Here is a 57,671-nt window from a genome sequence, read left to right as displayed (position 1 = left end):
ACTACGACATGCCCGTGGCCGCCGCCTGGAACATCGCCCTGGACCGGCTTCGTGAGGAATCGCCGCTGGCGCTGCGCATCCTCCAGGTCTGCGCCCACCTGGCTTCGGCACCGCTGCCCCGAAGTCTGTTCCTGGCTGTCGGCAAGGAGCAATCGGCCCCGGACACACTCCCGGCCACCGACCCCCTCAGGCTCGCACGGGCGATCAGGTCGCTGAACCGGTACAGCCTCGCCCGGATCGACCATCGCGCCGACTCCATCCAGGTCCACCGGCTGGTGGGCATCGCGGTGACCCACCGCATGCCCCCGGCCGAACGTGACGACGTACGCCGTACCGCCTGGCGACTGCTGGCCGCCCAGCCGCCGGGGGCGCATCTGACCGACCACCTGATCGTCTCGGGAGCCGTGACGGCGACCGAGGAGTGGGTACGGTCCGCCGTACGCGCCCAGTTGGACTGGCTCGCGTCGAACGGCGCGACGGAGGACGAGCGACGGCTGTCCCACGAGGTGCACGGCACCGGTAGCCCTTAGGCGCCGTTATTTCTCAGCGACAAGTCGTGGAACACGAGATCTTGGCTCCATGACCACCGAACCGTCGAACCCGGGAAGACCACACCACATGAACGCGTCGCCGTCCTCAGCCGTCCAGATCGGTGCCCTCGTTCCGCTCACCCGCCCCGGCTGGGTCGAGGCGGGGCGGCATCTGCTCGCCGGGCTGGAGTTGGCCGTCCGTGACGTCAACGACGGCGGAGGGATCGGGGGAAGGCCGCTGGAGTTGCTGGTCCGGGACACCGCCGCCGATCCGGGCAAGGCCGCGGCAGCCGTGGCGGAGCTGGCCGGTCTGGGAGTTGTCGCGTTGGCCGGGGAGTATCACAGCGTCGTCGCTCGTGCCGCTGCCGCCGAGGCCGACGCGCTGGGGCTGCCGTTCCTCTGCTCGTCGGCGGTACTCGACGGACTCACCGAGAAGCCGACCGACTGGGTCGCGCGCCTGCCCCCGGCGCAGTCGCACGGCTGGCGGATCTACGCGGACTTCCTTCTCGGCGCGGGCCACCGCCGCATCGCGGTCGTGACCGAACCGAGCGTGTACTGGGCGTCCGGGACCGGCATCCTTCGGGACCATCTCGCTCCCCAGGGCGGCAGCGTGACCGAACTCGACGCGCGTGTGCTCGATCCCGCGGCCGTGTGCGACGCGCTCGTCGACAGCGGCGCGACCGCGCTCCTTCTGCTGGCCGGTTTTCCGGAGCCGGCCGTGTCGATCGTCAAGGCCGTCCGTGGCGACCGGCGTCTCGCGGACGTGCTGATCGGTGCTCCGGCCGGGCAGCCGGAGTTCGCCGGGTGGGCGGCGTCGCTGGGTGACGACGGTGCCGGGGTGCCGTTCCTGCGCTACCTGCCCGAACGTCTCGGTCCGCTCGGGACACGAGTCGAGGCGGCTCTGCGCGAGCGACTCGCCGCAGCGCCCTCGTTCGTGGCGTTCGAGGGGTACGACACGGTCACCGTCCTCGCCGACATCGTGCGCGCCCAAGGACCGGACCGGACGCGCATCGCCGCATCCTGGCCCCACGTCTCCGTCGAAGGCACCCGGGGGCCGATCCGGTTCTCCCGGCCGCCCGGCAGCAGCGTCTGGCAGTGGGTCTGGGCGCCGACGCAGGTCGTGGACCGCGACCCGGCCCACCCCGACCGCTTCCGCGTGCGCCACGCCACCTGAAAACGGGCTGCGACCTGGGCGGATCGCGGCGACAATCGTGCGGTGAGACTCCCTCAGCGTCGTGACCGCACCCTTGAAGAACTCGAAGGCGACCGCTGGCCGGCTCCCCCGGCCGACACCACCCGGCTCATCGCCACCGCGCACGCCCTGCGGCAGCGGCCGGTCCGCGAACTGACCGCCGAGGACCTGCGCTTGCTGATCGGGCAGGACGTGGGGCTGCCGCACCTCCTGCCCCTCGCCGTGGACGTCCTTCGGGACGATCCGCTGGCCGAGGGGGACATGTACGAGGGTGCTCTGCTGTGTGCGGTCCTCACCAGGGACCCGGCGGTCTGGGCCGATCTCCCGGAACTCCGCGCCGAGTTGCGCTCGATCGTCGCCCACCTGGGCTACCTGTCCGCCGATGTCCAACAGAAGGTGCGCGACTTTCTGGCCGCGTAGGGCAGCATCGGCGCATGCTCATCGTCTTCGGGGGACTGCCCGGTACCGGTAAGACCACGCTGGCGCGGCTTCTGGCCGCGCGCATCGGCGGTGTTCATCTGCGGATCGACACGATCGAGCAGGCGATCGTCCGTTCCGGGCTGGCGCGGCAGCCGGTCGGGCCGGTCGGATACGTGGTGGGGTATGCCCTGGCGGAGGAGCATCTCCGCCAGGGGCTCACCGTGATCGCGGAGTCCGTCAACCCGCTGGCCGTCACCCGCGATGCCTGGCGGGACGTCGGCGTTGGAGCCGGTGTCCCCGTCGTCGAGGTCGAAGTGATCTGCTCGGACCCCGCCGAGCACCGGCGGCGCGTGACCTCGCGCTCCGTCGACATCCCCGGCCTGGTGCTGCCCGACTGGCAGCAGGTGCTCAGCCGCGACTACGCGCCCTGGGATCGGGAGCACGTCGTGGTCGACACGGCGGGGCAGGAGCCGGAGGAGTCCCTCGCCTCACTGATCCGCCGTCTCGGTGCGGCAGGGGTCACCGGCCTTCCAGCCGGTTGTCTTCGGTCTCCCCGCCCCTAGGGCGTGTCTGATAATTGATCTTGTGACAGGTCGAGGCGAGCTGACGGACGCGGCGTGGGAGCGTATAGGGCCGCTGCTTCCGGGCTCGGATGGGTGCGGGCGGCCGTGGCGGGATCACCGGCAGGTGATCAACGGGGTGCTCTGGCGACTGCGGACGGGTGCTCCGTGGCGTGATCTGCCGGAACGGTATGGACCGTGGCAAACGGTCTACGAGCGATTCGCCCGCTGGGATGCGGACGGCACTTGGGCGAAGCTGCTGGAGCAGGTCCAGGTACGTGATGACGCGGTGGGCACGATGGAGTGGACGGTTTCGGTGGACTCCACGATCAACCGCGCCCATCAGCATGCGGCCGGCGCCCGCAAAGGGGAGGCCAACGGGGACAAACTGGAAAATCCGGAACGCTCGGCGGAACGGCAGGCCCTCGGCCGGTCCCGGGGTGGGCTGACTACCAAGGTTCACTTGGCGGTTGACGGCCATGGCCTGCCGCTGTCCCTTGTGCTCGCCCCCGGCAACACCAACGACTCCACCCTTTTTGAGGCGGCATTGGACGCCATCCGCGTCCCCCGATCCGGGCGGGGACGGCCGCGCACCTGCCCGGATCGGGTCCTCGGCGACAAGGCGTATTCGTCCCGGGCAATCCGCGCCTGGTGCAGGCGTCGTGGCATCGCCGTTACGATCCCTGAACGCGGTGACCAGGTAGCCAACCGGCTCCGTCGGGGTTCCCAAGGCGGCCGACCACCCGCCTTCGACGCGGAAGCATACAAGCACCGCAACGTCGTCGAGAGGTGCTTCAGCCGTCTCAAACAGTTCCGCGCGGTAGCAACCCGCTTCGACAAGCTCGCGAACCGATACCAGGCCGGGCTCCGCCTCGCCTCGCTGATCCTCTGGCTCCGCGAGCCTGCATCGGCAAGCGCTCAGCGCCCGGGAGCCAGGACGGTCAGCACACCCGATGGGATTCCCAACTGACCCAATCGGGACAGAAGGGCTACTTCCTGTTCCTGGGTTACCTCAACCCACAGGGACGTTCCCGAGTCGCTGGCGCTGAAAACTTGCCGACCGTCCCGCCGGCCTTCCGCGTGGATCGTGTAGGGAGCCAAGTCCGACAGCACCTTGAAGTGCCCGTCGTCTCGGACATCAAGGTCGATCCCCATCCCGAGATCAGAGTGCCTGGAGCGGGCACCGCTCACGACCTGCTCCCGAGCCAGTGACAAGGCACGTTCATACGAGTTCAGGACTTCGGGCGGCCAGGCGTCATCACTGTGCGCATCGATGTGGGCTGCATCGATGCCAGAACGCAGCACGTGAAGAGCTTCGCGATGAACACGCACAACGTCCGTAGGGCGAACTCCGTTTGCGAGTACGAGCTCGCGGACCCGGGCACGATTCTGACTGATCACATGCAGGACCCTCCCACAGGCAGCCAGCTGACTCCACCAAGAAATGCCTCTTCGACGTGATCATTATCAGACAGGCCCTAGCCCGCAGCACCGTGTCGCCGTCCGCCACTTTGGCCCTGTTGCCGCTGATCGTGCCCCGGCGGATGGCGCGGACCGTCACCGCGACCAGGCCGCCCACCAGCACGACGAAGCCGATGCCGAGGCCCCAACTCCACTTCTCCGTGAGAAGGTTCGTCACGAAGCCCACGGCCACGCTCAGCAGAACCGTCAGCGCCGCCACCCACTTGGTACTCCATCGCTCCGCACAGGTCGATCGACGTCACGGGGCACGTCAACCCGCCGCTCCGATATCGACCTAGGGTGCCATACAGCCCGGCCCACGTGCCGCGCTCAGTCCGCGAGCAGCAGGTGGTACGTCTCCCCCGGCGCCACGCACACCACCCGGTCGGGCAGGCGGATGTCGATCGGTTCGCGGTCGGAGTGCGGCACCGTCACCTCCAGTCGGCCGCGTTCCAGGCGGAGTTGGACGCCCCAGTGGCCCTGGTAGTGGAGGGAGAAGCCGTAGGACGACAGTTCCGGCAGCGGTACCGGGTCGAGCCACAGGGCGCCTTCGCGGGTCTCCAGTCCGGGCAGGCCGCGCTGGACCAGGTCGAGGGTGCCGGCCATGGCGCCCAGGTGGATGCCCTCCCCGGTGGTGCCGCCCTGGAGGTCGGCGATGTCGCCGCGCAGGGCCTCCTGGCAGTACGTCCAGGCCGCGGCGCGGCGTGCGCGGGCCAGGACCCAGCCGTGGACCAGGCCGCTGAGCGTGGAGCCGTGGCTGGTGCGGTGCAGGTAGTGGTCGACCGTCCGGTGCCAGGTCTCGTCGTCCAGCCGGTAGCCCAACCGCTCGAAGAGGCCCCGGAGTTCACGCGGCGAGAAGAGGTAGCCGAGCATCAGCAGGTCGGCCTGTTTGGACGCCTTGTAGCGGTTGACGGTGTCGTCCTCCGCCTCCAGGATCCGGTCCAGGCGCCGGATGTCGCCGTACCGGTGCCGGTAGCCCTCCCAGTCGAGTTCGGCGAGGTCGCCGTAGCCCTCGAACTGGCTGATGACGCCTTCGTGGAAGGGGACGTGGAGGGTGCGGGAGACGTCCTCCCACTGTTCGAGTTCACCGGCGTCCAGGCCGGTGCGCTCGGCGAGTTCGCGGCGCCGGGGCTCCGGGAGGGTGCGCACCACGTCCAGGGTGCGGGAGAGCACCCAGGCGGCGGTGACGTTGGTGTAGGCGTTGTCGTCGAGGCCGGGCCGCAGCGCGTCGGGGTAGGCGTCGTGGTACTCGTCGGGGCCCATCACGCCCAGGATGCGGTGCCGGCCGAGACGCTCGTCCCAGGTGGCCGAGTCCGCCCAGAAGCGGGCGATCTGGAGCAGCATCTCCGCCCCCTTGGTGTGCAGGAACTCGGCGTCGCCGCTGGCCTCGCAGTACTGCCACACGTTGTACGCCACCGCCGAGCCGACGTGCCGCTGGAGCCGTGAGTGGTCGGGAAGCCAGCGCCCGGAGCGGGGGTTGAGATGGACCTCCTGGGTCTCCTCACGGCCGTCGCTGCCGCTCTGCCACGGGTACAGGGCGCCGCGCCGGCCGGCCGCGCGGGCGGCGGCGCAGGCCCGGTCCAGGCGGCGGTGCCGGTAGCCGAGGAGGGCGCGCGAGACCTCGGGGAAGTGCAGGTTGAGGTAGGGCAGGACGAACAGCTCGTCCCAGAAGACATGGCCGCGGTACGCCTCCCCGTGCAGCCCTCGGGCCGGTACGCCGACATCGAGTTCCGCTGTGTGCGGGGAGAGGGTCTGGAGGACGTGGAAGAGGTGCAGGCGCAGGATGTCGCCGGCCTCGCCGGGGACGTCGAGTTCGGCGCGCCGCCACAACTGGTCCCAGGCCGTCAGATGCGTTTCGAGCAGGTCGTCGAAGGCGGGGGCGGCGGCGACCCGGTCGATCGCGGCGTCGAGCGGGTCGCTGATGGCGGGGTCGCGGGAGGTGTGCAGGGCGACGGTCTTGTCGACGGTGACGGTGCGGCCGGGCAGCAGGCCGAGCCGTACGCGCTGTCCGGCCCGCGCCTCCTCGTGGCGGTCGGTGACCGGGGCGTCGGCGCGCAGCCGGGCCGCCATGCCGATGCGGATGTCGGAGGTGCGGGTGCGGCAGCGCAGCCACACCAGGTCCGGTTCGACGGAACCCGTGTCCGGCGCGGTGAGGTGACGGCCGTCCAGGTCCCGGTAGCGGGCGACGCCCGAGTTGGTGACGCCGCCGTCGAGCGCCGCCTCCACGTCGAGGTCCCCGGTGAAGCCCTCGGCCGTGAACTCGGTGCGCAGCGCGGCGAGATGGGGGTCGGCCATGTGCACGAGCCGCTGCTGCCGCACCGACAGGACCCGGCCCTCGCCGAGCGCGTACCGGGTGCGGCGTTCCAGGAGGCCGGAGGCCAGGTGCACCATCTGCCGGTGGTCGAGCACCTCGGCCGTCTCGGGGGTGAGCCAGTCTCCGTCCACGAGCCGGAAGCGCAGCGGCAGCCAGTTCGGGACGTTGACGAGGTCCTCGTTCTCCACCCGGCGGCCCGCGATCTCCGAGGTGAGCCGGTTGTAGCAGCCGGCCACATAGGTGCCGGGGTGGTGGATGTCGTCGGCGGCGCATTCGGGCAGGGCGCCCCGGGTGGCGAAGTAGCCGTTGCCGAGGGTGCACAGCGACTCGCGCAGGCGCTCGTCGGCGGGGTCGTAGCCCTCGTACTCCCAGGTCCAGCCGGTCACCGGGGCGTCCCTCCGCCGTCCGCACCTTGTTGGTCGAGCAGCTCTCCGAGGTCGTCGACGACGAGGTCGGCGCCGTGCCGCAGCAGTCTGGCGCGGGTGTCCGGGCGGGCGGCGCGGTCCACGCCGACGACGAGGGCGAAGCCGCCGTTCCGGCCCGCCTCGACGCCGGCCAGGGCGTCCTCCACGACGGCGGCGCGGTCCGGCGGGACGCCGAGCCGGCGTGCCGCCTCCAGGAACAGGTCGGGCCGCGGTTTCCCGGCGAGGCCGAGGCGGGCCGCCTCGCCGCCGTCGACCAGGGCGGTGAACAGGTCGAGGGCGCCCGCCCGGGTGAGCAGCTCGCGCGCGTGCCGGGACGCGGAGGCCGCGGCGACGGGTACGCCCGCCGCGCGCAGGGCGCGGACCAGCCGCAGGGTGCCCTCGAACGCGTCGACGCCCCGCTCCCGGAGCCGCTCGGTGAAGAGCCGTTCCTTGTCGGCCGCCACGGCGCGCACGGTCTCCGCCGTGGGGTCGAGGCCGCGGGAGGCGAGGAAGGCGGCGGCGCCGTCGAGCCGTGACCTGCCGTCCACGTACCGCAGGTAGTCGTCGTGGGAGTCGAAGGGGCGGCGCTGTGCGGGGTCCGTGGGCGGGTGTCCGGCGAGGAAGGTGTCGAAGGCGGTCTTCCAGGCGGCCGCGTGCACCTTGGCGGAGTCGGTGATCACTCCGTCCGTGTCGCACACGACCGCGTCGATGTCACGCAGCACGGGCGCGAGCGCGGCACGGGACCTGGCGGCCATCTTCACTCCCCCTCCGACCCGGCGGCCATCGTCGCCGCCCCTGCGGGCGGGCACCTTCCACGGTCACACCGTCTGCGGTACCACCGCCACCGGGCAGGCCGCGTGGTGGAGCAGGGTGTGGCTGACCCGGCCGAGCTGAAGGCCGAGGTGTCCGTGTCTGCGCCGGGCTCCGACGATCACCAGGTCGGCGGCGGCCGAGCGGTGGACGAGGACGCCGTGGGCCGCTCCCTCGACCGTCACGCGCCGCAGCCGGACGTCCGGATGCTCGGCCACGGCGTCCCGCACGAGGGCGTCGAGCAGCGCCGACGCCCGTTCCTCGTGCCGGTGCGCCGGTTCCGCGGCGAGCGCGGGATCGTCGGCGCTCTCGTGGGCGGGGCAGCGCCAGGCGCGTACGACGTCCAGGGTGCAGCCGCGGGCCCGTGCCTCGCGGAAGGCGAAGCGCGCGGCCTCGGCGCCGGTGACGGGATCGCCGGCGCCCAGCAGGATCCGTTCGTGGGTACCGGCCAGGCCCGCCGTGTCACCGCGGACCACGATCACCGGGCAGTGCGCGCGGGCCGCGACGGCAAGGCCGACCGAGCCGAGGAGCAGTCCCTCCAGCCGGCCACGGCCGCGCGCCCCGGTGACCAGGGCGAACGCGTTGTTGCCCTCGCGCAGGAGGGCGGCGGCCGCGTCGTCGGGGACGATGTCGGTGGTGACCTTCACCTCGGGGTGGCGCCGTACGGCGCGTTCGGCGGCGGTGGCGACGAGGTTCTCGGCGTACACGCGCTCGGAGGGGCGGTCGAGGCCGGTGGAGGGTGCGGGGCGCTCGTAGCGCTCCCAGCGCGAGGCGTGGACCAGGCGCAGCGGGAGGCCGAGCCGGGCGGCCTCGTCGACCGCCCAGTCGACCGCCGTCAGACTCGCGTCGGATCCGTCGACACCCAGGACCAGGGGAAGCGTCAGCGTCATCGTCCCCACCGCCTTCCGTACCGCACGGGGTCATGCCTTCACGGTGTCACCGGCGGGCCCGCCGCACGAGAGGCGAACGGGCCGTCGCCGGGGACCTTCGGCCCATGCGTACCTCAGTCGTGCGGCACCACGGCCACCGGTGCGGACGCGTGCTGAAGCACGCCGTGCGTCACCGGGCCGATGCGGCCGCCCACGCGCGCGTGCTGGCGCTTGCGGCCGACGACGACCAGGGAGGCGTCCCGCGAGGCGTGCACGAGGTGCCGGCCCGGGCTGCCGACGACGGCCTGCGCGCGCACCTCCACGCCGGGGAACTTGTCCTTCCAGGGGAGCAGGACGTCGTCCAGTCCGCGCCGGGTCTCCTCGGCGAGTTCGGCGTCGAGGCCGCCCTCCAGGGCCGCCGCGTGGCCGTAGACGGCCGCCGGGTCCCAGCCGTGGACGACGCGCAGGACGGCGGCGCGGCGCCGGGCCGTCTCGAAGGCGAACCGGATGACGGAGTCGTCCGGCTCCCGCAGGTCGAGCCCCAGCACGACGTCCCGGTAGGCGGTGGTGGCCGACGCGCCGCCCGTGGCGTCCGGGAGGTGCTCGTCCTCGGCCCGCTCGCCGGCCCGCACGAGGACGACGGGCCGCTCCGCCCGCGCCACCACGGCGAAGGCGACGGAGCCGACGAGGAACCCGGTCACCGTGCCGAGGCCCCGGGACCCCAGGACGAGCAGTTCGGTGTCGGCGGCGGCGGCCGCCAGCAGGGCCGGGACCGCCTGTTCCGCGGTCTGCCGGGTCATGATCCGCAGGCCGGGGTGGCGTTCCGTCAGCCCGGTCTCGGTCTCGCGCAGCATCTGCGCGGCCCAGGCGCGCTGCGCCTCGATCACGCCCGGCGCCGGTACGCCCATGAAGGGGGTGTACGGCGGTCCCGGCAGGTCTCCTTCGGCGTGCAGGAGACGCAGGTCGGCGTCTCGTTGCGCCGCTTCGCGGGCGGCCCAGTCGGCGGCGGCGAGGCTTTCGGGTGAGCCGTCGAGACCGACGGTGATGGCGGGCATGCGGACCTCCTTGGGGGATGCGCCGTCAGTCTCACCGCCGCGCGGGGGCCTCAGGAAGGGCCGGAGGTCCCTGCGGGGCGCCGACCGGCCCTCGGGGCCGGGGAGCCGACGTCGTGGCCCGGGGTGGGGCCGGTCGTCAGGCGGCGGCGCCGGGGTCGCCGGTCCGCGCGGCCCGGGTGGTGTCGTCCGGCGGTGCCCGGTGCGGGCCGGTTTCGGCGGGGCGGGCCGGCCCGGACAGGGCGCAGTCCACGTCCACCACGCCCTCCACCGTCCGCACCAGCCGTGTCACCAGGGCGACGAGCGAGGCGTCCCACACGTGGCCGGTGAGCGTCACGACGCCGTCGTGGACCTCCACCCGGACCGGTCCGGTGGGCGCGGCCGGGAAGCGGGCGACGACCTCGCGGCGTATCTCGTCGGCGATCTCCGTGTCGTCCCGCAGGAACACCTTGATCAGGTCGGAGCGGCTGACGACGCCCAGCAGCACGCCGTCGTCGTCGACGACCGGGAGCCGCTTGAGGTGGCGGTGCGCCATGAGGCGTGCGGCCCGGGCCACGGTGTCGTCGGCGCGCACGGTGACGGCGGGGGCGGTCATCAGGTCGCGGGCGAGCACCGCGTCGGCCTTGGTGGCCGGGTCGGGGTGGACCGGGGACCGTCCGAACCGGTCCGGGTCGCCGTCGCGCAGCATCTCCTTGGGCAGGAGGTCGGCTTCGGACACGACACCGACGACGCGGCCGTCCTCGTCCAGCACGGGCAGGGCGCTGACCCTCCAGCGCCGCATGGTGCGCGCGATGTCCTTGAAGGCGACTTCGTCGCGCAGGGCGACCACGGTGTGTGTCATCACGTCGCTCACGAGGGAGAGCATGGCGTCCTCCAGGTGCTCCGGATGCCGTCCCCCGCCACCTTCCAGCCTCCGCCGCGCGGGCCCGCGCGGGCAGGGGCCGGACGGCCCTGCCGTGGGGCCGAAGGCCACCGAAGGCGATGGCTCGCGCGCCTGTCACCGCCTTCCGCAGGGCGCCGGACGTGCGGCGGTGCGGTGATGTGTCACGGTAGTGGTCTGGGGCAGGACGCGGCGGCGACCGGGCCCGACCGGCCCTGTGGACAGGGACCGGCGGCACCTGCCCTCTCGGTCCCGGCGGCCGGACGCTGGAGAGGTATCCGGCCCGCAGCCCATCGGAGGAGACCGCGTCATGGTCCGTTATGTGTACGACTTCGCGTCCGGCGGCCGTGACATGGCCGACCTGCTCGGCGGCAAGGGCGCCAACCTGGCCGAGATGGCCCGGCTGGGGCTGCCGGTGCCGCCCGGTTTCACCGTGACCACCGAGGCGTGCCGGGTCTTCCTCGCCACCGGCAGCGAGCCGGACACCCTGGCCGGCGAGATCGCGGAACACCTCGCCGCGCTGGAGCGGGCCGCGGGACGGCGCCTCGGGCAGCCCGACGATCCGCTGCTGCTGTCCGTGCGCTCCGGGGCGCGGTTCTCCATGCCCGGCATGATGGAGACGATCCTCGACGTCGGTCTCGACGACGACTCCGTGCTCGGCCTGGCGAAGACCTCCGGGAGCGAGCGGTTCGCCTGGGACTCCTACCGTCGCCTCGTGCAGATGTTCGGCAGCACGGTGATGGGTGTCGACAGCGCCCTGTTCGAGGACGCCATCGCCGGGCTGAAGCGCGCTCGCGGTGCGAAGGACGACCTGGCGCTGACCGCGGCGGACCTCGCCGAACTCGTCCGGATCTACAAGGACCTCATCCGCCGGGAGACCGGCGAGGACTTCCCGCAGTCCCCGGCCGAGCAGCTCGGCCGGGCGGTGCGCGCCGTCTTCACGTCCTGGACGGGCGAGCGCGCCCGGCTGTACCGCCGCCGCGAGCACATCCCGGACGACCTGGGCACCGCCGTGACCGTCCAGACCATGGTCTTCGGCAATCTCGGCGCCGACTCCGGCAGCGGCGTCGCCTTCACCCGCGACCCGGCCACCGGCAGGACCGGCCTGTACGGCGACTACCTGGCGAACGCGCAGGGCGAGGACGTCGTCGCCGGCATCCGCAACACCGTTCCGCTGACCGCGCTGGAGGAGCTGGACCCCGTCTCGTACGGCCGGCTGCGGGACCACATGGGCACGTTGGAGGCGCACTACCGGGATCTGTGCGACATCGAGTTCACCATCGAGCGCGGCCGGCTGTGGATGCTCCAGACCCGGGTGGGCAAGCGCACCGCCGGGGCCGCGTTCGCGCTCGCGGCCGAACTGGCCGACGAGGGACTGATCACCCCCGACGAGGGGCTGTCCCGCGTCGACGGGGACGGCCTCGCGCGGCTGATGTTCCCCCGCTTCGACACCTCGGCGGTCGGCACGGCGCTCGCGCACGGACTGCCCGCCTCCCCCGGCGCGGCCGTGGGCGCGGCGGTGTTCGACTCGGCGGAGGCGGTGCGCCGGGCCGCGGCGGGCGAGGACGTCGTCCTGGTGCGCCAGGAGACCACCCCCGACGATCTGCCCGGCATGATCGCCGCGCAGGCGGTGCTGACCAGCCGCGGCGGCAAGACGAGCCACGCGGCCGTGGTCGCCCGCGGCATGGGCACGGTGTGCGTGTGCGGGGCCGAGGAGCTGGACGTCGATCTCGCGGCCCGCCGGTTCACGGTGGGCGACACCGTCGTGGAGGAGGGCACCGTCATCTCCGTCGACGGCTCCGAGGGCGCCGTCTATCCGGGTGCCGCGCCGCTCGTCGCCTCCGAGGTGATGCGCTACTTCGAGACCGGCGAACGGTCCCCCGGACTGGTCGAGTCCGTCGCCCGCGCCATGGAACGGGCCGACGGCGTCCGCACGTTGGAGGTGCGGGCGAACGCCGACACACCCGAAGACGCCGCCCGGGCCCGGCGGTTCGGCGCCCAGGGCGTCGGGCTGTGCCGGACCGAGCACATGTTCCTCGGCGAGCGCCGCAAGCTCGTGGAGGCGATGATCCTCGCCCGCGACGACAGCGAGCGCGAGAAGGCACTGAGCGCGCTTCTGCCGCTCCAGCGGCGGGACTTCATCGGCATCCTGGAGGCGATGGACGGTCTGCCGGTCACCGTCCGGCTCATCGACCCGCCGCTGCACGAGTTCCTGCCCGACCGCACCGACCTCGCCGTACGGCTCGCCACCACCGAGGCCCAGGGCGATGTGCCGGCCGCGCACGACACCGAACTCCTCGACGCCGTCAACCGGATGCACGAGGAGAACCCGATGCTCGGCCTGCGCGGGGTGCGTCTGGGCCTGGTCGTGCCGGGGCTGGTCGCGATGCAGGTGCGGGCGATCGCGGAGGCGGTCGTGGAGCGCACCCGGGCCGGGGGCAGCCCGCGGGCGGAGATCATGGTGCCGCTGGTCGGCGCCGTGGAGGAACTGCGCATCGAACGGGCCGAGGTGGAACGCGTCCTGGCCGAGGTCTCCGAGGAGTCCGGCGTGCCCGTGCGCTGCCCGGTCGGCACGATGATCGAGCTGCCCCGGGCCGCGCTCACGGCCGGACGGATCGCCGAGGAGGCGGAGTTCTTCTCCTTCGGCACCAACGACCTCACCCAGACCACCTGGGGCTTCTCCCGCGACGACGTCGAGGCGGCGTTCTTCTCCGCCTACCTCGACAAGGGCATCTTCGCCACCTCCCCCTTCGAGACCCTCGACCGGGACGGAGTGGGCCGGCTGGTGCGGATCGCGGTCGACGAAGGCCGCGCCGCGCGGCCCGAGTTGAAGATCGGCGTCTGCGGCGAGCACGGCGGGGACCCGGCCTCCGTCCACTTCTTCCACGCCGCCGGCCTCGACTACGTCTCCTGCTCGCCGTTCCGGGTGCCGGTCGCGCGGCTGGAGGCCGGACGGGCCGCGCTGCCCGAGCCGGGGACGGGCAGCGACAGCAGGTGACGGGCGAGAGACGCAGGAGGTGGTCGGCATGGCCCGCATCGTCGGCGAGGTGATGACCCGCGACGTCGTGGAGGCGCACCGCGACACGTCGTTCAAGGACGTCGTACGGCTGCTGGACCGGCACCGGGTCAGCGGGCTGCCCGTCGTGGACGAGGACGACAAGGTGATCGGGGTGATCTCCCAGACCGACCTGCTCCGCCGCCGGGCGGGCCGGACGGGGACGACCGCTCCGTCCCCGGCACGGCGGCTGCGGATGCTTCCGTCGGGGCGGTCGGCGCGGTGGGCGGGGTCGGTCCGGGCCGCCTGGACCGCCCGGTCGGCGCGGGCCCTGCGGTCGTCGGCCCGGGCCGCCGGGCGTCCCGCCACGGGGGCGTACCCCGCCACGGCCGGGGAGCTGATGTCGACCCCCGCCGTCACCGTCCACCCCGAGCAGCGGATCGCCGACGCCGCGCGCGTGATGGAACGTCACGGGGTGGACCGGCTCCCGGTGGTGGACGAGGAGGACCGGCTGATCGGCATCGCCACGCGCAGCGATCTGCTGCGGGTCTTCCTGCGCACGGACGACGCGATCCGCCGCGAGGTCCGGGGCGAGGTGCTGCCCCGCACCCTGGGCCCGTCGGCGGCCGGCGTGAGCGTGTCGGTCGCGGACGGCATGGTCACGCTGCGGGGCTCCCTGGAGCACGGGCACGGCGGGGACCTGGCGCTCGCGATCCGGCTGACGTACCGGGTGGACGGAGTGATCGGCGTCGTCAACAGGCTGACGGTCCCGGCCGGTTCGGGACCCGTCCCGGGACCGTGAGGGCCTGTCGGCCCCGTGCCGGGACCTCCGGGACCTGGGGCGCGGCACCCCTGACGCGGGACGCTACGGGTGGACGAGCGGCAGGGCCCGAGTCCCGGGACCGGATCCCGGGCCGGCACCGGTGATGCCGCCGTCCCCCGCGCCGCCGACCGTGCGGCGCCGCCCCCTCGACGACGGAGGCTCGCCCCCATGACCCGCCACCACGACCACGACACGAAGAACCGTGCCGTGAAGGACCGTGACGCGAAGACCCGTCCCGCGACCGACCGTCCCGCCACCGCACCGTCAGGGAACGCGCCGTCCGAGATCGCCGTGACGGTGGACCGTCTGGTGACGAACGGGCTCAAGGCGCTCGCCGACTACGAGTCGCTCGACCAGGAGCAGGTCGACCACATCGTGAAGAAGGCGTCGGTGGCCGCGCTGGACCGGCACACGGACCTCGCGCGGCTCGCGGTGGACGAGACCGGGCGCGGTGTCTTCGAGGACAAGGCCGCCAAGAACATGTTCGCCTGCGAGTACGTCACGCACAGCATGGGCCCGATGAAGACGGTCGGTGTCATCGCCCGCGACGACCTGGACGACATGACGCAGGTGGCCGAGCCGGTCGGTGTGGTGTGCGCGGTCACCCCGGTCACCAACCCGACCTCCACCACGATCTTCAAGGCGCTGATGGCGCTGAAGACCCGCAACCCGGTGGTGTTCGCCTTCCACCCCAACGCGCAGCGGTGCAGCGAGGAGGCGGCCCGGATCGTGCGGGACGCGGCGGTCGCCGCGGGGGCGCCTGAGCACTGTGTGCAGTGGATCGAGACGCCGTCGGTGGCGGCGACCGGTGCCCTGATGCGGCACCCCGGGGTCTCCCTGATCCTCGCCACGGGCGGCAACGCCATGGTGAAGGCCGCCTATTCGGCCGGCAAGCCCGCCCTGGGCGTCGGCGCGGGCAACGTCCCCGCGTACATCCACCGCAGCGCCGACGTGCGGCGGGCGGTCAACGACCTGGTGCTGTCCAAGTCGTTCGACAACGGCATGATCTGCGCCTCCGAACAGGCCGTCATCCTGGACGAGGAGATCCACGACGAGGTCCTCGCCGAGTTCCGCACCCTGCACGCGCATGTGGCGACCGCCGAGGAGAAGGCGAAGCTGGAGGCGTTCCTGTTCCCCGCCAGCCGGGCGGACGCCACCGGCGTGGGCTGCGAGCCCAAGGTCAACTCCGCTGCCGTCGGGCGGAGTCCGGCGTGGATCGCGGAGCAGGCCGGGTTCTCCGTGCCCCGGGACACCTCGCTGATCCTGGTCGAGGCGGACCGGGTCGGCCCGGACGAGCCCCTCACCCGCGAGAAGCTCTGCCCGGTCCTCGCGGTGCTGCGCGCCGGCACCTGGCAGCGGGGCTTCGACCTGGCCGCCGACATGGTGGCCTTCCACGGACAGGGCCACAGCGCCGTCATCCACACCGGGGATCCGGAGCTGGCGGAGGCGTACGGCCGGCGCATGAAGACGGTGCGGATCATCGTCAACGCCCCGTCCTCGCAGGGCGCGATCGGAGGCATCTACAACAGCCTGCTGCCGTCGCTGACCCTCGGCTGCGGCTCCTGGGGCAGTACGTCGGTGTCCGACAACGTCTCCGCCGCCCAACTCCTCAACGTCAAGCGGGTGTCGACGCGGCGCAACAACCTCCAGTGGTTCAAGGTGCCGCCGAAGGTCTACTTCGAGCCGCAGTCGCTGCGCTACCTCACCTCGATGCCGGACGTGCACCGGGTCACCGTCGTCACCGACGCGACCATGACCCGTCTCGGTCTGGTCGGCCGGGTGGAACGCGTCCTGCGGCGGCGCCGCGAGCCGGTCACCATCCAGGTCATCGACAACGTCGAGCCGGAACCGAGCATCGACTCGGTGCGGCGCGGCGCCCGCCTCATGGGCGACTTCCGCCCGGACACGATCATCGCGCTCGGCGGCGGCTCCCCGATGGACGCCGCGAAGGTGATGTGGCTGCTGTACGAGCAGCAGGCCGAGGGCAGGGACGTCGACTTCGCCGACATGCGGCACAAGTTCTCCGACATCCGCAAGCGGGCCTTCCGTTTCCCGGTGCTGGGGAAGCTCGCCCGGCTGGTGTGCGTGCCGACCACGTCCGGCACCGGCGCCGAGGTGACCCCGTTCGCCGTCATCTCCGACCCGGCCACCGGCAAGAAGTACCCGCTGGCCGACTACGCGCTCACCCCCAGCGTGGCCATCGTCGACCCGCTCCTGACCTCCGCGCTGCCCCGCGCGCTGGCCGCCGACAGCGGCTTCGACGCCCTCACCCACTCCATCGAGGCGTATGTGTCCGTCTACGCCAGCGACTTCACCGACGGGCTCGCCCTGCACGCGATCCGGCTGATCTTCGACAACATCGAGGCGGCCGTCCATGAGGGCGCGGCCCGGCCGCGGGCCCAGGAGAAGATGCACAACGCGGGCACGCTGGCGGGCATGGCCTTCGGCAACGCCTTCCTCGGCATCGTCCACGCCATGTCCCACACGCTCGGCGCGACCTTCCACATCGCGCACGGCCGGACCAACGCGGTCCTGCTGCCGCACGTCATCCGCTACAACGGCACCGTGCCCACGAAGCTCACCGGCTGGCCCAAGTACGAGAGTTACCGGGCTCCCGAGCGCTTCCAGGACATCGCGCGCACGCTCGGTCTGCCCGCCGCGACCCCGGCCGAGGGCGTCGAGTCCCTCGCCTCGGCGGTGGAGCGGCTGCGGGACGCCGTCGGCATCGAACCGTCCTTCCAGGCGCTCGGCGTCGACGAGCCGGCCTTCCTCGACGCCCTGCCCCGCCAGGCCCTCAACGCCTACGAGGACCAGTGCGCGCCGGCCAACCCCCGGATGCCGATGCTCGACGACATGCAGGAGCTGATGCGCGCGGCGTACTACGGCGGCCGTACCGCGGACCGCGAGGAGTAGGGCAACGGCACGCGCACGGTGGCGCGCCCCCACGGCGGGAGACTGTGGGGGCGCGCGGTTCCGATCGACCTAAGAACACGAGGAGTTGTGGGATGGCGAAGGCCTATCTGGTGGGCGGCGGGATCGCGGCCCTGGCCGCGGCGACGTATCTGATCCGCGACGGCGGCTTCGAGGGGAGCGACATCCATCTCTTCGAGGGCCACCGGGCGCTGGGCGGCAGCCTGGACGCGAGCGGCGGTCCGGACGTGGGCTACAGCATGCGCGGCGGGCGGATGTTCGACGGCGAGTCCCGCTGCACCTACGACCTGCTGTCGGGCATCCCCTCGCTCGACGACCCGGCCGTCTCGGTGACCGACGAGATCCTCGCCGGACACGCGGAGTCCCCCTGGGACGACGCGGCCCGGCTGGTCGACGCGGACGGCAAGATCGTCGACACGACGTCGATGGGCTTCTCGGAGCGCGACCGGCTGGAGCTGGTGCGCTGTCTGGCCGTGTCCGAGGGCCACTTGGACGGCAAGCGGATCAGCGACTGCTTCGGCGAGCACTTCTTCACGACCGCGTTCTGGTTCATGTGGTGCACCACGTTCGCGTTCCAGCCCTGGCACAGCGCCGTCGAGTTCCACCGCCATCTGCGGCGGTTCGTGCACCTGTTCCCGGAGTTCTCGTCCCTGTCGGCCATGCGCCGGACCCGTCACAACCAGTACGACTCGATCGTGCGGCCGCTGACGGCCTGGCTGCTCGCCCGCGGCGTCACCGTCCACCCCCGCTGCCAGGTCACGGACCTCGGCTTCACGCCGGGCATCCACAGCGGCACGGTCGACGCCCTCCACCTCAGCCGGCGCGGCCGCGACGAGAAGATCGCCGTCGCGCCCGAGGATCTGGTCCTGGTCACCAACGGCTCGATGACCGACGCCTCCAGCCGCGGTTCGCACACCGCCGCGCCGCCGCCGGCCCCGCCGCGCTCGGACGCCTGGCTGCTGTGGCACCGACTGGCCCGCGGGCGCGCCGACTTCGGCGATCCGGGCGTCTTCGACAAGCGGGTGAAGGAGTCGCGCGGGGAGTCCTTCACGGTCACCACCCGCGACCCCGAATTCCTGCGGGCGCTCGAGGAGTTCAGCGGCCGGCCCGCGGGCCGGGGCGGTCCGGTCACCTTCACCGGGTCCAACTGGCTGCTGACCGTGCTGGTGGACCGTCAGCCCGTCTACCGGGACCAGCCCGAGGACGTCACCGTCTGGTGGGGGTACGGCCTCTTCCCCGGGCGGGCCGGCAACGGCACGCCCAAGCCGATGACGATGTGCACGGGCCGCGAGATCCTCGAAGAGGTCCTGCACCACCTGCCGTTCGACGCGGCGACGGAGGCGCGGATCCTGGAGACGTCGACGGTCGTGCCCTGTGTGATGCCCTACCTCACCAGCCAGTTCCTGGCCCGCCGCCACGGCGACCGGCCGCGGGTGATCCCGGAGGGGTCGGTCAACCTCGCCTTCATCGGCCAGTTCGCCGAGGTGCCCGACGACGTCGTCCGCACCGTCGAGTACTCGGTGCGGACCGCCTGGACGGCGGTGGCGGGGCTGCTGAAGCTGGACCGGCGGCCGCCGGAGGTCTACAAGGGCCACCACGACCCGCACGTCCTGGCCGCCGCCCTGGAGCGCATGCACCGCCGCTGAGCGGCCCCGAGCCGCCCTGGTCCGTTCAGACCGCGATACGGCGTCCCGTGACGGCGTACGGCTCGATCCGCACCCACAGATCGCGCCGGCCGCCGGCCCACGGCTTGCTGCGGGCGCGTTCCGCGAGCCGCCGCTTCTCGCCGAGGTCCGTCACGGTGCGCGCGTATCCGCGGGCGAGGACGCTCCAGCCCTGGCTGAACACGTCGTCGATGCGGTCGACCTCGAAGGCGACCGGGCAGCCGTCCGCGAGCGAGGGGGTCGCGCCGCGGGCGGTGCGGAAGACGATCGCGTCGTCGACCACGCTGTAGTTGACGGGCACGATCGTCGGCCCGAGTTCGGTCGCGACCGCGAGCCGTCCGACCCCGTGCGAGGACAGCAGCTCGGCGCACTCGGCCCGGCTCAGTTCGGTGAACTCCGGTGCGCGGCCCGCCTGTTCACGGCCGGGCGGTACTTCGGCGTCGCCGCCGGTGAGCGCCGAGACCGTGGTCTCCAGCGCGGCGGCGAGGGTGAGCAGCGCGCCTCGGCCGGGCACGGCGTCGGCGTGCTGTTCCAGGTGTGCCACATAGCTGGGGGCCATGCCGGCCCGGTCGGCGGTCTCCTCGCGCGACAGCCCGAGGGCGAGCCGTCGCGCGACGAGCCGCCTGCCCAGGTCGCCCTTGGGCGTCAGGGCGTCCGTTGGCGTCTGGTCGTCCTCGGACGCGCCGTCGGTGCGTCGGGCGTCCGCAGCCGGTTCGGTCATGGCCCCTCACTTCCTCGCGTCAGGCCGCCGGGACGGCGATCTCGTCGTGCGACGGCTCGCCGAGCACCACCTTGAGCGCGCCGGTGTCGGCGGCGCGGGCGAAGACGTCGTACGCCTCCTCCATCCGGTCCAGCGGGAAGGTGTGGGTGACGAGCTGGGTGGTGGGCAGACGGCCCGCGGCCGTCATGCGCAGCAGGGTGGGGGTGGAGTAGGTGTCCACGAGACCGGTGGTGATGGTGATGTTCTTGATCCACAGGTCTTCGAGGTGCAGCGTGGCGGGCTTGCCGTGCACGCCGATGTTGGCGACATGACCGCCGGGGCGCACCATGCGCGTGCACAGCTCGAAGCTCTCGGGCACCCCGACCGCCTCCACGACGACGTCCGCACCGAGGCCGTCGGTGAGGTCGGCGATGAGCTGCGCGGGGTCCTCGGCGGCGTCGGCCACGGCGTCCGCGCCGAGCCGTTTGGCGGCCTCCAGACGGGACGCGGCGAGGTCGACGGCGACGATCCGTTCCGGCGAGAACAGGCGCGCCGTGGCGATCGCCGCGAGGCCGATGGGGCCGGCGCCGACGACGGCGACGGTGTCGCCGGGGCGGACCCGGCCGTTGAGGACGCCCACCTCGTACGAGGTGGGGAAGATGTCGGCCAGCAGGACGGCGTCCTTGCTGTCGACCGCGCCGGGCAGGGCGTGAACGGACAGGTCGGCGAAGGGGACGCGCACGTACTCGGCCTGGGTGCCGTCGATCAGATGGCCGAGGATCCAGCCCCCGCCGCCCAGGCACTGGCCGTAGGCGCTGTCGCGGCAGTAGCGGCAGCGTCCGCAGGCGCTGATGCAGGAGACCAGCACACGGTCGCCCGGACGGACGGTCCGGACGTCGCTGCCGACCTCCACGATCTCGCCGACCGCCTCGTGCCCCAGCACGGTGCCGGGGCGCACCTCGGGGACGTCGCCCTTGAGGATGTGCAGGTCGGTGCCGCAGATGGTGACGGCGTCGACGCGTACGACGGCGTCGGTGGGCTCCTTGACGGCAGGGTCGGGGACCTCTTCCCAGGCGGACTGCCCGGGGCCGTGGAAGACGTAGCCTTTCATGGTGCTCCTCCCGATCCTTTCCGGTGGCGGTAGTGGCCCGCATATCCAGCTTGTCCGGTAATCGCCGGATCCGCTTGGGCCGACCGGCCCCCAGTCCTCACTTCAGCGCGTCGGCGACGCCCTGCGCCCATTTCTCGACCGCGCCGAAGTCCCGGAAGTCGCCGCCCTTGCCGGAGCGGAGGATCATCCCGGCCACCCACCCCTTGGCGCCGTCCTCCAGCCGCCCGCCGAACGTGATGTGCTCCTCCACGCCCAGCCGGTCCATGGCCCGCCGTACGCCGCGCACGGGCGGGATGTCCCGCTCGGAGGCCGAGGCGTCCAGCGGTCCGCTGTCGAAGAACCACACGGGCCGCTCCTTGAGCAGGGCGCGGTGGCGGCGGACGAAGCGCCGCGCGTCCTTGTGCCAGCGCCCCGCGTAGAGCCCGCCGCCGACGACGACGGCGTCGTAGCGCGCCACGTCGGTGACGGAGCGGGCGGGGAGCACCTCGGCGGTCAGGCCGCGGGTGCGCAGGACGTCGGCGACGGCCGTGGCGATCTCCGCCGTCGATCCGTTCGTCGTTCCGTAGGCGACCAATACGGTGCCAGTGCCAGTGCCGGTGTTGTCGGTGCCGGTCATGGCGGTCCGCCTCCTCTCGCGGTCCGCGCGGCCGCGCTCAGCGCAGCCGGCGCAGGTAGGGGTCCTGGGGGCGGCGCGGCAGCAGGCGTATCCGGGTGTCGAGCGCGGTGACGCCGTCCGGCCTGGCCAGGACGGGGTTGAGGTCGGCCTCGGCGAGCTGCGGCAGATCCGCCGCCATCCGGGACAGCCGCAGGAGCAGCCGTTCCAGCCCTTCGAGGTCGACGGGGGCCTGTCCGTTCGCGCCCAGCAGCAGCGGGGCGCAGCGCGGCGAGGTGATGAGGTCGTGCACGTCACGGTCGGTGAGCGGGGCGAGCCGGGCGGCGTGGTCGGCGAGCACCTCGGTGGCGGTGCCGCCGAGCCCGAACAGCACGAGCGGGCCGAAGACCTCGTCCTGGGCGACGCCCGCGAAGAGTTCGATGCCGCGGGCGGCCAGCGGCTGCACGACCACGCCGGTCATGAGTCCGGCGAAGCGCCTCTCCAGGTCGCGGAACGCGGCCCGAACCTGGGCGTCCCCGCGCAGGTCCAGATGGACGGCGTGCTGCTGCGCCTTGTGCAGCAGTCCCGGCCAGTGGGCCTTCATGACCACCCGGCCGTCGGCGCCGCGCAGCCGGTCGGCGGCCAGCACGGCCTCGTCCTCGGTCTCGGCCCAGGCCCAGGGGATCTGCGGGATGCCGTAGCAGTCCAGCAGGTCGGCGCAGAGCATCGGGTCGAGCCAGCCCCCATCGGGGTGGTCCGACAGGTAGCGGGCCACGACCGTGCGGGCGCGGTCGGTCTGGACGTCGGCGAGTGCGGGAACGGCGCCGGAGGGCCGGGCGAGCCAGGCGGCGCGATCGGCGGCATGGGCGAGCGCGCGGGCGGCCGCCTGCGGTTCGGCGTAGGAGGGGATCGTGCCGCCGTCCGCGGCGGGCAGCAGCGTGACGGACCGGTCCTGTTCCAGGCGTACGGCGAGGACGGGGCGGGCCCGCCGGCCGGGGGCGGCGGTGAGGGCGCGCACCAGGTCGTCGCCGGTGGCCGCGGCGACCGCCGTGGGCACGAGCGCCACCACGACGGCGTCGACGCCGGGGCAGCGGGTGAGACGGTCGACGCACTCGGTGAGCTGTTCCTCCGACACGGCGGCGGTGGCGTCGACCGGGTTGCCGACGGCGGCGCCCTCCGGCAGGACCGCGAGCAGGTCGTCGATCACGGTGGGGGTGAACGGGGGAAGGGCGAGGCCCGCCTCCGCGCAGGCGTCGGCGGTGAGCACTCCGGCGCCGCCGGCGTTGGTGACGATCGCGACGCGGGCGCCCGCGGGCAGCGGCTGGGAGTGCAGCAGGGCCGCGGTCTCGAGCAGCTCGCCGACCGAGCGGGTCGCGGTGATGCCGGCCTGGGTGAAGAGGGCGCCGCGGGTCATGGTGCGGGTGGCGGCGGCCGCGGTGTGGGAGGCGGCGGCCTTGCGGCCCGCCTCGGTGCGGCCGGCGTCGACGGTGAGCACCGGGATGCGGCGCGTGACACGGCGGGCGGTGCGGGAGAAGGCGCGCGGGTTGCCGAACGACTCCAGGTGCAGCAGGGCGAGGTCGGTGCGGCCGTCGCTCTCCCACCACTGGAGCAGGTCGTTGCCGCTGACGTCGTACTTGTCACCGAGCGAGACGAACGACGAAACCCCGATGCCGAGGCGGGACAGTCCGTCGAGGAGGGCGATGCCCACGCCGCCGGACTGTACGGCGATCCCGGCGGTGCCGGGGCGGGGGTGCTCGGCGGCGAAGGTGGCGTCGAGGCTCAGTTCCGGGTCGGTGTTCGACACGCCGAGGCAGTTGGGGCCGACCAGCCGCATGCCGTGGGTGCGGCAGGCGGCCAGCAGCGCCCGCGCCTGGAGATGGTCGAGCCCCGCGGTGAGCACGACGAGCGCGCGTACCCCGGCTATGCCGCACTCCTCGGCGAGAGCCGGGACGGCGGCGGCGGGTACGGCCACGATCACCAGGTCGGGCACCGTGGGCAGGGCGGCGACCGACGGGTAGGAGGGCACGCCGAGCACGGTGGCGACGTGGGGGTTCACGGCGAACAGGCGTCGGGGGAAGCCGCCCGAGCGCAGATGGTGCAGGACGGCCCGGCCCACCGAACCGGGGGTGCGTCCGGCGCCGGCCACGGCGACCGCGGACGGCCGCAGCAGCGGGACGAGGCTGGCCACGTCTGCGGCGCGGCCGCGCGCCTCGACGGCCGACAGGTAGGTGTCGTCCTGGCCGAGCCGGACGGTGCAGCGCACCTCGGGCCCCTCGAAGCGGCGCGCGGTGTGCAGGCCGAGGTCGGCGAAGAGGCGGAGCACCTCGTGGTTCTCGCTGAGCGCGTCGGCGGTGAAGGCCGTGACGCCCTCCGCGCGCGCCGCCGAGACGAGGTGCTCGACGAGGAGGGTGCCGACGCCCCGGTGGTGCAGGCCGTCGGCGACGGCGATGGAGACCTCGGCGGTGCCCTTGTCCTCGGCGGTGCCCTTCTGCTCGGCGCGGGCGTCGTCGCCGGTGCCGGTGTCGTACTCCGCGATGCCGATGATCCGGTCGTCCGCCTCGGCCAGCAGGGCCCGGTATCCCGGCCGGGCCGGGCCGCAGGCGCGGTCGGCGGCCTGGGCGGCCGAGCGCGGGCTGGCGGAGAAGAAGCGCAGCCGCAGGTTCTCCGGCGACATCTCCTCGTAGAAGCCGCGCACCTGCCGGTGGTCGCCGGGCCGCGCCGGGCGGATGCGGACGGTGGTGCCGTCCGCGAGCAGCGCGTGGACCGTGGGCCGGTCGAGCAGGTCGTCCGTCATCGCGGGTCGCCTCCATGGCTTCGGTACTTCGATCGTCCGGCGGAGCGGCGCCGGGGCCCAAGGGCCGGACGGCCCCGGTGCCGCCGCCGACCGGCCCCGGGACGGGTCAGTCGTCCGCGACCAGGGCCGTCAGGTCCAGGAGACGGTTGGTGTAGCCCCACTCGTTGTCGTACCAGCCGAAGACCTTGGCGAGGGTGCCGTTGGCCTGGGTCAGGGCGGGGTCGAAGACGCAGGACGAGGGGTCGCCGATGACGTCGCGGGAGACGATCGGCGCCTCGGACACCCGCAGGACGCCGTGGAGCGGGCCATCGGCGGCGGCCCGGAACGCGGCGTTGATCTCCTCCGCGGTCGCCTCCCGGGCGAGGACCACGGCGAGGTCGGTGAGCGAGCCGTCCTCCACGGGCACCCGGACGGCGATCCCGTCCAGCGCGCCGGCCAGCTCCGGGACCACCAGGCCGACGGCGCGGGCGGCGCCGGTGCTGGTGGGGATGATGCTGAGGGCGGCCGAGCGGGCTCGCCGCAGGTCCTTGTGCGGTCCGTCCAGCAGCGACTGGTCGTTGGTGTAGCCGTGGATGGTGGTCATCACGCCGCGTTCGATGCCGAAGGCGTCGTCGAGGACCTTCACCATCGGGGCGACGCAGTTGGTGGTGCAGGAGGCGGCGGAGACGATCCGGTGCCGGTCGCGGTCGTAGGCACGGTCGTTGACGCCCATCACGATCGTGGCGTCCACGTCCTTGCCGGGCGCCGACAGCAGCACGGTGCGGGCGCCGCCCTTCAGATGCAGCGCCGCGGAGTCGCGGTCGCGGAAGCGGCCGGTGGACTCGACGACGACGTCGACGCCGTGGTCGGACCAGCGCAGGGCGGCCGGGTCGCGTTCGGCGGTGACGGCGATCCGCCGTCCGTCGACGGTGATCGAGTGGTCGTCGTGCTCCACGTCCCGTCCGATACGGCCGAACGTCGAGTCGTACTCCAGGAGATGGGCCAGGGTGGCCGGTGAGGTGATGTCGTTGACGGCGACCACCTCGACGTCCTGGGCGCCCTGTTCGGCGCGGTCGAGGGCGGCGCGCAGATAGGTGCGGCCGATCCGTCCGAAGCCGTTGATGCCGACGCGCGTGGTCATGGCGTGGGGTCCTTCCTCAGGAGGTGGAGTGATCGGTCGGATGCCGGGTCCCGGCATGGCTCGGCGCGGTGGGCCGGGGCGGGCCCACCGCGTCGTGGCCGCTCAGCGCAGCCAGCCGTGGTCGCGGACGATCGGGAGTCGGGCCCAGAGGCGGCCGATGCCGAGGGTGTTGCCCGCGGCGGTGGCGGCCAGGACGATCAGGGCGACGGCGTAGATCACGTGGTAGTCGACGAAGGGATTCGTCGACATGGTCGGTGATCCGTCCGCGAGGTGCTGGGCGGGTGGCCATTCGGCGACCCACATCAGCGCCATCATCAAGGTGCCGGCGACGGCGGAGATACGGAGCGCGACCCCCGCGATGAGGGCGACGCCGATGCCGAGCAGGCCCAGCATGAACAGCCAGTTGGCCCACGGGTCGCCGGCCCAGGAGTGGAAGGTGGACTCCATCGGCCCGACCGCGACCGAGCCGAGGAAACCCTTGGTCGGCGAGCCGCCGTCGATCCAGCCCTTGCCGGATCCGGTGGCGTAGCCGAGGCCGAAGGTCTTGTCGAGGAAGGCCCACAGGAAGACGAAGCCGGTGAGCAGTCGCAGGGAGGCGAGGGCGTAGGCCCGCGCGGTGTGGGTGCCGGTGCCCGCCGACTCGGCCGGCTCGGTTGCGGAGGTGGTCCGGTTCCTGCGGAACGACGGCAGGTGGAGTCCGGAGCTCCGGTGCGGGGTCTCGTGCACGGCCATGGTCATGGTCCCTTCGGGGGCGTTCGGGGCGGTGCCTGACACCACATACTCTGGCCGTGCGCGGGGCCGGGCGGCGGATGCCGAAGGTCCGCGGCCGCAGGGCCGAACGTCCCTGTTCTCAGGGGACGTTGGGGGCGCCGGGTCCCTACGCGCAGACACGCCCGTCAGTACGCGGGCACGCCCCGCTTCCGGAAGCGCTCACGGACGCTCTCGGTGAGGGCGGGGTCGGGTACCGGGGTGTCGCGCAGCGGGAAGGGGATGCCGAGGGCCTCGTACTTGGGGGCGCCGAGCTTGTGGAAGGGCAGCACCTCGACCCTGCGCACGGTACCGAGCCCGGCGACGAACTCGGCCAGTCCGTCGACGGCTTGGGGATCGTCGGTCCAGCCGGGGACCAGGACGTAGCGGACCCACACGGGGACGCCGAGCCGGTCGAGGCGGGTGGCGAACCCGAGCGTGGGGGCGAGCCGGCCGCCGGTGAGCTTCCGGTAGGTGCCGATGTCGAAGGACTTGATGTCCAGCAGCACCAGGTCCGTGTGGGCGAGCAACTCGTCGGTGGCGCGGGCGCCGAGGAAGCCGGAGGTGTCCAACGCCGTGTGCAGACCGGCCTCTTGGCAGCGGCGCAGTATCTCGCCGGTGAACACGGGCTGGAGGAGCGGCTCCCCGCCGGTGATCGTCACGCCGCCGCCTGCGGTGGTGAGGAAGGGCCGGTACTTCTCGATCTCGGCCATCACCTCGTCGACGGTCGTCTCCCGGCCGTCGCGCATGTGCCAGGTGTCGGGGTTGGCGCAGTACAGACAGCGCAGCGGGCAGCCGCTGACGAAGAGGACGAACCGGGTCCCGGGCCCGTCCACGCCGGTGGACAGGTCCCAGGAGTGGATCCGGCCTCGCGTCATCGTGCTCACAGCGTTCCGTGGAAGGTGCGGCTGATGACGTCGAGTTGCTGTTCGCGGGTCAGGCGGACGAAGTTGACCGCGTAGCCGGAGACCCGGATCGTCAGCTCGGGGTACTTCTCCGGGTGCGCCATCGCGTCCTCCAGCACGTCCCGGTTGAGCACGTTGACGTTCATGTGGAAGCCGCCGGAGGCCATGTAGGCGTCGAGGATGCCCACCAGGTGCCCGGCGCGCTCCTGCGGGGCGTGTCCGAGCCCTTCCGGGGTGATGGTGGTGGTGAGCGAGATGCCGTCGCGGGCCTGTTCGTACGGCAGCTTGGCGACCGAGAGGGCGGAGGCGGCGACGCCGTGGCGGTCGCGGCCGTTCATCGGGTTGGCGCCGGGTGCGAAGGGCTGTCCGGCCCGGCGTCCGTCGGGGGTGTTGCCGGTGTGCTTGCCGTAGACGACGTTGGAGGTGATGGTCAGCACCGACTGGGTGTGTTCGGCGTCCCGGTAGGTGGGGTGGCGGCGGACCTTGGCCATGAAGGACTCCACGAGTCCCACGGCGATGCTGTCGGCGCGGTCGTCGTTGTTGCCGTACGCCGGGAAGTCGCCCTCGGTCCGGAAGTCGACGGCGAGGCCGGTGGCGTCCCGGAAGACCTTCACCCGGGCGTACTTGACGGCGGAGAGGCTGTCGGCGGCGACCGAGAGGCCGGCGATGCCGCAGGCCATGTAGCGGTGCACGGGGTGGTCGTGGAGGGCCATCTCCAGCCGCTCGTAGGCGTACTTGTCGTGCATGAAGTGGATGACGTTGAGGGTGTCGACGTAGGTCTCGGCCAGCCAGTCCAGGACCCGGTCGTACGCCGCCGCCAGCTCGTCGTGGTCCAGGTAGTCGCCGGTCAGCGGGGGCATCGCCGGGGTGACCTGGTCGCCGGTCATCTCGTCCCGGCCGCCGTTGACGGCGTACAGCAGCGCCTTGGCCAGGTTGACCCGGGCCCCGAAGAACTGCATCTCCTTGCCGACGGCCATGGCGGAGACACAGCAGGCGATCGCGGTGTCGTCGCCGTTGCGGGGGCGGATCAGCTCGTCGGACTCGTACTGCACGGCGCTGGTGTCGATGGACACCTGGGCGCAGAACTCCTTGAAACCGGCGGGCAGTCGGGGCGACCAGAGCACGGTGAGGTTGGGTTCCGGGGCGGGCCCGAGGTTGTAGAGGGTCTGGAGGAAGCGGAAGGAGGTGCGGGTGACCAGCGGGCGGCCGTCGGTGCCGATGCCGCCGATGGACTCGGTGACCCAGGTCGGGTCGCCGGAGAACAGGGCGTCGTACTCGGGGGTGCGCAGGAACCGTACGATCCGCAGCTTGATCACGAAGTCGTCGATCAGTTCCTGGGCGCGGGACTCGTCGATGAGGCCCTCGTCCAGATCGCGCTGGAGGTAGACGTCGAGGAAGGTCGAGGTGCGGCCCAGCGACATCGCGGCGCCGTTCTGCTCCTTCACCGCGGCGAGATAGCCGAGGTAGAGCCACTGCACGGCCTCGTGCGCGGTGACCGCGGGGCGTGAGACGTCACAGCCGTAGGTCGCCGCCATCCGGGTCAGCTCGCCCAACGCCCTTATCTGCTCGGCGAGTTCCTCGCGGTCGCGGATGACGTGCTCGGAGGACGGCACGGCGTCGAGCAGGGCCCGTTCGGCCCGCTTGGCCTCGATCAGCCGGTCGGTGCCGTACAGCGCGACGCGCCGGTAGTCGCCGATGATCCGGCCGCGCCCGTAGGCGTCGGGCAGGCCCGTGATGATGCCGACCTTGCGCGCGGTGCGCATGGCCGGCGTGTAGGCGTCGAAGACCCCGTCGTTGTGGGTCTTGCGATAGGTCCCGAAGACCTTCGTCACGAACGGGTCGGCCTCGTAGCCGTACGCCCTCAGCCCGCTCTCCACCATGCGCAGACCGCCGTTCGGCATGATCGCGCGCTTCAGCGGGGCGTCCGTCTGGAGGCCGACGATCAGTTCACGGTCGCGGTCGATCCAGCCGGGGGCGTGCGAGGTGATCGTGGACGGTGTCGCCGGGTCCACGTCGAGGATGCCGCGGGCGCGTTCCTCGGGGAACAGCGAGCTGACCTTCTCCCACACGATTCGGGTGCGGTCCGAGGCGCCGGCCAGGAAGGAGGCGTCGCCCTCGTAGGGGGTGTAGGTGGCCTGGATGAAGTCGCGTACGTCGATCAGCTCGCGCCAGCGGGTCCCGGCGAAGCCCCGCCAGGCCGCGGTGACACGGTCGCCGGCGGTCACGGTGGGCACGGTCGTGGTCATCGCCGTTCCTCTCTTCTCTGTGTCGTGGTGCGTCTCCTTCGATGCTCGTCGTTCCCGGCCGGCGCCGGGAGTGCCGGTCAGCGCCCTCGCGCGGGCCGTACGGCCCGGGTCACCGGGCTGGGTGGCCCTGGCCCGGGCGGGGGCCCGCGCACACACTGGAGGCGGAAGTCCGTCCACGCCGTCACGGAGGGCTGTCATGGACACCGCCCACACACCTCTGTTGCGCTCACTGACCGAGGAGCACCGTGAACGGCTGCTCCGCATCGCCCGCGAGGTGTCGTTCCCGCAGGGTGCCCGCCTGTTCGAGGAGGGTGAGCGCGCCGACCGCTTCTGGATCATCCGCACCGGCCGGATCGAACTCGACATGCGCGTGCCGGGCCGGCGGGCCGCCGTCATCGAGAGCCTCGGGCACAACGAGCTGATCGGCTGGTCCTGGTTCTTCACCCCGCACGTCTGGCATCTGGGCGCCGAGGCGACCACACCGGTGCGGGCCTACGAGTTCGACGCGGTCGCCGTCCGCTCGATGTGCGACGACGACCCCGCGCTGGGCGACGACGTCGCCCGGTGGGTCGGCGACGTCGTCGCCCACCGGCTGCGCTCCGCCCGGACGCGTCTGCTCGACCTGTACGCCCCGTACGGGTCCGGCAGCGCGGTCTGACTCCGTCGGCCCGGCCCCGTACCTGTCCGCCCTACCTGAGGAGTGGCCATGCACGGCACCCCGCACATCGTCAGCGACGTCATGACGCACACGGTCGCCGCCGTCGGCCGTGGGGCGACGTTCAAGGAGATCGTCAAGCTGATGCAGGACTGGAAGATCAGCGCCCTGCCCGTCCTGGAGGGCGAGGGCCGGGTCGTCGGGGTCGTCTCCGAGGCGGACCTGCTGCCGAAGGAGGAGTTCCGCGACAGCGATCCCGACCGGTCCACGCAGCTCGACCGGCTGGCCGACCTGGCGAAGGCCGGCGCGGTCACCGCGGAGGAGCTGATGACCTCGCCCGCGCTCACCGTGCGGGCCGACGCCACGCTCGCCCAGGCCGCCCGGACCATGGCCCGGGCGAAGGTCAAGCGGCTGCCCGTGGTCGACTCGGTGGGGCTGCTCGAAGGGGTCGTCAGCCGGGCCGACCTGCTCAAGGTCTTCCTGCGCACCGACGAGGACATGGCCGAGGAGGTCCGGCGCGAGGTCGTGGCCTACCTGTTCCCCGCACCGGGATCGAACGTGCGCGTCGCGGTGCGCGAGGGCGTCGTGACGCTGGCCGGGCGGGTCCGGGACACCTCGCTGGTGCCGGTGGCGGCACGGCTGGTCCGGGCGGTCGAAGGCGTCGTGGACGTCGACTTCGACCTCACCGGGCACGGGGGTCAGGCGGACGCTCCGGCGGACGCCTGACCGCGGGTCGCCGAGGGGCGGAGCCTCAGGCGTCCGCGCGGCGGAACGCGGCCGCGACGTCCAGCGCGACCCGCGCCGCCCGCCGGGCCGCATCGGTCTGCTTGGCCTTCTTGTCGACGCCCATCTCCTCGTCGCCGAGGTCGCTGACGCACTTGAGCATCGCCCCGCCCACGAAGTCCTTCGCCTTGAACGCCTCCCAGATCGCGTGCAGCACGCCGTGCGCCTCGGTCTCCACTCCCCCGATGTCCAGGGACAGGCCGAGCAGCTCGGTGCGCAGCTCGGCATCGCGCCAGGCGATGACCTTCTCGCCGCTCGCGAAGTCCTTGATCAGCAGTTCGTGGCTGTCCAGCGACGCGTCGAGCCGGCCGCGGGCGTCGAGCCTGCCGACGAGCCGCAGCACCTGCTCGTCGGCCCGGTACACCGGCGGCCGCAGACCGGCGCCCTCGGGCCGCACCCGCTCCGGGCCGTAGTCGAACACCTGGCGTGCGAAGAGCACGTCACCGAGGGACACGCCGTGTTCGGCGAAGCCGCCGCAGACCCCGATCAGGAACACCAGGTCCGGCCGGAACGCGGACAGCAGGTCGCGGGTCACCGCCGCGGCGGACTGGCCGCCCTGGTCGGTGGCCTGGGTGGTGACCACCCGGACCGGGGTGCGGCCGGCGGAGTCCAGCTCGAAGACGTCGTAGTACCGGCCGTCGCGCTGCACCTCGGTGATCTCGACGCCCCGCTCGTCGAGCGTGTGGAAGAGCGCCTTGGTCTCCACGGGCACGGCGGTGAGCAGGGCGACGTGATACTCGTCGCCGGCGTCGGGCGCGGCTGCCGCGGCACTGGTGTGGGGTGCGGTCACTTCGAACCTCGACGTGCGTTGTGCGCGGAACCCGGCGAGGACCGCCTCGGGATTGCTGGTGAACGACTCGACCTCGGCCTCCACGCGTCTGCGCTCGGCGAGGGACTCCCGTTCGGCGAGCAGGGCGGGCTCCACGAACGGGTTCTCCGGCGGGGTGGCGTCGATGAGCGCCGTGAGCCGGCGGAAGATCTGCTCCGCGACGGGCAGCGGCAGCAGTCGTAACTGGGTGAGCGGCGGGATGACCGTGGCCCGGAAGGTGTTCTTCTGCACCAGCATGTGGACGACGCTGGGCAGCAGTGCGTCGGTGTAGGCGGGATCGTCGGCCGCCGCCCGTACGACGGCGGTCGCCGCGACGCCGAGGACGCCGGCGTCGCTGTCGCGGGGCCGCTTGTCCGCCCGCGGGTGTTCGGGCGCGATGATGAACTTGATCAGGTCGGCGTCCGCCTGGCCGGCCCGTGCGAGTCCTTCGAGGGCCGTGGTGCGGTTCAGCGGGTCCGTGTCGTCGCGGATCACGCCGACCAGCCAGTCCTTGGTCGTCGGTGTGATCTCCCGGCGGCCCACGAGGTCGACGATGGCCCCGCGCAGGGCGCGTCCGTGCCGGTTGTTGCGGGCGGTGTACTTGAGGCGGTCGGCGACGACCGTGATCCACTCCTCGTCGCCGGTGTCGAGGTGGGTGAGGGAGCCCACGGCGGCGCGCCGGGTGCGGTACGTCTCCTCGGGGTCGCGGATCGTGGTGCGCAGGACGTCGGCCGCCGCGGTGTCGCCGAGGTGCCCGAGGGCGTTGGCGGCGGAGCCGCGCACCCAGTCGTCGGCGTCGCCGACGAGTGCGGCGGTGAGCGGGCCGAGGGCGCCGGGGTCGTTGATCCGGCCGAGGGCGTTGGCGGCCGAGCCCCGGACGTTGGCCTCGCCGTCACCGGCCAGGGCGGTGGTGAGGGCGGCGACGGCCTCGGGGTCGCCGATCCGGCCGAGGGCGTTGGCCGCCGCGCCGCGCACGATGGCCTCGCCGTCGTCGGCCAGGGAGATGCTGAGGGCGGGCACGGCCTGCGCGTCGCCGATCCGGCCGAGCGCGTTGGCGGCCGCCCCGCGCACGATCGCCTCGTCGTCACCGGCCAGGGTGGTGCTGAGGGCGGGCACCGCCTCCAGGTCGCCGATCCGGCCGAGGGCGTTGGCCGCGGAGCCCCGGACGCCGGAGTCGCCGTCGGCGAGGGCGGTCGTGAGCGCCGGTACGGCTCGTGGATCGCCGATGCTGCCGAAGGCGTTGGCGGCCGACCCCCGGACGATGGGCTCCCGGTCGTGGGCGAGCGTGCCGGTGAGGGCGGGGATCGCCTGCGGGTCGCCGATCCGGCCGAGCGAGTTCGCGGCCGAACCCCGCACGCTCGCGTCGGTGTCGGTGAGTGCGGCGGTGAGCGCGGCCACGGCCTGCGGATCGCCGATGCTGCCGAGGGCGTTGGCCGCCGAACCGCGGACGTTGGACTCGGTGTCCTGGGCGAGGGCGGTGGTGAGGGTGACGACGGCCTGCGGATCGCCGATGCTGCCGAGGGCGTACGCGGCCGACCCCCGCACGCTGGACTCGGCGTGGACGCCGAGGACGGCGGTGAGCGCGGGCACCGCCTCCGGATCGCCGATCCGGCCGAGCGCGTTGGCGGCCGAACCCTGGACCCCGGCGTCGGGGTCGTCGGCGAGCGCGGCCGTGAGGGCGGGCACGGCCTGTGGATCGCCGATGTGGCCCAGGGCGTTGGCGGCCGAACCCCGCACGCTGGCCTCGGAGTCGGAGCCGAGCACGGTCATGAGCCTGGGCACCGCCTGCGGATCGCCGATCCGGCCGAGCGCGCTGGCGGCCGAACCGCGCACGCTGGGCTCGGCGTCGTCGGCGAGCACGACGGTGAGCGCGGGCACCACCTGGGCGCCGCCGATCCGGCCGAGGGCACTGGCGGCCGAGCCGCGCACGCTGGTCTCGTCCTCGGTCTCCAGGGTCCGCAGCAGGGCGGGGACGGCCCGGGGCGAGCCGATGCGTCCGAGGGCGGTGGCGGAGGCGCCGCGCACGGCGGTGTCGGAGTCGGCGTACATCGCCGTGAGCAGGACGTCGACGTCCTGCTCGCCGCCCTTGCTGCTCAGCCAGTTGGCGCTGCGGCGGCGGGCCGCCGGGTCCTTGGACTCCAGCAGCCATCCCCGGCGCTTCGCCGCCTCGGCCTCGTCGCGGTCGGGTCCCCGCGGTGCCGGTTCCTTCTTGTTCCGCTGGTGGGTGCGGCGCAGTCGCTGGAGCGCCTGGGCGTCCAGGGAGCCGCTCCACAGGGCGGCCAGGATGTGGTCCGCGAACTCCGGGTCCTTGGTGTTGAGCGCCCGGAGCAGTCCGCGCTGGAGGCCGTCGCGCAGCACGGTCGACGGCAGGGCGGCCAGGGCTCCGGCCAGCCGGTCGCGGGTCTGGCGGCCCTGGTTGAAGCACTGGCCGAGCTGCTGCCACAGCACGCCGCGCACTTCGTCGCCGAGGACACCGCGGTTGGCGAGGAGGACGTCCACGAGGAGTTCGGGCGGCAGCGGTTTGGCGTCGGGGGCGAGGAGGCCGAGCGCGGCACTGTCGGGGTCGGACTGGAGGCCGACCCAGTCGCCGAGGCACTGGTCCAGGTAGGCGGGGTCGAGCACGACGGGCGGCGGGCTGGTGCTGCGCCAGGCGAGGGCGAGTCCGAAGTCGACGAACGCCGGGTGGATCAGGCTGTACTGGTCGTCGGCCGTGTCGCCGACCGGCTCCACCATCTGGGTGTCCAGGAACGCCTTCACGGTGTGGACGATCTCGTCCCGGTCCTCGAAGACCCGGCCGAGCAGCGCCTCGACGTCCCGGGCGAGGAAGTCGGCGTTTCCCTTGCGGGTGGTGATCGCGGCGAGCGCGGCCGCGCACAGGGCGGCCTCCATGCCGAGGCCGCGTTTCGCCGCGTCCTGCTCGGCCCTGCCGAGTCTGCCCTCGCTGTCGGGCCGGGCCACGGTCTGCCGCAGCAGGTCGGCGCGGCTGCGCGGGATCGCGCGGTCCTTGACGGAGCGGGTGCCGAGCAGCCAGTCGGTCAGCAGCGACAGCATGAAGGGGTTGGAGGCGACGCCCAGCATGTCGCCGGACCTGATCTCGGCGAGCGCGTCGGTCGCCGACTCGTCGCGCATCCCGAGGTAGGTCTCGATGTCCTGTTCGCCGAGGGGCTCGATGGACACGGTCTCGACATCGCGCAGGATGGTCCGGTCCAGGTCGTCGACCTTGCTGCGGGATGTCACCAGTACGGTGAAGTCATGGGATCCGGCGACCAGTTGCCAGATGAACCTGCCCTCGGCGGAGCCGCCGAACTCCCGCTCCAGTTCGTTCAGCGCGTCCACCAGGAAGACCACGCGGTTCTTCTTGACGTGCGCCTTCCACAGCTTCTCGTCCACGCCCGCCGGACGTAACTGGCGGGCGAGTTCCTTGACCGTCAGCCCCTGCACGTCCAACTGGCGGATGGTGCGGTTGTCGACGACGACGCAGGGTGTCTCACGGTCGAGGAGCGCGATGGCGTACTGGAGGACGGCGGTGCTCTTGCCGCTGCCCGCGCCCCCGGTCACCAGCCAGGTCTTCGGCCTGGGTGCGTACTTGGCCCGGTGGGAGGGCAGCAGGTCGAGCAGCGCGTCGAACCGGAGCCGTTCCCCGGAGTCGTCCGCGGCGGCGCGGACCCGGAAGGTGGGAGGGAGGTAGTGCGCGACGGTCCTGCTCACCAGCCGGGCGCGCAACGCACTGTACGGCGAATCGGCCATCCGTCCCCCGTGACGCTCTACGCCTCTCCATCAATGTCAACGAACGTACCACGCGCGGGGGTTCGTGATGTCTGCTTCGTCACCTCCGACGATCAAGGTCCGCCGGTCACCTGCGCCAGAAGAGATGGTGTGTGACGCCGCTCGGGCTGGGCACGGCCTCCAGGTGGTAGCGGTCCAGCAGTTCGTCGGGCGAGTCCCACAGGCGCAGCCCGGATCCGAGTTTCACCGGTGCGACGACCACGTGGAGGGTGTCGACCAGGCCGGCGTCGAGGAACTCCCGGATCGTGGTCACGCCGCCGCCGAGCCGGACGTCCTTGCCCTGCGCGGCCTCCCGCGCGCGGGCGAGAACGGCGGCGGGGTCGTCGTCCACGAAATGGAACGTGGTGTCGGAGAGCGTGAACGAGGGCCGTTCGTGGTGGGTCATGACGAACACCGGTGTGTGGAAGGGCGGTTCCTCACCCCACCAGCCGCGCCACTCGTGGTTCTCCCAGGGGCCGCGCTGGGGTCCGAACTTGTTGCGGCCCATGATCTCGGCGCCGATGCCGTGACGGAAGTCCCGGGCGAAGTAGTCGTCCAGGCCCCGGCTTCCGCCGGGCGCGGTCCGGATGGGCCAGCTCGCCGTGGCACCGGCCCACGCGAAGAGCTTTCCCGGGTCGATACCGCTCCCGAAGGGCGCCTCCAGGCTCTGGTCCTCTCCGGCGGCGATCCCGTCGCTGGAGATCGTGAAGTTCTGCACGCGCAGTAGCTGGTCCATCGGTTCGCTTCCCTCGTCAGGTCCGCCCCGCCTCGCAGGGCGCCGGGTCCTACGTCAGGATGTCGAACAGGACGTGGCCGGATCGACAGCGACGCGAGGATTCGCCGCCGCTGGGTGCAGGAGACGTGCATGAGTGACCTCAAGTTCGAGCAGAAGCGCTCGCTGTCCCGCCGTGAGGCCGCCGACCTGCTCACGGCGCTCGCCGGCGTGCTGCGCGAGGGCGGCCGGGCCGAGCTGGACCTCGGCTCCGGGGTGCTCGGGCTGCGGGTCCCCGACCGTCTGCACGGTGAGATCGAGGTCGAGGTCGAGGACGGGAAGATCGAACTGGAGATCGAGTTCACCTGGCCGATCACACCGAACGAGACAGCGGCCGGCCCGGAGCCGGCCACCGCCCCCGCGCGCAAGAGCACGCCCGCCAAGCCGGGCAGGGGCAGGAGCACCAAGCGGGCGGCGGCGAAGGCCGCCTGATCACGGCCGCGGTGCGCGGGGAGCGGACGGTTTCGCCCCGAGCGCGCCGCTCCCCGCGCACGTTCACGGCGCCGTCGGGGGCGGGATCTCCAGGAGCCCCTTGTCGGCGGAGCCGGCCGGGGTGTCCGCGCCGACCGGAGTGGCGGTCATGGGGCGGGCGGCGGCGCAGCGCTGCTTCTCGGCCTCGGACATCGGTCCGGTGCGTTGCAGGAGGCGGTCGGGGACCGCGCGGGACGGGCCGTCGACCACGGCGTGCAGCCGGTAGTCGTCCTTGGCGCTGACGAACCAGCCCTCGACGCGCTCCCTGCTGGGCTGGATCTCCACCCAGCCGACCTCACCGGGCTGGATCCGCTCCACGATCTCCCGCTGGTCGCTGCTGAACCACTGCCAGGGCCGCTGCCAGGTCCGCTCGTAGGCGGCGGCGAACTGGGCCGCCATCGGGCGTTCCTTGACGCGTTTGACGTCCTCGGCCCGGTCGCCGGAGGTGGGCAGCCGGGCGACCTCTTCGAGCGGGAGGTTCGCGGCGGCGTAGGTCTGCGCGATGCTGTCGTGGCCGCGTTCGGCGTAGCGCAGGACGCGGGTGTGCTCCAGGGGGTTGCGGGTGCAGTTGACGAACGCCTCGCCGATCACGCGCGCCCGCCCGTAGTAGCGGAAGGAGGTGCGCCGGTCGGGGCGGAAGGTGCAGGCGTTCTCGCCGTTGCAGGCGGCGGCCGCGTTGTGGAGGGTCTTCTCGCGTTCGTTGCCCTTGTACGCCTCGGCCGTGCCGAGCGCGGTCCGGTCGACGCTCTGGTTCACGGCCGGCGGCACCTCCACCGCACGGATCCGGGTGATCATCGGGGTGCAGGTGACATGGGTGCGCGCGGCGGTGACCTTCGAGGTGAAGGTGAGGAGGGGTTCGTTCTCGGCGGCGGTGAACTCGTATCCGCGACCCGTCCACCGGCCGGTGCCCGGGGTGCCCTTGACCCGGCCGGGGTCGGGGGCGGTCGTCACCGCCCGGACGGGTCCTCCGCTCGCTTCGACGGTGTACGGCTGCCCGTTCTCGACGTCGGCGGCGACGCATTCCTTGGAGACGGCGGGGCTGTCCTCGTAGGAGACGGTGACCCTGGCTCCGGCGCGCACCCCGCGCAGCCGCTGCTGGAGGGTGTTGCCGTCCTTCTGGAGGGCCACGCCGTGGGCGCCGTCGGTACGGCCCGAGGCGGCGGCGGAGTAGCGCTGGTTGGCGCCGGTCCAGTGGTCGAGGCCGACGGTGGTGGGGCCGTCGCCCCTGATCGCCGGGGAGGCGAAGTCGCCGTTGAGGACCTCCACGGGCTGTTCGCCGACGGCGGCACCGGCGGCGAGGGGCGGGAGCAGCAGGGCGGTGGCGGTGAGCGCGGTCAGGGTGGTGAGGGTGGTGGCCAGGGGTGGGCGGGGTCGGTGCCGCATGGGGGTTCTCCTCGGGAAGGGGGCTCAGGAGGCGGCCGGGCTCAGCACGACCTCGCGCTGCGGCGCCGCGTCGGGCGGTACGGCGGTGCGGGCGGGGATCTCCCGGGGAGTGCCGTTGCGCAGCCCGCCGGGGCCGCCGCCGGTGTTGTCGTCGTCGCGCGCGGTCGCGTCGGGGGGCCGCGTACCGCTGCACACCCCGGCGGGGGCGGCGTAGGTCTGGGCGACGAAGTGGCTGTCGTTGACCATGGAGGGGCTGTCCACCGCCACGTTGAGGACGCTGCCGCCGCCGTCGGTCACCAGTTGTCCGACGACCCGGCGCATGGCGACGGTCGCGCCGAACACGAGCATGTCGTGGGCCCTGACGGTGGTCTTGTAGGTCGTGCTCTCGGTGCTCTCGACGGTCCAGGTCTTGGCGTACGCGGCCTTGAAGGCGGCCTGGAAGGCGAGGCTCGCGCTGGTCTGCCCGGTCAGCCTGGCCCCGGCGCCGACGCTGGTCTTGGTGCCGGACTCGGAGGTGGGGCCCTTGCTGAGGTCGGGTGTCTTGTGGGAGCTGGTGATGTCGTTGGCGAGCGTGGTGGTGACCTCGCCCGAGGCGCCGATGGAGCCCTCGGCGGTCACGGAGCCGGAGATCTCGCCGCTGATGTTGTCGGTGGTGCCGGCGTGCAGGGTCACCGTGCGTTCGATGGTGATGGGGTCCTGGGTGCAGTTGACGACGGCGTTGCCCAACGACCGCACGGTGGTGGCGAATTCGATGCCGAGCGCGCGGTCGATCAGGAACCGGCAGCCCGACCGGTTCTTCTCGCAGTGCTCCAGGACGTCGGCGATCTTCGCGGGGCGGCCGTCGGCGGTGACGGCGCGGGGTTCGGGCAGGGGGCCGGGGCTGTTCGTGGTGGGGGCGGGGCTCGGCGCGGCGAGGGCGGGGAGGGGTGCGGCGAGGGACACGGCGAGGGCGAGGGCCGGGGCGGCGAGCAGGACGCGGCGCGCGGGCATGGGGATCCCTTCTTGCGGGGTGGACGGAAAGCGGCGAGGGAGGTGGCCGGTCAGCCGCCCAGCAGGGCGCACAGTCGGGAGACGGGGAACGGGCTCCGCCCGGGGTCCGCGGAGCCGGCCGGGAGCGAGCCGGGGAAGCCGGCGCAGGTGCCGGTGACGGCGGCGGACGCCTCGCCGGCCGGTCCGGGCTCGAAGCCCTTGACGGTGGCGGTCATGTCGGTGATGCCCTGCTTCTCGCCCATGCCAGGCCCGGCGAGCTGGTCCATGCAGGCGCTGTTGCCGGGCCGGCACTCCTCCAGTTGTCTGCCGACGTCCTTGATCGTCTGGTCGGCCTTCTTGGCGTCCTCCTCGGTCTTCTGCTGCTGTTCCTCGACCTTCTGCGCCTGCTCGGCGTTCTCCTGCTCGTCCTTGCACGCCTGGTCGTCGGGGGCGCACTCCTCGGCGGGGGCCAGGGACGAGGGGGGCCGGGCGTGCGCGGGCGGGGCGAGGAGGACCGGGGCGGCGAGGGACAGCGCGGAGGCGAGGACGGCGGTGCACAGGACGCGGCGTGCGGACGCGCGTGGGATCACGTGAACTCCCTGCGGAATCGGGCGAGTCGACGGCCGGAGCGGCTCGGAGAGGCTCGGTGGGAGGCCGTCGCCGCGAACAGCAAAGATGATCAGAAGCTAGTCCGACCCTCCCCGGTCGCCCGGAAGAACACACGTGCTCCGGGGTGACGTGAGCAGTGTTCACCGCATCGGCCCCATGCCGTTCGGACAGACCTCGGGCATATGTCGGACCCTCTTTCAGGTCATCGAAGGGGACCTCGTGCAGAGGTGCCGTCCCGCCCGTGCGGATGAACCCGATCGCCCGGCACCCCGCCCGGTACCGGCCCGCCGACCCCACCGGCCGCGTCCGACCGGCGGGCGGCGCACCGACGGGCCACCGCGCGCGGGGACACCTCCGAACGGGGGCGCCGAAGGCGTCTGGGCCCTTCGGGTGTTTCGCCCGCTCCGGGGTCGCGCCGGTGATCGTTTGCGGACACGCTGCTCAGGGGCCCGGCGACCTCCCCGGCCGTCCGGCCCCACCCCACAGCCTTTCCCCCCGCCTTTCCCGCACCGCTTTTCGCCACCGCCTCCCCCTCAGCCCGCACGCGGTCCGACGCGAAGGAGAGCACAGCCATGTCCCCACGCCCTCGTCCCCGTCCCTCCCAGGACGTGACCGGCACCCGGCGGGCGGTGACCCGGCACCGCCGCACCCTCGCCACCCTCGCCGTCGTCGCCACGGCCGCCGTGGTGCTCACCCCCGTCGCGGCCGCGTCTCCCACCGCGGCCAACGAGGGGAACCCGACCGTCCTGAGCTGGGGCGCGGGCCGCACCGGTCAGCTCGGCAACGGCACCCTCGCCGACAGCCTGTCCCCCTCCTCCGTCACCAGCCTCTTCCGCGGCGACGTCGACCAGGTCTCGGCCGGCGGCACCTCGTCGGCCGACTCCTTCGCCCTCGCCCGCACCGACAAGACCGTGAAGTCGTGGGGCCACAACTCCTCGGGCCAGCTCGGCAACGGCGGCAACGCCAACCAGACCGTGCCGACCACCGTGCCCCGGCTGACCAATATCAAGGACATCGCCGCGGGCGGCCGGCACGCCCTCGCGCTCGACACCTCGGGCCAGGTCTACTCCTGGGGCGACAACGCGTACGGCCAGCTCGGCAACAACCGCACCGGGGACAGCCGTACGGTCCCCGACCGGGTGCAGGGCATGCCCAAGGTCAAGCAGATCTCGGCGGGCTGCGACTTCAGTCTCGCGCTGCTGGAGAACGGCAGGGTCTACGCCTGGGGCCGCGGCATCCACGGCCAGCTCGGCAACGGCAGCCGCGCCACCAGCTCCGTGCCGCGCCTGGTGAGCGGCCTGGAGGACGTGGTCGAGATCGACGCCGGCTGCCATCACGCGCTCGCGCTCACCGCCGACGACACCGTCAAGTCCTGGGGCTACAACCTGTACGGCCAGCTCGGCAACTCCTCCACCAAGTCCGCCACGGTCCCCGTCGACGTCGACTGGCTGGAGGGCGTCTCCGACATCGAGGCCGGCGCCCACCACAACTACGCCATGACCAGCGACAGTCATGTGTGGGGCTGGGGCAACAACCAGTACGGCCAACTCCTGGAAGGCGACGAGGCGTTCGGCGACAACGTCTCGCGCACCAACCGCACCGCGCCCGTCGAGATTCCGCGTCTGGAGGGCGTCCAGCACCTCGCCGCCGGGGCCCGGCACGGGGTCGCGGTGACCGCCGACGACGTCTTCACCTGGGGCCACAACGGCGAGGGCCAGCTCGGCAACGGCACCACCGTCTCCCGCTACGACTCGGTGCGGATCCTGACCGAGGGCTCGGCGATCAAGGACGTGGCGGTGTCGCTCGGCGGCAACACGACGTACGCGTACTGAGCGGCCGCGTGACGCTCATGTCGCCGTACCCGTACCGACGCACCGCCCGCGCCCTCCTTCCTCCGAAAGGCACGCCGATGACTCCACCCCTGCGCCGCACTCTCCTCACCGCCGTCGCCCTGACCACCGTCCTGGCCGCCCCGTGCCTGACCGCTCCGGCCGCCGCGGGCACCGACCCGTGGGTCCGTGCCTGGGGCGAGAACGCCCAGGGCCAGCTCGGCAACGGCGGGCTGGCCGCCCAGCAGACCGCGACCGCCGTGACCGGCATCGCCCGTGACGACGTACGCGAGTTGTCCGCCGGAGGCGGCGGCGCCGGCGCGGCCGCCAACCCCTTCGCCGTCGCCCTCCTCAAGGACGGCACCGTCAAGAGCTGGGGCTCCAACGCCACCGGGCAGCTCGGCAACGGCACCCTCGTCAGCCAGCCCGTCCCGGTGACCGTCGCCGGGCTGTGGGGTGTCAGCGAGGTCTCCGCCGGCGCCAACCACGCGCTCGCCGTCAGGGCCGGGCGGGTGCTGGCCTGGGGCAGCAACGCCAGGAAGCAGCTCGGCACGGGTCTGGACACCACCAACCCGTACCGGGCGCCGGTCCCCGTGCAGAGCCTGGACGAGGTCAGGGATGTCGGCGCGGGCTGCGACTTCAGTGTGGCCCTGCGGCAGGACGGCACCGTGTGGACCTGGGGTTCGGGCGCCAACGGCCGTCTGGGCACCGGGGCCAACACCGACCGGGACACCCCGCAGAAGGTGCCCGACCTCACCGACGTCGAGTCCGTCTCGGTCGGCTGCGACCATGTCCTCGCCCTCACCGCCGACGGCACGGTCAAGGCGTGGGGCCGCAACACCGAGGGCCAGCTCGGCAACGACAGCACCGCCGACAGCAACAAGCCGGTCGACGTAGCCTACTTGGACGCGGTGGCCGAGGTGTTCGCCACCTCGGCCTCGGGCTTCGCGGTCCTCGACGACGGCAGCCTGGCCGGCTGGGGCAAGAACAGCGACGGCCAGCTCGGCGACGGCACGAAGTCCCACCGCACCACGCCGGTCGTCCTGGACCAGCTCCGTGGCGTCCAACAGGTCGCGGGCGGAGCCGACTTCACCATCGCGGCGCTGGACGACGGTTCGGTGATCGGCTGGGGCGCCAACGCGGCCGCCCAGCTCGGTGACGGCACCACCACCTCGCCCGCGTCCACGACCGTCGCCCTGCCGCCCGGCAGCGGGATCACCCATGTGACGACGACGATCACCGGCAAGTCGGGGTACGCGTACTGACCGTCCCCGGATGGCCCTCACGGTTCGGTGGCGAGCGCTCTGCGTCGGTCGGTCACGTAGCTCGCCACCGTTTTTCGGTCACGTTCCGTCAGGAGCCGTTTCTCCACGGCCTGTTGGGTGTCCTGTACGGCCTCCGCGAGTCCCGTCGACGCCTGGCAGTCGGCGTCGGCGCGTGCGGTGCGGATCTCGTCGCGGCCGAGGGCGCGCACGGCGTCCTGGTCCGGCCCGGTGCCGCCCTCCGCGACGGTCGTCCGCAGACGGGAGTCGACGGCCTGGCGCGGGGCCTGGAGGTCCTTCGCCGGATGCCCCGCCTTCGACATGCACGCCGACCAGCGCCGTACGGCGGCACGGTGGTCCGGGTCCGCCTCGACGGCGGCGATCACCCGGTTCGCGAGCCCCACGGTGACGGGCTCGACCGTGTTCCAGTCCGCCCCGTAGACCTCGGTGCGGGCGCGGGCGACACAGCCGTCGGTGGAGTACTCCAGGCTGACACCGTCGGGCAGCCGCAGGGTCACCCGGTGCGCGGGCGTGCCGGTGAGGGCCTGCTGCCAGACCGTCTCGCGGGGTTCGTCGGCTGGCGCGGGGGCGGTGAGCCGGTAGAGGTACTCGCCGACGATCCCGTACCCGTCCTGGGCCGCCCTGCGCGGGGTGAGCAGCCCGTAGGGGTTGGTCTCCTCGCTGCGCGCGGACGCGGTGCGGGGCTGGGCCGTGTACCGCTGCCCGCGGTCGCGCATACAGGCGGCGACGGCGCGTTCCTCACGGTCGTGCAGGCGTACGGCGTCGGCGTGGCTGATCGCGGTGGCCCCCTTCAGGGGACGGACGTCGGGGGCCGTGGACCCGCGGCCGGGCTGCTCACCCCCGTAGGAGCAGCCGGCCGCGGTCAACGCCACGGACACCGTGAGGAGTGTCCGCCACGCCGTCGGGGGGACGATCACACGCACCAGTCGTTCGAGGCGACGTTGTGCCAGTACACGGTGTTCGCCAGGGAGCCGTTGTAGTAGCCCCGGGAGAGCACGTAGCTGGAGCCGGTGTAGCCCGTGCCCGAGTAGATACGGACGTTGCAGCTCGTGCCGTTGTTGTAGAGCGACTCGGCGTTGTTGAACTTGTTGTACTGAAGGAGGTTGGTGTTGTCGCCGTAGACCACGCCGGGGGTGCCCGAGCCGTTGACTCCGAGGTAGGCGCACAGCCCGCCGGAGGGACAGTCGGACAGCGCCGCGTTCGCGGGGGCCGCAGTGACGACCGCGCCGGTGACGGCGAGCGCCACGGTTCCCAGGGCGATGCCGGCCTTGGCCAGGATCCGCTTCATTCTGTGTGTTCCTCCATCGCTCACGCCGCCCATGGAACGGAAGGCGTCCATCGGTGCGGCGGGGTGCCGTGAACACGATGGAGGAGGGAGGTGGCCGGGGAGCTTGCGTAAAACTTGCCTCGCAGGTGGCGCGGTGGTTGGGTGACGCCCGGCGGGGGACGGGACGGCGCGTGCGGGGCGGGGCGGGGCAGGGGGACGGTGTGACGGGATTTCGGCTGCTGGGGCCCGTGGAGTTATGGGTGGCGGGCCGCCCGGTGGATCTGGGGCCCGCGAAGCGGCGTACGGTGCTGGCGGCGCTGCTGGCCGACGCGGGCGGCTGGGTGGCGGCCGAGACGCTGATCGACCGGGTGTGGGGCGAGGACCCGCCCGCGCAGGTGCGGTCGACGCTCTACGCCCATGTCGCCCGGATCCGCCGGGTCCTCGTGGACAGCGCCCCGCATCTGCGCGGCGCCGACGACGACACGGCGGCCGCGGCCTCGTTGGTGCGCGGGCCGGGCGGCTACCGCCTCGACGTCTCGCGGGACTTGGTCGACGTCCACCGCTTCCGGGGTCTGGTGGGCCGGGCCCGCGGCGCGGGCGGCTCCGACGCGGGGCGGGTGGCGACGCTGCGGGAGGCGATGGGCCTGTGGCGGGGCGAGCCGCTGGCCGGGCTGCCCGGTGCGTGGGCGGCGCGCACCCGGGAGACCTGGCTGCACCAGCGGATCGACGCCGTTCTGGCCTGGGCGGACGCCGAACTCCGGCTCGGCGGGCAGGTGGTGGTCGTCGACACGCTGTCCGTCCTGGTGGCCGAACACCCGCTGGTCGAGCCGCTGGCCGTCGCGCTGATGCGGGCCCTGCACGCCGCGGGGCGCGCCCCGGAGGCGCTGGCCTGCTACACGGCCCTGCGCAAACGGCTGGCCGACGAACTCGGCACCACGCCGGGGGCGGAGGCGCGGCGGGAGCACCGGGCGGTCCTGAGCGGCGGTGCGGGCACGGCACCACCGCCGAGCAGGCCCAGTTCACGAGTTGGCGTGATTCCCGCTCAACTCCCCATGGAGGCGACCGGGTTCACCGGCCGTGAGGAGGAACTGACGCACCTGGACAAGGTGGTGGCCGCGGACCGGGCGACGGCCGTGGTGATCTCGGCGGTGTCGGGGACGGCGGGTGTGGGCAAGACGGCGCTGGCGGTGCGGTGGGCGCATCGGGCCCGGGACCGTTTCCCGGACGGCCAGTTGTATGTGAACCTGCGCGGATACGACCCCGACCGGCCCATGACGGCCGCCGAGGCGCTGGTGCGGTTCCTGACCGCGCTCGGGGTGGCCGGGCAGGACGTCCCGCTGGAGGAGGACGACCGTGCGGCGCGCTACCGCACCGAGGTCGCGGGCCGGCGGATGCTGATCGTCCTGGACAACGCCGCCACGGTGGAGCAGGTGCGGCCGCTGCTGCCCGGCACCGGTTCCTGTGCGGTGCTGGTGACCAGCCGGGACAGTCTGGCCGGGCTGGTCGCGCGGGAGGGCGCCCACCGTCTGGACCTCGACCTGCTGCCCGTCGACGCCGCGCGTACCCTGCTGCGGCGGCTCGTCGGCCCGCGCGCGGAGGCCGAGCCCGACGCCGTGGACGCCCTCGCCGCGCAGTGCGCGCGGCTGCCGCTCGCGCTGCGGGTGGCGGCGGAGCTGGCCGTGGCCCGCCCCGGCACTCCGCTGGCCGACCTGGTCGACGAACTCGCCGACCAACAGCGCAGGTTGGACCTGCTGGGCGCGGACGGTGACCCTCGGACGGCCGTCGCCGCGGTGTTCTCGTGGTCGCTGCGGCAGTTGCCGGCCGACGCGGCGCACGCGTTCCGGCTGCTCGGCCTGCATCCGGGCCCCGACGTCGACGCGTACGCGGCGGCCGCGCTGACGGACACCGGTCCGGCGGACGCCCGCCGTACCCTCGACGTCCTCGCCCGCGCCCATCTGATCCAGCGGACGGACACGGCCCGCTACGGCATGCACGACCTGCTGCGCGCCTACGCCACCCGGCTCGCCACCGCCGAGGAGACGCCGGGGGCCCGCGAGACGGCGCTCGACCGGCTCTTCGACCACTGTCTGGCCACCGCGGCCGCCGCCATGGACTGCCTCCACCCGGCCGAGGCCCACTTACGGCCGGCCGCCCCCGAGACCGTCACTCCGGTGCCCGACCTGTCCGATCCCGATGCCGCGCGGGCCTGGCTGGACACCGAGCGGCCGGGCCTGACGGCGATGTCGGCCCATACGGCGACCCGCGGCCGCCCCACCCACGCGATCCGTCTCTCCTCGACCCTGTACCGCCATCTCGTCAGCGGCCAGCACACCGACGGCCTCACGATCCACGGGCACGCCCGGGACGCCGCCCGCGAGATCGGCGACCCGGTGGGCGAGGCCCGGGCGCTGATCGGACTCGGCATCGCCTACTGGCAGTTGGCCCGCCACGAACCGGCGCGCCGGCATCTTCAGCAGGCGCTCACGCTGTTCCGGCAGGCCGACGACGTGACCGGCCAGGCCCGCGCGCTGGTCAACCTCGGCCTGGTCGACGAACGGCTGGGCCGGTTCCTGTCGGCCGTCGAGTACCTCGAACAGGCGCTGGTGCTGTACCGCCGTATGGACGACCGGTTGGGCGAGGCGACGGCCCTCAAGGACCTGGCCAGCGTCGAGAGCCAACTCGGCCGCTACGACCAGTCCGCCGACCACCTCCGCCAGTCGCTGTCCCTCCTCCGCAGGACGAGCAACCGCTACCTGGAGGCCCACGCACTGAGCGACCTCGGTGCGGTCGAAGTACGCCTGGATCAATTGGACTCGGCCGCGGGTCACCAGCAACAGGCCCTGACCCTCCTCCGCGAGGTCGGCGACCGCTACGGCGAGGCGGGCGCGCTGCACGGCCTCGGCCTCGTCCACACCCGGCGCGGCCGGCACCCGGACGCCACCGAATGCCACCGGCAGGCCCTCACCCTCTACCGCGAGAACGGCGACCGCGACGGCGAGGCCCGAGCCCTCAACGGCCTCGGCGAGGCCGCCCGCGCCGCCGGCCGCCCCACCGACGCCCTCACCCACCACACCGAGGCCCTCACCATCGCCGAGGACATCGGCAGCCCCGCCCAACAGGCCCGCGCCCACAGCGGCCTGGCCGCCGCCCACCACTCCCCCACCCTCACCGCCCACCACTACCACCGAGCCCTCACCCTCTACACCCAACTCGGCATGCCGGAGGCCGACACGATCAGAACGAACCTGGCGGACCTGACCGGCACGTCCTCCTTCTAGGGTCCGTCTTCAAACGGATCTTGCCCAGAGCAGGAGTGACGCGAGACTGACCGCTGCCTCGTACGAGGTGGCGGTCTTGTCGTACCTGGTGGCGATGCCGCGGAAGCCCTTGAGACGGTTGAAACAGCGCTCGACGACGTTGCGTCGGCGGTAGATCTGCCGGTCGAACGCCGGTGGCCGACCGCCGCGGCGACCGCGGTTGCGGCGGTGTCGCTGCTGATCGTTCTTCTCTGGGATGGTGCACGCGATGCCGCGATTACGCAGGTAGGAACGTAAGCCTCGGGAGCTGTAGGCCTTGTCGGCGACGACCTGGTCGGGTCTGCAGCGCGGGCGGCCGAGGCCGGTGCGCGGGACCCGGATCCGTTCCAGGAGGGGACGTGCGCAGACGCTGTCGTGGCGTTCACCTGGGGTGAGCAGGACGGCGAGGGGACGGCCGCGGCCGTCGCAGGCGAGGTGGATCTTGGTGGTCAGTCCTCCTCGGGATCGTCCGAGGGCGTGATCGTCCGGTTCGTCCTGCCGATGCCGCCCCCTTTTCGGCCGGTGGCGGCGGCGTGCTGGTGGGCGCGGACGATGGTGGAGTCGATCTGGACGAGCCAGTCGATGTCGCCGGCGGCGTCCGCGCGGGCCTGGATCTGCTGGAGAGCCCGGGTGAACACGCCGTCCAGGGCGTAGCGGCGGAAACGGGTGTAGACCGTCTTCCACGGCCCGTAGCGTTCCGGCAGGTCACGCCAGGAGACCCCGGTCCGGATCTTATAGACCATCCCGTTGATGACCTGCCGGTCCTCCACGCGGGGCCGCCCCGTCGCAGCCCGCGGTATGAGGGGAGCAAGCAACTCCCACTCCTGGTCCGTGAGTTCATGACGACGTACCACGACACCATGATCCACCACCCGGATGATCTTTGAAGACGGACCCTAGTTCCCCGGCCGACCGACAGCGAGTGTGTTGCCGTTCCCCTACAACACCTTGTAGGTCACGTGTGTGACCTGGCTCGCTCGTCGTGATGTCGTCTGTTCGAGGTTCAGGGGTGGTACGCCGTCGAAGAGGTGGGTGCCGGTGGCGAGGGTGAACGGGACGATGTGCAGGCGGAGTTCGTCGATCAGGCCGGCCGTGAGGTACTGGTTGACGGTGGTCGCGCCGCCGAGGACGGAGATCTCGCCGTCGCCCGCGGCCTCGCGTGCCTGGGCCAGTGCCGAGGTGATTCCGTCGGTGACGAAGGTGAACGTCGTGCCGCCGGCCATCGGCTGGGGCTCGCGTGCGTGGTGGGTGAGGACGAACACCGATGCGTGGAAGGGCGGTTCGTCACCCCACCAGCCGTTCCACGGCCGGTCCCACGCGCCGCGGACCGGGCCGAACATGTTGCGCCCCATGATGAACGCCGAGGCGGCGGTCATCCGTTCGATCTCGGCTCTGTTCTCCTCGGGCGTGTCGAACATCCAGGCATGGAACCTGCCGCCCGAGCCGTCACCGCCGTCGTTCCCGAACGGCCGCTCCTCCGTCTGGTCGGGCCCGGCCGAGCAGCCGTCGAGCGAGATCGTGATGTCGCAGATCACCTTGCCGGTCGGTGTCGTCACAGCACTCTCTCCTTCGCCGGCGGGCCGTGGAGTCCAGCATGACGTGCCCGGCTCTCCGACACGGGGCCACCACGCGCGCGGGCGGTCCCCGTCACCGTCCTGGCAGGATGACCTCATGGAACGTGTGCTTGGTATCGGCGGCTACTTCCTGCGGTCCACCGACCCCGTGACCCTGAGTGCGTGGTACCGCGACTGTCTGGGGCTGGACGCCGACGACAACGGGCTCTGGAACCAGCCGGCCGGGCCCACCGTGTTCGCTACGTTCGAGGCCGACACCGACTACTTCGGCACCCGTACGCAGCAGACGATGCTCAACTTCCGGGTCCGCGACCTGGACGCGATACTCGCGCAACTGCGCGCCAAGGGCGCCGACGTGGCCGAGGAGATCCAGGACATGGACGGCGTCGGCCGCTTCGGCTGGGTCACCGATCCCGAGGGCAACCGCGTCGAACTGTGGCAGCCCGCCTGATCCGTCCCCACCTCGGCAGTGATAGAAAAATCCCTGGTCACGCCTGATTGACCTGATCGAAGGGATCACCTCATGCCTGCTCGTCGCATCGTCGTCATAGGTGGCGGCGTCATGGGTTCCGCGGCGGCGTGGCGGCTGGCCGCGCGCGGGGGTGAGGTCACGCTGCTGGAGCGGTTCCGGCCCGGGCACGACCGGGGCAGCTCGTACGGCACGTCGCGGATCTTCCGGCTGGCGTACGCGGATCCGTTCTACGTCGATCTGGCCGTGCGGTCGCTGCCGTTGTGGCGGCGGCTGGAGGAGGAGACCGGGCGGCAGGTGCTGTCGCTGACCGGTGCCGTCGATCACGGCCCGGCCGCGGTCACCGACGCCCTGTTCGAGACGCTGACCGCGGCCGGGCGACCCGTCGAGCGGATGGTTCCGGACCAGGTGGCCGAGCGGTGGCCGGGGCTGCGTGCCGACACGGGCGCGGTGTTCCATCCGGAGGCGGGGCGGCTGCACGCCGATGACGCCGTCGCCGCGTTCCAGCAGGCGGCGCGGGCCCATGGCGCCGAGGTCCGGCACGGTGTCCGTGTGACCGGGGTGCGGGTGCTCGACAGCGGCGGTGTGCGCGTAGTGGCCGAGGCCGGCGAGGAGTGGACGGCGGACGCGGTCGTCGTCGCCGTCGGCGGCTGGACCCCGGCCCTGCTCGGCGACGGCGCGTCTGCTCCGGTCAGCGGGCTGCCGGCGCTGCGCGTCACGCAGGAGCAGCCCGCCCACTTCCCCGCCGCGGACCCCCTGTCCTGGCCCAGCTTCATCCATCACCCGGGCGCCGCGCTGCCCGCGACCGGCCGGTCGACGGACGGTGTCTACGGGCTCGGCAGCACCGACGGCGTGAAGGCCGGCTTCCACGGGATCGGCCCGGTCGTCGACCCCGATCACCGCGACCGCACACCGGACGCCGCGACCCTGGACGCGCTCGCCGCGTACGCCGAGCGCTGGCTGCCCGGCGTCGACCCCACCGCGCCCGACCCGCTGACCTGCCTCTACACCACCACCGTCGACCACGACTTCCTCGTCGACCGGCAGGGTCCGGTCACCGTGCTCGGCGGCTGCTCGGGCCACGCGTTCAAGTTCGCCTCCGTGCTCGGCGAACTGGCCGCCTCCCTCGTGCACGGCGAGCCCGGCCCGTCCCGCTTCGCCCTCGGTCCTCGCCCACGCCCACGCCCCGCCGTCTGACCGGACGACGGCACGACCCTCTCAGCCGCGCCGCCGCGCCCCCGGTCCCGGGCGGGCGGACACGTCCCGCGGGGAGTAGGCGACGTCACCCGGACGGGCGCACACCACTTCCGCACGCCATGTGGCCCGCACTCAGCCCTTCCCGGGTACCGGCATCGGATGTGTGGCCGGTTGCCGACCGACGGCATGCACACCGATTGCGAGAACCAGCAAGCGATCGTCACTCCCATGGGAGAGCTGACGATCGGTCACCTGCTCAACCCTCGAACACCTGGGCCACGCACAGGCCGTCGCGGGCTGCAGAGCCGTAGAGCCGCCAGAGGGCATCCAGGGTCTCATGCAGGTCCTCCAGATAGCCCACGGGGATACCGCCGCGGATGATCCCGCTGAGCACATCCGGGGCATTGCGCATCACCTCGTCGACGTCCACGGAAGCGATGAAGTCTGCCACGCCGACGACTTCCTGAGGCGACAGAACGGTACATACGGTGCCAACGCCGTCGTCTCCCAGAACCGTCTCCCCAGATACCGCGGACAGCGCGCCTTCGCCGGCGCCCGCCCTCTCCAGCAGTCGTTCCACCACATTCGCGTCCTCGCCGAGGTCGCACAGGTCGTCCGACTCGTCGTCTTCCAAGGCTCGCCAACGGGACAACACCTGCTCGAGACCGCCATGCACCTCATGCCGAGGGAGAGCGAACAGGGACACATTCATTGTTGTTCATCGCCTTTCACTCGATTTGAAGTCAGTAGGCTAGCAGAGGACCAGCAAGCCCCGGGAAGAGAGACGAGGAATCAGAGGAACCTCCGAACGGGCTTCTGGACCAGTCGTGATTCTCCACGTTATTGTGCCACCACTCCTGGGACCGTTCTTTCCATTGCGAGTACCAGGGCTTTTCCTCAGTCACAGGAGCACGATTCGGCGGAGGGTTGGGGTTTCGGTTCTTGTCGTCCTTGATGTTCGATTTCCTGTACGCGATGACGCCATCACTCTGCACCGACGGAAAGGCATCCACCCACTCACCGGTCTTGAAGAGATTCGGTCCCTTCATCGGCGTCATCTTGAAACCGACTTTGACCTTGAGTTCCTTAGTTTTCGGATCGGCCGCGAGCTGCTTCCTGAGGCTGCTCACATAGTCTTTGACCTCTTGTTCACCTGCAATTTCTGCCGCGCCTCCGAAATGCTTCACATCCCACACATACACCGTGTCCTCCGTCCAGTAGAGAAGGTCGGCCCAGCCCCCCTTCTTCTTCCCTGGCACATTCCTGATGTAGTTCTCGGAGTCGCGGTACCCCCTGGTCTGCTGCAGATCAACGGTCACCTTGCCCTTCCCCTTGGGCTGCAAGAGACGCAACCACGTCATATACATGATGATCGCCGTGTCGTGCGCCTTCGTATACTTTTCCTTGATGATTTCGGCGCGACGCCTCTTCTTCTGCTCCTCCTGCTGCTTCGCATGCATGGACTCGGCCTTGACAAGGTCCATGAGGCCCGTGGGGTCGCTACGTGACACCGGGCTGTTGTGGCTGTAGGCATAGCCGTTCATCTGAAGCGGATCGGCGATGTCGACCACAGGGTCCGCGGAGAGAAAACGTCCCGAGTCCTGGTCGTATTCGCGCGCGCCAATGTGTGTCAGTCCGGTGGCCGCGTCGTCAACACCGACGCCAAGATAGCCACGCTTGTTGGGCCACGTCGTCGGCTTGGGGCCGCGGAGCTCACCGTACGGTTTGTACGCACGGCGGGTCACCGGTTGGCTGCCGGACAGTTCCACCGAGGTGGTGGCAGTACCCAGGTGGTCGGCCAGGAGGACGTTGAGCTTGTGACCCGTGGCGGCGCCGTTGCTCGCGGTGCGCGTCACGGTCGGGGCACCGCTCTGACTGTAGGCGCGCGAGGCTCGGGTGACCTTGCCCGCCGAGTCAGTGGTGACCTCGGTCTCGCCCAGATAGAGCGTCGATCCTGCCGACGAATGCTCGAGGATGCGGCTTCCGTCGGCGTCGTAGACGTACGTCGTCTTGTTGCCGTCGTCTGTGATCGTGTCGAGCTTGTTCTCTGATGTCCACGTCAAGCTCTGCGTTGTGTCGTACAGATCGCGGACTTCGGTGTTGCCCACCGCGTCGTAGGAGTAGCTGCTGCCCCTGCCGGGAGGATTGGTGCTGACCCACTGGAGAGTGTGCGGCTGATGTGTGGTGTAGCTGTACTTGTAGGCGACGTCCTTGGTCGCGTCCGCGAGGTCATGCTCTGTCATGGTGGCGCGGTTGCCGAGCCAGTCGAAGGTGAACGACTGGCGATAGGCAGTGGCTCCGGTGGACACCGTGGCCGCTTGGGGAGCGGCAGCGGCCAGACTCGACGTCAGCGCACTGTCCGGGGAGGTGACATCGGTCGCTGCATCCGGAGCGTCAGCGACCGGGCCTGATGAGGTCTCGAAGTCGGTGCGGTAGCCCCAGGAGCTACCGTCCGTGGACGTGCAGCCAGTGCCGGCGCCGTCGGGAGCCGCCTTCGAGGTCCAGGCGTTGACGAGCTCGCCCATCGCATCATAGGTGAAACACTGGTTGTCCCACGTCGCCCCGGAAGCGTCCGAGAGGCGACGGGCCTCGGAGGTGATCACCCCTGCGGCGTCGTACGAGTAGTAGCTGTCCGTCAGGCGATGCGGGCCCGCCGTCTCACGGTCGGCGATGGTGCGTTGCAGTCGGCCCGTCCGAGGGTCGACGAAGTTCGTCGTCCAGACTCGCTGGGGTTGCGAACCGGAGACCGTCCGCAGGACCTCGCCATAGGGCGAATAGGTGACGTCCGCCGTGTACCAGGACTGTCCGGACGTGGACTCCGCCAGGCCGTCACCGTTGTAGCGGGTAATGACCCTTTCCTTCGCAAGACCACCGATCGCGGGCATCGTGACCGACAGCGGCTGCCCGGTGACGGGGGTGTACGTGTACGTGTATGCGTATGTCCCCGCGAGCCCCGTGGTCATCGAGTTGGCCGGGATCACCGTCTCACGGCCCGTGGGCCGGTACCCGGCGTCGTACCCGGTGACCCGGTTGATGTAGTCGCCGTCGGCGGTGTGCCGCTTCGACTCCGCCGGCTGGCCGAGCCCACCGGGCAGCGAGTCGTAGGTGAACTCCTTGACGGGCGTGGCAGTCTCGGATCCCTCACGGATCGCGCTGAGCCTGCCGAGGACGTCGTACTGGGTATAGGTGGTCCGGCCTTCGGCGTCGGTCACCTTGTTCGGCCGGTCCGCCTCGTCGTACCAGGTGTTGGTCCTGCCGGTGTCGGGGTCGTTGACGGAGGTGACGCGGGCGCGCGCGTCGTACGTGTATGTCCAGGTGTTTCCGGCCGCATCGATGACTTCGGAACGGTTGCCGCGGACGTCGTAGTGGTAGGTCGTCGTACGGCCCGTCGTCGACGCGGCACCGCTCTGCGCGTAGTGCTTCAACGAGGTGACACGGCCCAAGGCGTCGGTGTACGTCCGGGTCCGGGGTGCGGTGGAACCGGCCGGGTTGACATAGACGCTGGTGTCGCTGTAGGCCGTCTCGGTCGCGTACCGGTAGTCGCCGTCCAGATAGGTCGACAGACGCACCTGACGTTCCAGACCGTCGTAACGCGTCTTCGTCCAGCTGGGTATCAGCGACTTCGACTTCGGAGCGAAGATTTCGGCCGCAGGCTCGCCCTTGGCGAGATAGCCGCCGGTCTGCTCATCGACCAGACCGTGGTCGTTGTAGGTCGTGTCCTTGACAATACGCCCTGGCCCGTGCGCGTCCTCCTGTGTCTGGACCTGGCGCATCAAACCGTCGTAGATGGTCACCTGGCGCGCGTAGGTGCCGTCGCCCTTCAGCGTCCTGGCAGTGACGGCTGCCGGGCGGGTCTGCTCGCTGGTGGCGATCGCCTCCTGATAGGAGAACTGGACATCCGGGTCCCCCTCGCCGGCACGAGCCGCCGACCAGCCCTTGACCAGACGTCCCAGCGCGTCGTACTCGGTGCGCGTGACCTTGCCATTGGGGTCGGTGACCGTCAACGGCAGGTCTCGCCCCGGATCGAACGTCGTCCTGGTGACATGCCCCATGGCGTTGATCGTTCTGGTGGCGGTCACCGGACCGCCCGTCGCCGGGGTGTACTGGATCTCGGTCGTGCCCTCACCGGGCTTGCTGTGAGTACGCAGTCGGCCCAGCTCGTCGTAAGTGCTCTCGGTCACGACCGAGTACGAGGTGCCGGCACCGTTGATCTCGGCCACCGAGGTGAGTTGCCCCTGCGCGGGGGTTGCTCCGTAGGCCAGCCTGTCGTAGGTGTTGCGTACCGCCTGCTTCAACTCGGTAGCTGGGTCCGCCGATCCGTACCCAGCGCAGGAGGTGGCTGTCGTCCGCCGTTCCTTCGGGAGTCCGATCAGCCAGTCCGAGGTGTTGTGCACGTACAAGGTCTTGGTGCACGTCTGGTCGGAGAGGGCCTCGCCCCCGTCTCCATTGGGCTTGACCACCGCCGTCTCGACCTGCACGGGCAGACCGTAGGTGTCGTCGGGAGTGGTCAGCGTGCGGACGGCCCGCCAGCTGGTGTCGACTGTCTGTATCTCGTCCGTGCGCTTGGTCCCGACACGGTGTGCCAACAGCGGTTCGATGTCCGTGCCGGCCTCCGACTCGCGGGGGCGGGAAGCCGTCTGCTGCGACCACGGGTAGGTGAGTGTTCGCGACTGCACCCGCTTGTCCGAGTCGAGATAGGTGATCGATTCGGCTGTCATGCCCGCATACTGCGGCGCATCCTCCGTGACCAGCGTGTACTTACCTGTACTGTCCTTGACCTCGCCGCCCACGCCCTGGAAGTAGCGCGTCTCGGAGTACGACTGGGACTGCGGGTCGCCCTGCTGAGAGGTGGACTTGCTGCCCTTGGTCACCCCCACTTGACGGTATCCACGCCAGTCACTGTATGTGCGCAGGGCAGGGCGGGTGAACTCGTCGTCGGTCTTGGCCCAGGCAGGACCCGTGTAGGAGTAGGAGGTGTGAACAGGCTTGCCGTGGGATGTGACCTTGTCGGTCTCGGTGACGGAGGCCACGACGTATTTGTTGAACCACGCCTTCGCCGGCGTTTTCTCGTCCCCGTCCGGCGACCAGCGCACCGGGTAGCAGGTGCCGTTGCTCCTGCCCTTGTCCTCGGCGGGCTCACTCGCGCAACCACCGGTGTACTCGACTTCTATGTCACCCCCGTACTCGGTCGCGACGGTGCCGATGCGGGGACGAGTGAAGCCCGGTCGCTGGTCGTTCGGGCCGCTGCCGACGAGGTTGGGCAGCTGGCGGTCCTTGAGGCGGGCGCGCAGTGGTGAGGCGGACCCGACTGTGTACTGGGCAAAGCTCACACCGTCCTTCGACTGAAGCAGACCGGTGGAGTCGCCGGGTGCGAAGCCCCTACGCGTGATCGAGTTCAGCCAGAGGCCGGGAGAGGTGTCGTACCAGTCCTCGGGGAAGGACTGATGCAGCGCATACGTGTCGACGCTGCCGAGGCCGCTCTGCCCGGGGCGGGCCGCCTTCGTCGTCACGGTGTCCAGGCGGACCTGGGTCCAGAAGGACGGGAAGGCGGGGCACAACTTGGACGTGGACTCGCAGTTGAGGTTGCCCGGGGTGTCCCACCATGGACGGTACGCACCCGGGTCATCGGTCTTCGCGAAGTTCGCGGCGGCGCAGATCGTGGCCGACTTCAGGCAACGCTGTGCAACCCCGAACTCGATGGTGGCGGACGGACTGGTCAGGTCGGAAGCACGCATGCCGTACTCGATCGAGGACGGGTAGGCGTAGCGGTCGTACTGTTCGGGGGACTTGAACTTCTTCTTGACCGCGTAGTAGTTCGTCTCCTGCTTCCAGTTGACGATCATCGCGTTGTCGTGCACGTCCACGACCTTGTCCATGCCCCAGCGCCACGCCTGCTTCTTCCCAGCGCCGCAGCGTGAGTCGGCGAAGGTGTCGGCGTGGCACGGCTCCTCGGGGTGGTTACCGAAAACAGGGACGGTGGAGACGGAGTGAGTATCGGCGTGGCCGCCGCCCACCTCGTTGAGGCCGAAGAAGTACCGCGTGCCGTCGGTGGTGGTGACGACCCAGTACTCGCCGTTGTTGTCGGCGTTGCCGCCCCCGGACTTCAGCTCGACGCGTGTGCCGTCGTCCTGCTGTGGCCGGTAGGTGTTGGTCGCGCCGACCCGCACCAGTTCGGTGCTCCTGCCGCCCAGCGACATCACCGCGTTGTACGACACCCAGCACAGGTCGGACGTCTTGTCCTTCTTGGCCGTGTTGTTGGGCGTTCCGGAGTTCAGGCTTTTGCGATCGTCCTGGCAAGGGCGATAGCGCCGCTCGATATGGCCGGGGTCGTAGTCCCAGCCCTCACCGATCCAAGAGGCTTGCGGTGAGGATACGGCGGTACGCCCGTCCACTGTCTGGGAGTTGTAGGAGAAAGCGACGGTGGGGGACGGCCCGGCCGGCGGGGTCGGAACGGCCAGCGGATAGGACCATGTGAAGGCTCCCGAGGATCCACCAGCCTCCCACTTGCCGTCGGAAGAGAGGGGGGTGGCCTTGAACGACCCTCCCGCGCCACCCCCGGAGTCGACCGCGCCGATGACGGCGGTGTCGCCGGACGTGGTCACGGGTGTGGCCGTATCGCGATATGCAGCCTGCACCATCGAGGGAAGGCCGGACGACGCTGACTTGTCGGCGGCGACCGGCGTGACCGTGCCGTCAGCGGCGGTGTCGACCGTGGCGGTGATCGACTGGGCCTCGGAGTCGTTGGTGGTCTCCAACTCCTCGTATGCCTGGCATGCCTCGTCGTCCGGGGTGGTGAGGTAGCACTCGGGGAATTGCACGAAGCGGAGTCGGGAGGCCCAGTCCGCGCCGTAGAGGTTCTTGAACTCGGCGTAGTCGAGCTCGACGGATATGGGGACGGAGCCGGTCGCGGGAGCCTGAACGGTGATGACTGCGCCGTCGACGCCTTCTGACACGGTGGCGGTACGGGCAGCCACGGACACCTGCCAGGTGCCGTTGGGTGCGGGCTGACCGGGTGCCTGCCCAAGGCTCACGGGCAGAGCGCCGACCGGGGTAAGGCCGATCTCCCGGACGTCTGCGGCACCGCGGACGAGGGCCGTCTCCCTGTTGGCGGTTGCCCTCGTGGCGGTGGCCGTTTCTGTGGCCGTGCCGAAACTGACCGTGCCGGTCTCCGCGGTGGGCGCTGTCGCCGTGCCCGCCGGTGGCTGCTCCTGGTCGGCGGGCACCTCGACCTTGAGGCTTTCCAAGTCCCGTTCGAAGGTCTCGCCCGTGACCGGCGTCTCCTTCTCCAGGGTCTCCAGTTCCAGTGTTTCGCGGCCCTGTTCGGCAGCTGTGGGGTCGGGCGGCAGTGCCAAGGACTGGACGGGCAGCAGCCCCACCAGCAGGGCAGCGCCGACCATGGGCACGACGACACGGCCCAGACG

The 57,671-nt window shown here is 71.9% G+C and carries 41 protein-coding genes (1 of these 41 only partly in view); 17 read left to right on the top strand and 24 right to left on the bottom strand.

From position 1 onward, the window contains the following. The 5 genes in view from fxsT to AFM16_RS36435 are tightly spaced (at most 49 nt apart) and all read left to right on the top strand, a layout consistent with a single transcriptional unit that may run on beyond the window. Nucleotides 1–530: the 3' end of an FxSxx-COOH system tetratricopeptide repeat protein gene (gene fxsT, locus AFM16_RS36455; RefSeq protein WP_078636541.1), read on the top strand. 2,446 nt of this gene lie to the left of the window's left edge; only the last 530 of its 2,976 coding nucleotides appear in the window; its start codon lies off the left edge, out of view; it ends in the stop codon at nucleotides 528–530. Nucleotides 531–579: 49 nt separating this feature from the next. Then, on the top strand, nucleotides 580–1,704 hold the full coding sequence (locus AFM16_RS36450) for an ABC transporter substrate-binding protein (protein ID WP_078636540.1): 1,125 nt from the start codon (nucleotides 580–582) through the stop codon (nucleotides 1,702–1,704). 42 nt (nucleotides 1,705–1,746) lie between these two features. Further along, complete coding sequence (locus AFM16_RS36445; protein ID WP_078636539.1) at nucleotides 1,747–2,142, top strand: contact-dependent growth inhibition system immunity protein; 396 nt, start codon at nucleotides 1,747–1,749, stop codon at nucleotides 2,140–2,142. Between the two features lie 14 nt (nucleotides 2,143–2,156). After that, nucleotides 2,157–2,705 (top strand): P-loop nucleotide/nucleoside kinase family protein, encoded by a 549-nt coding sequence (locus AFM16_RS36440; protein WP_078636538.1) that lies wholly within the window; start codon nucleotides 2,157–2,159, stop codon nucleotides 2,703–2,705. A 22-nt stretch (nucleotides 2,706–2,727) separates the two neighbouring features. After that, nucleotides 2,728–3,672 (top strand): IS5 family transposase, encoded by a 945-nt coding sequence (locus AFM16_RS36435; protein WP_245177897.1) that lies wholly within the window; start codon nucleotides 2,728–2,730, stop codon nucleotides 3,670–3,672. An 821-nt stretch (nucleotides 3,673–4,493) separates the two neighbouring features. Here AFM16_RS36435 and AFM16_RS36430 read toward each other — a convergent pair. The 5 genes from AFM16_RS36430 to AFM16_RS36410 form a co-directional block, all read right to left on the bottom strand. After that, complete coding sequence (locus AFM16_RS36430; RefSeq protein WP_078636537.1) at nucleotides 4,494–6,863, bottom strand: glycoside hydrolase family 65 protein; 2,370 nt, start codon at nucleotides 6,861–6,863, stop codon at nucleotides 4,494–4,496. Then, the gene (locus AFM16_RS36425) at nucleotides 6,860–7,636 is read right to left on the bottom strand and encodes an HAD family hydrolase (RefSeq protein WP_078637228.1); all 777 of its coding nucleotides are present in this window, start codon (nucleotides 7,634–7,636) and stop codon (nucleotides 6,860–6,862) included. The genes AFM16_RS36430 and AFM16_RS36425 overlap by 4 nt, the downstream gene beginning before the upstream one ends. A gap of 63 nt (nucleotides 7,637–7,699) precedes the next feature. Further along, the gene (locus AFM16_RS36420) at nucleotides 7,700–8,581 is read right to left on the bottom strand and encodes a universal stress protein (protein WP_107419223.1); all 882 of its coding nucleotides are present in this window, start codon (nucleotides 8,579–8,581) and stop codon (nucleotides 7,700–7,702) included. A 113-nt stretch (nucleotides 8,582–8,694) separates the two neighbouring features. Continuing rightward, nucleotides 8,695–9,615 carry a universal stress protein gene (locus AFM16_RS36415; protein WP_030782244.1) on the bottom strand — a complete coding sequence of 307 codons (921 nt, stop codon included), beginning with the start codon at nucleotides 9,613–9,615 and terminating at the stop codon, nucleotides 8,695–8,697. A 136-nt stretch (nucleotides 9,616–9,751) separates the two neighbouring features. Then, the gene (locus AFM16_RS36410; protein WP_030782248.1) at nucleotides 9,752–10,477 is read right to left on the bottom strand and encodes a CBS domain-containing protein; all 726 of its coding nucleotides are present in this window, start codon (nucleotides 10,475–10,477) and stop codon (nucleotides 9,752–9,754) included. A gap of 325 nt (nucleotides 10,478–10,802) precedes the next feature. On the opposite strand from AFM16_RS36410, the gene ppdK reads away from it, so the two are divergent. The 4 genes from ppdK to AFM16_RS36390 all read left to right on the top strand — a co-directional run bounded on the left by ppdK (nucleotide 10,803) and on the right by AFM16_RS36390 (nucleotide 18,887). Next, nucleotides 10,803–13,490, top strand: a complete 2,688-nt coding sequence (gene ppdK, locus AFM16_RS36405) for a pyruvate, phosphate dikinase (protein WP_078636535.1) — start codon at nucleotides 10,803–10,805, stop codon at nucleotides 13,488–13,490. Between the two features lie 28 nt (nucleotides 13,491–13,518). Then, nucleotides 13,519–14,289, top strand: a complete 771-nt coding sequence (locus AFM16_RS36400; RefSeq protein ID WP_078636534.1) for a CBS domain-containing protein — start codon at nucleotides 13,519–13,521, stop codon at nucleotides 14,287–14,289. 189 nt (nucleotides 14,290–14,478) lie between these two features. After that, nucleotides 14,479–17,223: a bifunctional acetaldehyde-CoA/alcohol dehydrogenase gene (adhE, locus tag AFM16_RS36395; RefSeq protein ID WP_078636533.1), complete on the top strand. Its 2,745-nt coding sequence runs from the start codon at nucleotides 14,479–14,481 to the stop codon at nucleotides 17,221–17,223. Nucleotides 17,224–17,267: 44 nt separating this feature from the next. Then, a complete protein-coding gene (locus AFM16_RS36390) occupies nucleotides 17,268–18,887 on the top strand; it encodes an oleate hydratase (RefSeq protein WP_256861380.1) in 1,620 nt (539 codons plus the stop codon). A gap of 25 nt (nucleotides 18,888–18,912) precedes the next feature. Here AFM16_RS36390 and AFM16_RS36385 read toward each other — a convergent pair whose 3' ends face one another. From AFM16_RS36385 to pflB, 8 genes are all read right to left on the bottom strand, one after another. Next, nucleotides 18,913–19,626 carry a helix-turn-helix domain-containing protein gene (locus AFM16_RS36385; protein ID WP_078636531.1) on the bottom strand — a complete coding sequence of 238 codons (714 nt, stop codon included), beginning with the start codon at nucleotides 19,624–19,626 and terminating at the stop codon, nucleotides 18,913–18,915. A 19-nt stretch (nucleotides 19,627–19,645) separates the two neighbouring features. After that, nucleotides 19,646–20,716: a zinc-dependent alcohol dehydrogenase family protein gene (locus AFM16_RS36380; RefSeq protein WP_078636530.1), complete on the bottom strand. Its 1,071-nt coding sequence runs from the start codon at nucleotides 20,714–20,716 to the stop codon at nucleotides 19,646–19,648. A gap of 97 nt (nucleotides 20,717–20,813) precedes the next feature. After that, a complete protein-coding gene (locus tag AFM16_RS36375; RefSeq protein ID WP_078636529.1) occupies nucleotides 20,814–21,332 on the bottom strand; it encodes a flavodoxin domain-containing protein in 519 nt (172 codons plus the stop codon). 37 nt (nucleotides 21,333–21,369) lie between these two features. Further along, nucleotides 21,370–24,102: a bifunctional acetate--CoA ligase family protein/GNAT family N-acetyltransferase gene (locus AFM16_RS36370; RefSeq protein WP_078636528.1), complete on the bottom strand. Its 2,733-nt coding sequence runs from the start codon at nucleotides 24,100–24,102 to the stop codon at nucleotides 21,370–21,372. A 106-nt stretch (nucleotides 24,103–24,208) separates the two neighbouring features. Further along, nucleotides 24,209–25,222, bottom strand: coding sequence for a type I glyceraldehyde-3-phosphate dehydrogenase (gap, locus tag AFM16_RS36365; protein ID WP_030782279.1), 1,014 nt, complete (start codon nucleotides 25,220–25,222; stop codon nucleotides 24,209–24,211). Nucleotides 25,223–25,324: 102 nt separating this feature from the next. Further along, nucleotides 25,325–25,954 (bottom strand): DoxX family protein, encoded by a 630-nt coding sequence (locus AFM16_RS36360; protein WP_030782283.1) that lies wholly within the window; start codon nucleotides 25,952–25,954, stop codon nucleotides 25,325–25,327. A 164-nt stretch (nucleotides 25,955–26,118) separates the two neighbouring features. Continuing rightward, on the bottom strand, nucleotides 26,119–26,847 hold the full coding sequence (gene pflA, locus AFM16_RS36355; RefSeq protein WP_078637226.1) for a pyruvate formate-lyase-activating protein: 729 nt from the start codon (nucleotides 26,845–26,847) through the stop codon (nucleotides 26,119–26,121). A gap of 5 nt (nucleotides 26,848–26,852) precedes the next feature. After that, nucleotides 26,853–29,120 carry a formate C-acetyltransferase gene (gene pflB / locus AFM16_RS36350; protein ID WP_078636527.1) on the bottom strand — a complete coding sequence of 756 codons (2,268 nt, stop codon included), beginning with the start codon at nucleotides 29,118–29,120 and terminating at the stop codon, nucleotides 26,853–26,855. 196 nt (nucleotides 29,121–29,316) lie between these two features. Between pflB and AFM16_RS36345 the strand changes: the two genes are divergently transcribed. Beyond that, nucleotides 29,317–29,778 (top strand): cyclic nucleotide-binding domain-containing protein, encoded by a 462-nt coding sequence (locus AFM16_RS36345; protein ID WP_078636526.1) that lies wholly within the window; start codon nucleotides 29,317–29,319, stop codon nucleotides 29,776–29,778. Nucleotides 29,779–29,826: 48 nt separating this feature from the next. Further along, entirely contained in the window at nucleotides 29,827–30,501 is a 675-nt protein-coding gene (locus tag AFM16_RS36340) for a CBS domain-containing protein (protein ID WP_078636525.1), read from the top strand. A gap of 25 nt (nucleotides 30,502–30,526) precedes the next feature. Here the strand turns inward: AFM16_RS36340 and AFM16_RS36335 are convergent, their stop codons facing one another. Then, on the bottom strand, nucleotides 30,527–35,113 hold the full coding sequence (locus tag AFM16_RS36335; RefSeq protein ID WP_078636524.1) for a HEAT repeat domain-containing protein: 4,587 nt from the start codon (nucleotides 35,111–35,113) through the stop codon (nucleotides 30,527–30,529). Between the two features lie 106 nt (nucleotides 35,114–35,219). Beyond that, on the bottom strand, nucleotides 35,220–35,867 hold the full coding sequence (locus tag AFM16_RS36330; RefSeq protein WP_030782295.1) for a dihydrofolate reductase family protein: 648 nt from the start codon (nucleotides 35,865–35,867) through the stop codon (nucleotides 35,220–35,222). 129 nt (nucleotides 35,868–35,996) lie between these two features. Here AFM16_RS36330 and AFM16_RS36325 point away from each other — a divergent pair, with 129 nt between their 5' ends. After that, nucleotides 35,997–36,335 carry an amphi-Trp domain-containing protein gene (locus AFM16_RS36325; protein WP_078636523.1) on the top strand — a complete coding sequence of 113 codons (339 nt, stop codon included), beginning with the start codon at nucleotides 35,997–35,999 and terminating at the stop codon, nucleotides 36,333–36,335. 63 nt (nucleotides 36,336–36,398) lie between these two features. Here AFM16_RS36325 and AFM16_RS36320 read toward each other — a convergent pair whose 3' ends face one another. From AFM16_RS36320 to AFM16_RS36310, 3 genes are read right to left on the bottom strand one after another with little or no spacing between them, the layout of a single operon-like run. Then, complete coding sequence (locus tag AFM16_RS36320; protein WP_030782298.1) at nucleotides 36,399–37,757, bottom strand: hypothetical protein; 1,359 nt, start codon at nucleotides 37,755–37,757, stop codon at nucleotides 36,399–36,401. A 24-nt stretch (nucleotides 37,758–37,781) separates the two neighbouring features. Continuing rightward, nucleotides 37,782–38,747, bottom strand: coding sequence for a hypothetical protein (locus AFM16_RS36315; protein WP_030782301.1), 966 nt, complete (start codon nucleotides 38,745–38,747; stop codon nucleotides 37,782–37,784). A 50-nt stretch (nucleotides 38,748–38,797) separates the two neighbouring features. Continuing rightward, nucleotides 38,798–39,316, bottom strand: coding sequence for a hypothetical protein (locus tag AFM16_RS36310; RefSeq protein ID WP_245177896.1), 519 nt, complete (start codon nucleotides 39,314–39,316; stop codon nucleotides 38,798–38,800). 591 nt (nucleotides 39,317–39,907) lie between these two features. Between AFM16_RS36310 and AFM16_RS36305 the strand changes: the two genes are divergently transcribed. Beyond that, nucleotides 39,908–41,167, top strand: coding sequence for an RCC1-like domain-containing protein (locus AFM16_RS36305; RefSeq protein WP_244368369.1), 1,260 nt, complete (start codon nucleotides 39,908–39,910; stop codon nucleotides 41,165–41,167). Between the two features lie 77 nt (nucleotides 41,168–41,244). Next, a complete protein-coding gene (locus AFM16_RS36300) occupies nucleotides 41,245–42,429 on the top strand; it encodes an RCC1 domain-containing protein (protein ID WP_030782308.1) in 1,185 nt (394 codons plus the stop codon). 17 nt (nucleotides 42,430–42,446) lie between these two features. Here AFM16_RS36300 and AFM16_RS36295 read toward each other — a convergent pair whose 3' ends face one another. Next, entirely contained in the window at nucleotides 42,447–43,325 is an 879-nt protein-coding gene (locus AFM16_RS36295; RefSeq protein WP_245177895.1) for a hypothetical protein, read from the bottom strand. 35 nt (nucleotides 43,326–43,360) lie between these two features. Next, entirely contained in the window at nucleotides 43,361–43,735 is a 375-nt protein-coding gene (locus AFM16_RS36290) for a peptidase inhibitor family I36 protein (protein ID WP_030782313.1), read from the bottom strand. A gap of 239 nt (nucleotides 43,736–43,974) precedes the next feature. Between AFM16_RS36290 and AFM16_RS36285 the strand changes: the two genes are divergently transcribed. Then, nucleotides 43,975–46,992 (top strand): AfsR/SARP family transcriptional regulator, encoded by a 3,018-nt coding sequence (locus AFM16_RS36285; RefSeq protein WP_051780177.1) that lies wholly within the window; start codon nucleotides 43,975–43,977, stop codon nucleotides 46,990–46,992. Between the two features lie 9 nt (nucleotides 46,993–47,001). Here the strand turns inward: AFM16_RS36285 and AFM16_RS36280 are convergent. After that, nucleotides 47,002–47,864, bottom strand: a protein-coding gene (locus AFM16_RS36280) for an IS5 family transposase (RefSeq protein WP_107419222.1) whose coding sequence is annotated in 2 segments (ribosomal slippage) — nucleotides 47,002–47,505 and nucleotides 47,508–47,864 — 861 coding nt in all. Because the reading frame shifts where the segments join, the coding sequence is not laid out codon by codon here. 84 nt (nucleotides 47,865–47,948) lie between these two features. After that, nucleotides 47,949–48,566, bottom strand: coding sequence for a dihydrofolate reductase family protein (locus AFM16_RS36275; protein WP_209313239.1), 618 nt, complete (start codon nucleotides 48,564–48,566; stop codon nucleotides 47,949–47,951). A 115-nt stretch (nucleotides 48,567–48,681) separates the two neighbouring features. Here AFM16_RS36275 and AFM16_RS36270 point away from each other — a divergent pair, with 115 nt between their 5' ends. Then, nucleotides 48,682–49,035, top strand: a complete 354-nt coding sequence (locus tag AFM16_RS36270) for a VOC family protein (RefSeq protein ID WP_030782324.1) — start codon at nucleotides 48,682–48,684, stop codon at nucleotides 49,033–49,035. 72 nt (nucleotides 49,036–49,107) lie between these two features. Then, nucleotides 49,108–50,250, top strand: coding sequence for an FAD-dependent oxidoreductase (locus AFM16_RS36265; RefSeq protein ID WP_030782327.1), 1,143 nt, complete (start codon nucleotides 49,108–49,110; stop codon nucleotides 50,248–50,250). 256 nt (nucleotides 50,251–50,506) lie between these two features. On the opposite strand, the gene AFM16_RS36260 is transcribed toward AFM16_RS36265, so the two are convergent. Both AFM16_RS36260 and AFM16_RS36255 read right to left on the bottom strand, forming a co-directional pair. Further along, nucleotides 50,507–50,956, bottom strand: a complete 450-nt coding sequence (locus AFM16_RS36260; protein WP_167797321.1) for a DUF1877 family protein — start codon at nucleotides 50,954–50,956, stop codon at nucleotides 50,507–50,509. Nucleotides 50,957–50,993: 37 nt separating this feature from the next. After that, the gene (locus tag AFM16_RS36255; protein ID WP_078636521.1) at nucleotides 50,994–57,647 is read right to left on the bottom strand and encodes an RHS repeat domain-containing protein; all 6,654 of its coding nucleotides are present in this window, start codon (nucleotides 57,645–57,647) and stop codon (nucleotides 50,994–50,996) included. Between the last annotated feature and the right edge of the window lie 24 nt (nucleotides 57,648–57,671).

It is taken from the genome of Streptomyces antibioticus (assembly GCF_002019855.1).
GTDB lineage: Bacteria > Actinomycetota > Actinomycetes > Streptomycetales > Streptomycetaceae > Streptomyces > Streptomyces antibioticus_B.
This window is presented reverse-complemented; position numbering and strand designations above follow the sequence as displayed.

What these genes read in the sequence shown, in the direction of transcription:
- AFM16_RS36370 (WP_078636528.1), bottom strand. Translation starts at nt 24,102, where the DNA reads ATGACGGACGACCTGCTCGACCGGCCCACGGTCCACGCGCTGCTCGCG.
- AFM16_RS36400 (WP_078636534.1), top strand. Translation starts at nt 13,519, where the DNA reads ATGGCCCGCATCGTCGGCGAGGTGATGACCCGCGACGTCGTGGAGGCG.
- gap (WP_030782279.1), bottom strand. Translation starts at nt 25,222, where the DNA reads ATGACCACGCGCGTCGGCATCAACGGCTTCGGACGGATCGGCCGCACC.
- AFM16_RS36440 (WP_078636538.1), top strand. Translation starts at nt 2,157, where the DNA reads ATGCTCATCGTCTTCGGGGGACTGCCCGGTACCGGTAAGACCACGCTG.
- AFM16_RS36290 (WP_030782313.1), bottom strand. Translation starts at nt 43,735, where the DNA reads ATGAAGCGGATCCTGGCCAAGGCCGGCATCGCCCTGGGAACCGTGGCG.
- AFM16_RS36255 (WP_078636521.1), bottom strand. Translation starts at nt 57,647, where the DNA reads ATGGTCGGCGCTGCCCTGCTGGTGGGGCTGCTGCCCGTCCAGTCCTTG.
- pflB (WP_078636527.1), bottom strand. Translation starts at nt 29,120, where the DNA reads ATGACCACGACCGTGCCCACCGTGACCGCCGGCGACCGTGTCACCGCG.
- AFM16_RS36270 (WP_030782324.1), top strand. Translation starts at nt 48,682, where the DNA reads ATGGAACGTGTGCTTGGTATCGGCGGCTACTTCCTGCGGTCCACCGAC.
- AFM16_RS36325 (WP_078636523.1), top strand. Translation starts at nt 35,997, where the DNA reads ATGAGTGACCTCAAGTTCGAGCAGAAGCGCTCGCTGTCCCGCCGTGAG.
- AFM16_RS36450 (WP_078636540.1), top strand. Translation starts at nt 580, where the DNA reads ATGACCACCGAACCGTCGAACCCGGGAAGACCACACCACATGAACGCG.
- AFM16_RS36360 (WP_030782283.1), bottom strand. Translation starts at nt 25,954, where the DNA reads ATGGCCGTGCACGAGACCCCGCACCGGAGCTCCGGACTCCACCTGCCG.
- AFM16_RS36265 (WP_030782327.1), top strand. Translation starts at nt 49,108, where the DNA reads ATGCCTGCTCGTCGCATCGTCGTCATAGGTGGCGGCGTCATGGGTTCC.
- AFM16_RS36415 (WP_030782244.1), bottom strand. Translation starts at nt 9,615, where the DNA reads ATGCCCGCCATCACCGTCGGTCTCGACGGCTCACCCGAAAGCCTCGCC.
- adhE (WP_078636533.1), top strand. Translation starts at nt 14,479, where the DNA reads ATGACCCGCCACCACGACCACGACACGAAGAACCGTGCCGTGAAGGAC.
- ppdK (WP_078636535.1), top strand. Translation starts at nt 10,803, where the DNA reads ATGGTCCGTTATGTGTACGACTTCGCGTCCGGCGGCCGTGACATGGCC.
- AFM16_RS36375 (WP_078636529.1), bottom strand. Translation starts at nt 21,332, where the DNA reads ATGACCGGCACCGACAACACCGGCACTGGCACTGGCACCGTATTGGTC.
- AFM16_RS36300 (WP_030782308.1), top strand. Translation starts at nt 41,245, where the DNA reads ATGACTCCACCCCTGCGCCGCACTCTCCTCACCGCCGTCGCCCTGACC.
- AFM16_RS36335 (WP_078636524.1), bottom strand. Translation starts at nt 35,113, where the DNA reads ATGGCCGATTCGCCGTACAGTGCGTTGCGCGCCCGGCTGGTGAGCAGG.
- AFM16_RS36410 (WP_030782248.1), bottom strand. Translation starts at nt 10,477, where the DNA reads ATGCTCTCCCTCGTGAGCGACGTGATGACACACACCGTGGTCGCCCTG.
- AFM16_RS36345 (WP_078636526.1), top strand. Translation starts at nt 29,317, where the DNA reads ATGGACACCGCCCACACACCTCTGTTGCGCTCACTGACCGAGGAGCAC.
- AFM16_RS36315 (WP_030782301.1), bottom strand. Translation starts at nt 38,747, where the DNA reads ATGCCCGCGCGCCGCGTCCTGCTCGCCGCCCCGGCCCTCGCCCTCGCC.
- AFM16_RS36420 (WP_107419223.1), bottom strand. Translation starts at nt 8,581, where the DNA reads ATGACGCTGACGCTTCCCCTGGTCCTGGGTGTCGACGGATCCGACGCG.
- AFM16_RS36340 (WP_078636525.1), top strand. Translation starts at nt 29,827, where the DNA reads ATGCACGGCACCCCGCACATCGTCAGCGACGTCATGACGCACACGGTC.
- AFM16_RS36425 (WP_078637228.1), bottom strand. Translation starts at nt 7,636, where the DNA reads ATGGCCGCCAGGTCCCGTGCCGCGCTCGCGCCCGTGCTGCGTGACATC.
- AFM16_RS36380 (WP_078636530.1), bottom strand. Translation starts at nt 20,716, where the DNA reads ATGAAAGGCTACGTCTTCCACGGCCCCGGGCAGTCCGCCTGGGAAGAG.
- AFM16_RS36320 (WP_030782298.1), bottom strand. Translation starts at nt 37,757, where the DNA reads ATGCGGCACCGACCCCGCCCACCCCTGGCCACCACCCTCACCACCCTG.
- AFM16_RS36330 (WP_030782295.1), bottom strand. Translation starts at nt 35,867, where the DNA reads ATGGACCAGCTACTGCGCGTGCAGAACTTCACGATCTCCAGCGACGGG.
- pflA (WP_078637226.1), bottom strand. Translation starts at nt 26,847, where the DNA reads ATGACGCGAGGCCGGATCCACTCCTGGGACCTGTCCACCGGCGTGGAC.
- AFM16_RS36385 (WP_078636531.1), bottom strand. Translation starts at nt 19,626, where the DNA reads ATGACCGAACCGGCTGCGGACGCCCGACGCACCGACGGCGCGTCCGAG.
- AFM16_RS36305 (WP_244368369.1), top strand. Translation starts at nt 39,908, where the DNA reads ATGTCCCCACGCCCTCGTCCCCGTCCCTCCCAGGACGTGACCGGCACC.